Raw genomic sequence first — 53,876 nt, forward strand, 5'->3', positions numbered from 1 at the left:
TACCGTAAATGTTTTCATTTAAATTGATACGAAGTGCTTTGTCCTTGATTGAAGGAATTTGCTCAATTACTTTGTCTCCTTTTAATTTTATCTTTATGTCTTCCATTTTTTTCTTTAAATAGGGCGATTATGTTACAAAGTTAACTAATTAGGCTTCTAATGAAAGAGAAATTAATCCTATTTTTGTAAAAAAAACAAACACAATTGAAGGTATATTTTTTAGGTACAGGTACGTCTCAAGGAATTCCAATTATCGGTAGTGATCATGAAGTTTGTAAAAGTACTGATACTAAGGATAAAAGACTTCGGGTTTCGGTGTGGATTTCTTGGGAGAGCTACTCTTACGTTATCGATTGCGGACCTGATTTTAGACAACAAATGTTAATGTCCAATTGCAAAAAAGTAGATGGTATACTTTTTACGCACGAACATGCAGATCACACTGCAGGTTTGGATGATATTCGTCCTTTTAATTTTAGACAAGGAGAAATTCCGATATTTGCTCATTCTAGAGTAATTGAAAACATTAAAAAACGGTTTGATTATATTTTTGAAACTGTAAATAAGTATCCCGGAGCTCCTTCGGTGAAAATTATAGAAATTCAGAATAATTCTTCTTTTCAAATTGGAAATAAATTGGCTATTCCTATAAATGTAATGCACGGAGATCTTCAAGTATTTGGTTTTAGAATTGATGATTTTGCCTATTTAACGGATGTAAAAACCATTGAAAAAGCAGAAATAGCAAAGCTTAAAAATCTAAAGGTATTGGTGGTTAATGCTTTGAGAGAAGAACCTCATAATACCCATTTTAATTTGCAAGAAGCTTTAGATTTTATAGCTTTGTTGAAACCAGAAAAAGCATATCTTACACACATCAGTCATATGTTGGGCTTTCATGAAGTAGTTCAAAATAAACTTCCGGAGAATGTTTTCTTGGCCTTTGATAATTTAGAAATTAAACTTTAATACCAATATTTAATGAAAAAATCCCTCTTTCTTTATGCTTTAATCTTGTCTGTTGTTTTTAATATTTATACTTATATGTTTTTAAGTAAAGAAGTTAATTATGAACAAGAAAAATATAAAAAAACAACATTAAAATTAAAAGACAGTATAAAATCAATCAGCAATAAATGGGCGGATGACAATTATTTTTCTTTGGAAAAAAATGAAAATGCTCAAAATTATTTTGAATCGGCTAAGTCAGATAAAATACGCAATAGTGTTACTCTTATTCCGTATGTTACCGCTCAATTATTAGATCTGAATACAAATCCAAAAGGTAATCCTTATACGGGTCAAGAGCAATTGGGTGCTACTAAATTCAGTATCAACAAAGTTAAAGTCCTAAACCACCGTTGGATTATTGCCGATTATAGCGATGGAGAATATTGGGGAGAGGTATTGTTGAAATACTTTATCAATGAAGATGAAAGTGTTTCTTTTGAAGTAAATCAGACTTTTTTATACCAGAAGTAAAGATGTCAGTTTTCAGTCGCAGTTTTCAGTCTCAGCAGTGACTGAAAACTGCGACTGAAAACTGAAAACTATTTTCCAATAAGCCAATTTTTTAAATCATAGAAATTTTGTGGTGCAACTCCGTGACCCACTGGGTATTCTTTGTAAGTAATGTTGATTCCTAATTTTTCTAAAACTGGAGCTGTTTTTCTAGCCCATTCTACCGGGATCACTTGATCTACCGTTCCGTGAGAAGCAAATATATTTAGTTTATTCAAATTATTTTTTAGGTAATCATCTGCTACGATTTCTAGATTCAGATAACCACTCATAGCTATTACTTTATTGATTTTTTCTGGATAAGAAAGTGCAACTGCATAGCTTAAAATTGATCCTTGACTAAAACCAAAAAGGGTTACATCATTAGAGTCAATAGGATATTTACGTATCATTTCATCTATAAAATCTGAAATTTTATCTCTAGAAATTCTTGCTTGATCATTGTCTGAAAATTTGTTTTGGTCGGCATCAAAATTAATTGCGTACCATGCGTAACTTCCGTATTGCAAGTCATAAGGAGCTCTTGCAGAGATCACATAATATTCATCGGGTAGTTCTGGTGCAAACGAAAATAAATCGGCTTCATTGCTTCCGTAACCATGAAGCATAAGTATAAGCGGATTTTTGTCTAAAATTATTTTGGGTTCTCTTATTTTATATTCTAAGGATAGATTCATTTTTTTGATTTTTGATTTTAGAATTCAGATTTTAGAATTCTTGGACTTGGAATTTGGAATTTGAGTTTTGGAATCGAGTGATAGCGAACTGGCGCAGCAATTTTCTTTAAGAAATGTTTTTTAGCCATTTTTGAAAGTATGCTCCAAGTAATGGAATGGGTTTGGATTCTCCCTTTATTGCGCTGAATATTCCGTAAGACCATAATACCGAAACAAATATCCACATTGGAGCAGAAATCATTAAACTATCAAAATTGCTGATAATCAAACCTAATGATATAAAAGTTAGTGTTATTCCTAATCCTTGACGAATGTGAAAAGAAGCAAATTCATTTTTGTCTTCGGAGTTCATAGACATAGCGATAAATACTCCAATGCCTAGAATATAACTGGTAATAGCAGCTGTTTTTCCAGCTTCGATAGTGTTGTTCATTATTTTTGTCCTAAAATTAATTTTCCTTGATTCAAAATCCCATATACATTTCCTTTTAATTCAATTCCCAGAAAGGCTGAGTTTTTTGATTTTGAAAGGATATTTTCTTTGGTAAAAACACTACTTCCTTCAGGGTTAAATAAGGTGAAATTTGCTTTTGAGTCTTCGCTAATACTATCTTCTTCAATGCCGAAAGTTACTTTTCCTTGCGTAAGTTTATTGATAATAGATTCTAGCGGAAGGACTGTCATCAATGCTCCAAAAGCACTTTCTAAACCAATTGTTCCGTTTTTGGCCATGTCAAACTCCATTTTTTTGTGTTCGATATCAATTGGATTGTGGTCAGAAGTTATCATATCAATGGTGTTGTCTAGAACGCCTTTGAGTAATGCTTGCCTGTCGTTTTCTGTTCGTAATGGAGGAGTGACTTTATATCGAGTGTCAAATTCTTCTAATTTTTCATCGGTTAAAACCAAATGGTGAACCGTGACACTACAGCTAACATTTAATCCTTTTGCCTTAGCTTCTTTGATTAATTGAACTGATTTTGCTGTTGAGATTGTTGGTATGTGTAATTTTCCTCCTGTGTATTCCAACAAAAACAAGTTTCGTGCAATTTGTATTTCTTCGGCTAGATCTGGAATGCCTTTTAGGCCCAAACGAGTCGAAACAATTCCTTCATTGGCTACACCATTTCCTTTTATTTTGTCATCTTGGGCATAAGCAATAATTAATCCATCAAAATCTTGAACGTACTGCAGTGCTATTTTTAGTAGATTGGCGTTTTCTGTACTTTTTGTGTAGTCACCAAAAGCAATTGCTCCAGCGTTTTTCATATCGAATAATTCAGCCATATCATTTCCTTGACTTTCTTTTGTCAAAGCTCCAATTGGAAAAAGCTGAGTTGCAAACCCATTTGCCTTGTTTTTTACAAAATTCACTTGGGATTGATTGTCAATAATAGGGAAGGAGTTGGGCTGTAATGCAATGGCGGTAAAACCACTTTTGGAAGCAACATCAAGTCCGTTTGCAATGGTTTCACGGTCTTCAAAACCAGGTTCTCCCAAAGAAACGCTACTGTCAAACCATCCTTGTGAAAGATGTAAATTTTCTAGGGTAAGTTCTTCGATATTTTCTGAATTTGGAATTTTGGTTCCGATTTTTTTTATAAAACCATCTATAACTAAAACATCTACAGTCTGGTTGTGAAATGGACTATTTGAATCGATTATTTTTGCGCCTCGGATGATTATTTTCATGTGTATTGTTGTTTTCTTTTTATAAAACGAATGTTATTTCACAAATTTGATTATTGCCATTTCTAGTACTAAAAATAACAGTGCAAAGATAATAAACCATTTCCAAATTTGATTGTCACTTCTACTGGTTTGTAAGGTGTCAAATATAGTTGAAATCGAATCGCTTGTTTTGTAATTTGATACTAAACTTTCGTTTGTGAGATCGAGATTACTTTCGGTTCTTGGGTAATTAAAACTGATATTTTCAACAAGTGTTTTTTGATTGTAAATGGAATAATTCCCTGCTTTTTCTGGGTAATCATTAAAGAATATTTGGACTTTATTATTCAATATTTGCTGTACTGGAATAAATTGTTCTTCGGGATTTTTTATAGTTAAAATGTTGTCTTTGGAAAGTAAAACATCCACCAAATAGGGTGAATTGTCTCCAATGGTGTTTGCGTTAATTCCATTATTTTGTTTGCTTAAAGCCATTTTATAAAATACAGGAACAATCAATGGCGATTGCTGAAAATTGGAATTCAAAGTATTTAATGGTGCTGAAAACAGGAACACAGACGAAACTTTGTTTTTTAAAGCAATTAAAAATGGGGATTGATCTTCATAAGACAAAACGGTTGGGCTTGCACTCGAGACTGCAAACTCTTTTTTTGTTTTTGGATATTGAAAATTAGCTACTTTATTTTCGAAAACACCAGCAAACAAAGGATGATTAAAGTTGATTTTGGTAATCTGTTTTTCTTCAGATTCTAATGATTTGAATTCTGTATTCCCAAAAGTATTCAAAAAGGTATTGATGTTTGGTAATACTGCAGTTTCAGACGGGATTACAATTAAATTACCTCCTTTATATACAAACGATTTCAATGTGGTTTGCAAAGCTTGTGGAATTTCATTGATTTCATTCAATACAATGGCATCTTGCTTGTCAATGCTGTTATAATCCAAGGAACTTAAAGAATAATTTTGATAATTGAATTCATCATTGGTATATATTCGAGCCAAGAAATTACTCTTGTCCATTTCTCCAATACTGATAACGTTGATTTTTTTGATTTTTGAAATGCTAAAAAATAGTTTATTATCATACCCCAAATCATTGTCTTCTATGGAAACAAATCCATGAAAAGGGTGTTTTGGAATGGTAAAATTGATGGTTTCTTTTTTGTTTTTGAAGTTGACAATTGTTTTGGCAATCAATTTGTTTTGATTGTACAAAGCCATAGAAACAGGTTTTAAGTCTTCGCCATAGTTGGTAGAAATGATACTTAATTCGTAGAAATCATCAAGTGTTTGTTTAATAAAAACACTGTCGATTGATACGTTATTTTTTTGTTCCGCTTTTGGAATAATAAAATACGGAATGTTATCTGTACCTATGTTTTTTAATTGGTTTTGCGTTAAACCAACCCCATCGGTGATTATTACAATGTCTTTTTTGAAAGCAGATTTATGTGCTTTGACTTTGGCTATAATATTGTCTAATTGAAAAGGAGTCGCACTGTATTTTAGGTTTTGCAATTCAGCACGAATGGTTTTTATATCCGTATTCCAGTAATTGTCTGTATTGGTAAGCAATGAAAAGTTTACCTTTTCTGGAGTTTCTTCGAGTAGCTCTTGTACGGCACGTTTTAACAACTCTCCTTTTTTTCCTTTGGCTTGCATACTAAAAGAATTGTCCAAAATAATGTACATTTCGTTATGAGCATTTTTGCTGTCTTTGGATTCGAAAAAAGGCTGTGCAAATGCCAGAATAATAAAAGTCAGCAAAAGTAGTCTAGTTGCAAGAAGTAGCCATTTCTTTATTTTGGAACTTTTTCGGGTTTGTATCGAAAGCGCTTTTAGGAAACGGACATTGGTGAAATATTCTTTTTTGAATCTTCTTAATTGAAATAAATGCACCAAAATTGGAACAATCAACAAAAATAAAAAGTATAGAATTTCGGGTTGTTTAAAGTGCATTCTAAAGTTTGATTTGCTTGTAAGGGTCTGTTAAAAAATAACTAATACATTTTGTCTTGTTCTTTTGCTCTTTTTCTGCGTTAAAAATTCTTTTAAAAGCGCTACTATTAAAATAATTTTTGCCTTGAAAAACAACAAAATTACTTCGTCAATTCTGTACCATTTATTTCTTAACAGACCCTAAGGATATAATTCAATGGAATTCATTGTTTTTTGTGCTTCAAAAATACAAATTTGTCGACAGTTTCTTATGATGTTGTGATTATTTTTCAAATTAGACAGCAAATTGGTTAATTCTGAAATCGCTTTTAACAACAATAAATTAAAATGCGAGCCGAGTATTAGCGAACTGGCGAAGCATACGATATAGGACAGTTTGCAAATAAAATACACATATATGGAAGAAAATAAGTATTTTAGCTTAAAAAAGAATACCACAACAGATAAATCATTTTTTTTAAGGAGCAAATATGATTAAAGCTCCTTCTCTATTTATAAGTAAATGTAAAATGACAAAAGAAACTGCATTGCAATTATTTGAACAAAAGCAAGTTCGTTCTTTGTGGAATGAAGAAGAAGAAGAAAAATGGTATTTTTCTATTGTGGATGTTATTGGTATATTATCAGATTCCGTTAACCCAACTGATTATTTAAAAAAAATCAGAAAAAGAGATGTCGAGCTAGGAAGCTACATAGGGACAAATTGTCCCCAGGTAAGTATGTTGACCAATGGGGGGTGACGAAGAACATTAGCTGGTGGTTCCAAAGATATTTTTAGAATTATTCAATTCAATTTTAAATTATATTATGAGCAATATAAAATTATTTGAAGATAAAAAAGTCCGTTCTCATTGGAATGATAATGAGGAGCAATGGTATTTTTCGGTAATAGATGTTATACAGGTTTTGACCGAAAGTTTAGACCCAAAAGACTATTGGTATAGAATGAAAAAACGGGAAAAACTTTCCGGAATTGAGTTATCGACAATTTGTCGACAACTGCAGATGGAAGCTGCAGATGGTAAAAAATATGCTACAGATTGTTCAAATACTCAAGGACTTTTGAGAATCATTCAATCAGTTCCATCTCCAAAAGCAGAACCCTTTAAACTTTGGTTGGCTCAAGTAGGAAGCGAACGGCTTGATGAAATGCAAGACCCAGAAATAGGTATTGATAGAGCGTTACAACATTACTTGCTATTGGGTTATTCTGAAAGTTGGATTAATCAGCGTTTAAAAAGCAACATCAATATCAATGGCAATTTTAATAACAATTTCAATTACAAATCAATTTCAATATAAATAGAAAATGAAAAACATCTACCTCTTTCTTCTGTTCATTTTTAGTGTAGCTTCAATACAGGCTCAAAAAAACAAATTCAATCTTATTGTTGGGACATATACAAATTTCTGCGAAAGTAGAGGGATTTACGTGTATGATTTTGATACCAATAATGCTGTTATAAGACTAAAATCTTCGGATAGTATTGCAAATCCAAGTTATTTGTCGATTTCAAAAGGGAATGATTATGTTTATGCAGTAAACGAAAATGGTGCTGAAAGTACAGTAAGTGCATTTGGTTTTAATGCCAACAGCGGACGCTTGGATTTTATAAATAAAGAAAGCTCCAAAGGTGCCGACCCCTGTTACCTAATCAATGATGAGGTAAATGTGATAGTTGCCAATTATTCTGGTGGGAATATTTCTGTTTTTGGCAAAAGACCAGACGGTGGTTTAACCGAAGCCAAGCAAGTAATACAACATTATGGTAAAAGCAGAAATGAGGCAAGACAAGAAAAACCACATGTTCACATGGTTTATTTTTCGCCAGATAAGAAATATGTTCTGAGCAATGATTTAGGCAATGACAAAGTATATGTGTATGATTATAATCCAAATGCTTCATCCGAAATTTTAACATTAAAAGACAGTGTCTCTGTAACTGCAGGTGGTGGACCAAGACATTTAACGTTTAGCAAAAACGGAAAATACGTTTATGTTTTGCAAGAATTAGATGGTGCATTGGTCACTTTTGCTTATGTAAACGGCAAGTTGACTAAAATGAGTGAAACTAGTATTTTGGATAAAGACTTCAAAGGAGTTTTTAGCTCCGCAGACATACATATTTCGCCAAATGGAAAATTTTTATATGCCTCGAATAGAGGAGAAGCCAATAACATAACAATTTTTAAAATAAAAAGAAAAGGGAAATTAGTGTTAAAAGGACAAACAAGTACACTGGGGAAAGGCCCTAGAAACTTTGTAATTGATCCAACCGGAAAGTTTCTTTTGGTTGCACATCAATATTCTAATGATGTGGTAATTTTTAAAATTAATAAACATAAAGGAACACTAACAGATTCTGGTAAAAAGTTTGAGTTGTGTTCGCCGGTTTGTTTGATTTTTAATAGTGAAATCGGAAAATCTAAAAAAGTGAAATAGTTATTTAGGTAACTTTTCGAATAAATAAAAAATAGCCCATAGTTTTAATTATGGGCTATTTTTTATAATAAAGAAAATCAAGTGTAATCTATTTTTTCTTATCCTTACGTTTCTTCGCTTGGTTTTTAAGCATGTTTCTATTTACAGAACCATGCGTTTTTTTCTTGGTTACACCAGGACCACCCAAATTGACTTTTTTGTTCTTTTTACTTTTTTCCTGAAAAGCGCCATCACCTTCCAGTTTTTGTTTTTTCATCAAAAACTTAATCGGTTGTCTGTCTTTTTCCGGTTCGATTAATTTAGCCGAAACCTCTACTACTTCTGGGAAAACCTCGATTGGTAATTCGGTGTTCATCAATATTTCGATGGCCACTTTTGATTCTTCTTCTCTAGGTGTTATAAAACTTATTGCTGTTCCTGTAGCATCTGCACGACCCGTTCTACCAATACGGTGCATGTACAATTCCGGTAATTCGGGCATCTCGAAGTTGATTACGTGAGTAATATTCGAAATGTCCAAACCTCTCGCCATAATATCGGTTGTAATCAAACCGCGAAGATTCCCTTCTTGGAACGAAGCCATGGTGCTCAAACGATAATTCTGAGATTTATTGGAGTGAATAACACCAAACTGACCGTCAAAATCTTCTTCGATACGTTCGTGAACCATATCCGAAATCTTTTTGTTATTCACAAAAACCAAAACACGACTCATGTCTTCTTTGGTTTCTAATAAATGTTTTAAAAGATTGATTTTGGTATTAAAATTTGGAACCAAGTAACTCGATTGTGAAATATTTTCCAAAGGTGTTCCCGATGCAGAAAGTGTTACTTCTTCGGGATAATCAAAATAGTCATTCAAAATAGCATCAACTTCCTCTGTCATCGTTGCCGAGAACAATATGTTTTGACGTTTTTTTGGCATCATAGCCAATATAGCGGTCAATTGGGTACGGAAACCTAAATTCAACATTTCGTCAAACTCATCGATAACCAGTTTTTGCATTTCCTCAAAACGGATGACGTTGTCCAATGTCAAATCCATGATTCTTCCAGGAGTTCCCACAAGAATGTCGCAACCTTGATAAACCGTTGTTTTTTGGGTATTGATGTTCACACCACCAAAAATTCCAACCGTACGAACCGACATGTATTTGGTCAGTTTTTCGACTTCTTCCACCACCTGAACCACAAGTTCACGAGTAGGAACAAGGATTACTATTTTTGGAGTATGACCTGGAGTAAATTTGTATAATTTTAATAAAGGCAATAAATAGGCAAATGTTTTACCCGTACCTGTTTGTGCAATTCCCATCATATCACGACCAGACATTATCACAGAAAAAGTCTTTTCCTGAATAGGAGTAGGGGACGTAAAGCCTAAATCGTCTATCGCTTTTTGGACCGATTTAGGGAGATTGAATTGTTCGAAAGTGCTCATTGTATGTAAATTTTGTGCAAAGATAGGTTTTTTGAAACTAAGGAGCGAAGCAATAGGCATTTTCAGCCGTTATCGTTCCCGCCATCATCCCAATCTTTTGTAGAGACGGGTTTCAAACCCGTCTCTACAAAAGGATTTTCCTTTCTGTCGCGGCTAAAGAGCCATTATTAGTGATTTTTTGGGAAGATCTAGATCTATAAGTTCGTTAACAAATCAAAAAAAAACTCTATTTACTATTGTTAAAATAGCGAATAGAGGTTTTTGCGGTATTTAAATTTGTTATTGGAATGATAAGCAACTTTTTTAAGCACTAATACTCACTTTCAATTCATTTGGTTTTAAACTTCGATTTCTAATGGCAAACAAACGTTTTACTCTAAGTAACAATTCGGTTGGGTTAAAAGGTTTGGAAACAAAATCATCAGCTCCAAGATGAAATGCTTCGACCACAGTTCCTTCTTCTTCTCCCAATGAGGAGACCACGATAACAGGGATGTGTTCGAAATTTTCTTTGGAATACCCAATGATCTCCAATCCAGAACGAAACGGAAGCATAATGTCGGTGATAATCAAATCGGGGATAAGTACAGGTATTTTTTCAATAGCACTCAAACCATCTTTGCATGACGTAACTTGGTATCCTTCTTTTTTAAGAATGAATTCAAGAATTTTGATCATCAATACATCATCTTCTGCAATTAGTATTTTTAAATCTGAATTATTCATAGTTTGTTTTTTATTGTATACTTAAATGGTGCATTATTTATTTTAATAAAACCGATAAAGTGTTATTTAAATCTGTTGAAATGCATTTGTTTTAAGATATCAACAACTGTGCCAAATTATTCAACTATGTTTTGATAAAGCATAAAGTTTTGATAAAGACTCTTAAATTGGTCTTAATTTTTATAGATGATTTAGCTCTTTAAAAGGATTAGCTAAAATATCCAACGATAAAAAAGATAACTATTAGGGATATAGTAATAGAAGGATATTTGGCTTCAGAAGTAGTTTGAGTTACCAAAAAATGCTAAGGATTAATTTTCATACAATTCAATCTCATCAAGCATTACCATTGATTTTTTGTTTTTTCGTTTTCTCCAAATCGGTAGTTCTTCTAGATTGTCAACTACAATCTTAAGCATATCATAACGCTTGAATTTATCCGATTTAAATTTCCAATGTTTTATAGTAACTTCTGTATTTTCTACTACTCCATCACTTTCTAATTCAGTGATAAGTTGCCATTTGTCTTTTTTGAGTCCATAGATACTTATTTTATTTGGTGTGAAAATCCAGTGTCTTTGATCGCTTAAGGAATTGATTATAATGGTGTTGAAATCTAATTTCTGGATATTTATTCCAATTTCTGGATTTATTCCGTACCAACCAATCCAGTTGATAGATGGATTTTTGTACCCACGAACGCCGTCAACCAATCCATAACTTCCTTTGCCTTTGTTTTCATCAGATGGAGGTGTCAAAAATTGGACTTCTAACTTTTCGCCCAAATGGCTAACAGCATTTTGTTCTATTGCCAGCCATTCTTCATAGTATTGATCAGGAGAAAGTCCGCCTTCACTGAGTTCGTAGATTCCAAAATCAGTACAGCTTTTAGTAAAGTTGAGTACTCTCTCCCTTAATTGTTTTCCTTGGTCTTCTTGGTTAGTTCCAGCAAACATTCCGTGTCTGTCTTTGCCATAAAACTTGGCTTGCTCAAAATAGGCATATTCCAGTGCCAGTCTCAATTTTAAAACACGTTTTGCCAATATTGAATTGTCTTTGACCACCTTTTCTGCTTGATCAATGATTTGGTCGTATTGATCCATAGCTTCGGGAGTGAGAAAGCTATTTCTGTTTTGAATGGGATCTGTGTAAATGTCGAGATAGCAATCGGTGTTTTCTTGGTATTGAGTGAGCAAGTCGATGTATTTTTTAACAAAAGTACCTGCTTCACCATAAAATCCGTTCAGGAAATCATTGGTTACGGCTTCTGTATCGGTTTGGGTATTCCAAATGATTTTGGCCAAAAGATACTGCCTTAACTCGTATAATTCTCCAGGGACATCTGAATATCCTTGCACAAAAAGACCTTTCACCTGATTTTGTTCATAGAGTTTATAGTTTTTTGAAAAAGTATGCAAATTTGGAAAAGGAGAGAGGTAGTTGGTGAATTCCACCGTATAATCCCATAAGTATAAATGTGATGCGGTTGTACTCCAATTATTAAGTATGTCCAAAAAACCTTTATTGCGAGGAGATTCTACAATGGCTTTACCGCGATTCATTTGTATCGGACAAAAAAGCGTGTAAATATTGGGTTCTATTTTTATATTTACTGGAGCGTGATAGGTATGAAGATAAGCTAATGTCGTGATTTTGGTGTTTGGAAATTGTTTGGCAATTTTATTCAGAAAGTAATAAAACGAGCCTTGTGGTCCACCGTGTTTTTCGTTTAATGCTTTGCAATTTTCACATTCACAGTAAACAACATCATCATTTTGGCTTACTGAGAAAAAACGAGCATTGGGATTTTGAGTAATAATTTCGCTCATTTTTTTGGTTACAATTTCGACTACTGTGTCATTTGTCATACAAAACGATTCACTATTTCTTTGGCCTTCGTACAGCGCAAAAAATTCGGGATTGGTTTTGAAATTGATTTTTACATCCAATAATTTATTAAATGAATGCCCCCAAATTCCAAAATCATTGATGTGCCAGTCTAGTTTGTGCCAGTCTCTAAAGGCTTCGTCATAACAATCGGGATAAAGTAAAGCTCGGTATTCAAAAGAGGGTTTGTAGGATTGAGTAGTGTTTTTTGGGAAGGAGACTTGTTTTAGTTTGGGTATAAAATTGTCTTTTGCAGTGTATTTTCTAAATCCCCAGATTTCCAATAAAGTATAAACGGCATAACGCAACGTTTTTTCATTGGAACCAATCAATTCAATGTTTTTGTCATCACTTTTGATGATGAAAGCATTTTCTTGAATTGTGCTGTAATCGCCAGTGATTTTTAATATTATTTTGTTTTGAGTTCCTGCAATTTTTGTATCAAATTGAATCAGGAAAGGATACTCAAAAGCTTGATCCAAATACGATTTCAATAGTGCAGCTGGACTTTTGGTCTCAGTACTTGTAGTAAGTATAGAGATTTGTTGTTCTTTTGTTTGTGAAAAGTTAATTGAATTTTGAGCCATAATAGTGCCGTTTAAAAAGAATAAAAAAGCAGTTGCTATATGTATGTATTTGTTTGGCAATTAATGTTTTTTAAAGTTCAATTTGTTTTTAATCAGTCAACTGCGTGAGTGATGGCAGTGGAGCTCTTTTTATTTTCAATTGCCTCGGGTTTAAACCCGTGGCAACTGAAAATAATAAAAGCGGGAACGAACAGCACGACCCGTAGTTTTTCACGAAGGGGCACGCCTAAATTAGTTAAAATTAAAACTATATCTATAAAAAAAGGTTGCTATTTGCACTAAAATTGATATTGAAATACCAAAGCAATTTCGGTTTCGATTTGTTTAAAACCGGGTACATACTCTTGGTTATTTACCGAAAGTTGTATACCTGTTACGTAATTTTTCCCAAAAAGACGGTAGTATCCTCCACCAATTCTAAAGGAATCAAGCGAAAGCCTTTGATTTATTTGTCCCAATGTAGTTCTTTCATCGGGCGAAGTTCCATAACCTGCAATTAGTGTTAGGTAATCAAATCGGGTGTTGAAATAATAACGGCTGGTAAGCGTAAAAGCGGGATATACTGTACTGTTGTCAAACTGCAAATACGACCTTAGATTGAGCCAATACGATCCTAAATATTTTCCAAATCCGAGTACTGCAGTTGTAAAATTGGTTTCATCGGTGTTAATATAACGTATGCCCAAATCAGCTTCCCATCCTTTTTTGAAATTGTGAAAAAAGGAATACCCCAATCTTAGTTTCGGAAAAACGGGGTCGTTACTATAACTAGCGCCTGCATAAGAATAACTGTTTTTGCTTGTAAAAAGATAAGTTTCGGCTTCGTATTGAATTCCATTTATTACACTTTGACCATCAGCATACCGATTGGAATAATTGATTCTTGCAATCGCCGAACCCCAATCCCGTTGCCTGATGTATTGTAAACTTCCAAAATGCCAAGGGCCATAACCTGAACGATTAAAACAGGTGAAGTTGTAATTAACTCCTATACGATCGGATTTTAATCGGTTAGCGGCAATGTAAGAATGCAGTTTAAGATCAGAGTCCATTGGATACATTGCTTGTATTTCTTTCAAGTAAGCTTCGCTTTTTTCTTTTTCTTCTTGAAGTTCGTAAATAATAAGTTTTTTGTACCTAAAATCTTTTTTTTCAGGATGGGCTTCGATAGCTTTATCTACTACAATTTGGGCTTCGGAATAGTTTTTTTCTTCGATATCCATATTGATCAAATAGGTAAATGCATCTTGATAAACAGGATTTTTGTCTATGACATAATTGTAAAAGTATCGAGCGCTGTCTTTGATATTAGTCAGCTGATAAATTCGGCCTGTTAATAGATGAAAATCCAAATAATTGGGAGCCAGTTTCATTCCCAATTGCGTTTTTTTCAATGCAGATCCGTAGTTTTTATCTTTATTTACTTCTTGTACAGCAACAGTCAAAAGACTATCAACGTTTATTTTTTGGGCAAAAATAGATTCGTTTTTGGCAAATCCAAATACGAGTAAAAGGGTGAGTATCGTTTTAATATGATTTCTATATTTCATAATAATTTTATTTTAAAATTTATCCATCTGTATAATAAAAATTGCTTTTTTTATCTATTCCTAATTTTGTTGATTTTGTATTGAAAAATGGTAATGCCCTTTTAAATAGGCAAAAATATTTTTAGGATGGTACATAAAAGGTTTAATTTTTAAAAACATTAGCATTCCTTTATTGAAAATGGGTTCGATAACTGTTTCATCAGAAATAGGATTGAATTTTATTAAAACAATATTTGAAAACAAAAAATTAGTATTGAGGTATTTTTTAACGGCTATATAGAATAAAACGGCTGCTATTAAATACATCAAAATATAAAAATTGGAAAATAATCCTATGAAGACTTCGTAAATAGCCATTGGTGTTTTAGCATAATAATTATTTTATAATTTTAATCCCAAACTTCTAATTCATGATTTCGGTACTGTATTAAATCCTTGTCTTTGCATATTTCCCCAGCTTTGTTCTTTTTTTCTAAAAAAATGATAATATCCTTTCAATGAAGCGTATACATTTACGGGATGGTAACAAAAGGGTTCTATAATTGCCATTGCAATCAATGCTATGATTTCTTTAGTATTGGCATAATTTTTATAAATTAAATCATCAAGAAAAATAGAGATGAAAGTTATTATAAGATAAAATAGATACACCATCAATGATAGATATATAAAATTTGTATAATTAACATCTAGAGTGCAAAACACAATTATCAAAACAATAATTCCGATGAATTCTAAAATTGGAATCATGAATTCAAAAAGAAAGAAATAGGGAAATATAAGAAACCCTGTTTTTGAATATTTTGGGTTAAAAAAAATCTTTTTGTGCAAGTATAAAGTTTGAATTAAACCTCTTGCCCAACGCACACGTTGTCTAATTAATACTTCTCTAGTAGCGGGAACTTCTGTCCAACATAGTGATTCTGGAATGTATTGAATAGAAAAGGGGAGTTTGTTATCATACATATACTTTCTCATTCGGGTAATGAGTTCCATATCTTCTCCTAACGATTTATGCCAATATCCTCCAGCTGCAATTACAATTTCTTTGTCAAACATTCCCAATCCTCCAGAAACCAACAATAAGCCGTTGATTTGACTCCAAGCCATTCTGCCAAACAAAAAGGCTCGAACGTACTCTAACTCTTGAAATCTAGGATACCATCCTTTTGGGAAGTGTATTTTTACTAGAAATCCATCTTTTACCTCGCAAGAATTGGATATTCGGATTCCCGCACCCGAAGCAATTACTCTTTTCTTACTTTCAATAAATGGTTTGGCCAATTTTATAATGGTATCATTCTTTAAAATACAATCCACATCTGTACATAAAAACAAGGGATATTTGGTAGAATTTATTCCTGCGTTTGAGGCATCTGCTTTGCTTTTTCCATTTTCTTTATCTACCACTAGTAATTTGGAATAAAGCGGATTTGTAGATTTATAATGACCTCGTACTGGCTTTGTAACTATTTTTTCTTGATAATAAAAGTCAACTTTTACCAATTCAAATTCTTGTATCAGTTTCTGTAAAGTGTCATCAGTGCTTCCATCATTTACCAAAACTACTTCAAATTTTGGATACGATAAGGATAGCAAAGACTTTACATTATAAACTACATTGGGGCCTTCATTAAATGCGGGTGCAACCACTGAAACTCCTGGTAAATAATTGGATTTTAAAATAACATTATTTGGAATGTAATATTTTGTGTTTAAATGTTTTTTTATGGCGAGATAAGACAATAGTGCCAAAACACAATAAAATAAAATATAGGTCATTGAAAAAATGCCTATAAAAGAAGTGTAGCTATGTAAGATTTCATTTAACATTATAAAAATGGAGTTTTAACATGCTTGACCATTTTTTGTACATCATCATTGTCCAAAAAGTGATCCTCAAAATAGTTCGAGTTTATACTGTAGAGACAATAAACAGCATCTAGTTTAATGTTCTCATCTGTTTTGTTTTCTAATAATTGTGCAATAAAGTTTTCAGAATCCACCATTCCGATGCTAGAAAGTGTATTAAATATTTCTAGTTTGTTTGGAGTATTTTCATATTGAAATTGTTCAATCAAAACAGGTTCTGCTTCTGAAATAAACAAAAATTTAACTGCTGAAATTGCTTCAAAACGAATACTTTGATTTGGATGTTTTATTAATTTAATAATGATTTCATTGTCATTGGTATAATTGTAAAACATCGTTAATTTAATGCCTAGTTTTATAATAGATTCATTTTTTGAAGTGATCCATTGGCTTAAATTGGTTGGCATTTTTGTTTTTTTCTGGTGCAAAATATCCATTATATTAATCTCTTCGGCTATAGTTATTTGATGCGAAAAATTAATTAAAGTTTCTAATTTATCGGGTTCCAATGAAATTAAGCTCAAAAAAGCACTTGATTTTACACTTCTGTTTTTGTGGTTTAATAAAGGGGTGATGTAGGATATTCCATTTTTGTACTCTAATGATTCTAATTGGTACATTCCCAGACACTTTAAATAAAATCTTCGACTCTTTAAAAGTTTTTGAGTGTATTCAAAAAGATCAAAATGATCGTATAAAAAATGAAAAGTGTTTGTAACGTCTCCTTTTAAATTTAATTTTAAAAAAATAATTTCATTTAGAATTAACTTTTTACACCATCTTTTCTCAAAAGGGATAGTTTCTTTAAATGTTGCAATTTCTTTTATAAAAATGGCTTCGTCAAATTCTGTAAAAATCATATGGGTCAAGAAATTGTCTATTTTACCTTTGGCTGCTTCCAGCTTGGGGTTGAACAAATCATATCTAAATTTATTGGTGATTAAAATGACAATTAACAAAAGAAACCCACAAATTAATACGGGTAGCATAATTAAGGCAAAGTTGTATATAAATACATCCATTAATTGACGTCGAATTTAATTGTGTTGTGAATTCTTCTAGTGCTTTTTATTGGGTTTATAAGCAATTTATTAAAAAATAAAGATATAAAAAAATAGTGATTATTCTGTATTTTTATGCGAAAACAAACTAAATATGAATGTTTTAGATGCAAAATAAAGTGATTTGGGATTGAAAAAAGGAAGAAATAGATATTGAAATTTAGATCTAGTATCTATTTTGACTGCTTTAAAATGTTTTGCTTTAGAAATTTTACTTTTTCTTAATTTTAAAATCCTTCAAAAACTCCTAATCCAAATAAAGCAAAATCATATTTTACAGGATCTATTGGATCTAATTTTCTAAGTACCGTATCCAATTCAGATAACGCTTTACCGTCGTTTTGTTTTCGAGTTAATAAACCTAATTTTCGGGCTACATTTCCAGAATGAACATCCAACGGGCAGGACAGAAGTGAGGTTGGAATCGATTTCCAAATACCCAAATCAACGCCTTTGTTGTCTTGGCGACACATCCATCTCAAGTACATGTGAATCCTCTTGGCCGCAGATCCTTTCATTGGGTCCGAAATGTGTTTTTGAGTTCGATTAAGATGAGCTGTTTCAAAGAAATGCTGTTTGAATTGATGAATGCTGTATTGCAAATTATCGTCTTTTATATTTTGGCTAAAAACGCTTTCCAATCCTCTGTGATTTAGATAAATATGCTGTATTCCTTTTATGAAACCCATAAAATCCTGTCCGTTGAAAGTACGATGTACAAAAGTATCCAATCGCTCCAAGTCAGTTTCTTGGTGAGACATTACAAAATCATAAGGTGAATTGCCCATCAAATCCATCATTTTGTGTGCATTCTTGATGATCATTTTTCGGTTTCCCCAAGAAATGGTAGCACTCAGGAATCCTGCAATTTCAATATCTTCTTTATGAGTAAACAGATGTGGAATTTGTACAGGATCACTTTCGATAAAATCGGTGTTATTGTATAAAGCTACTTTCTCGTCTAGGAATGATTTGAGTTCTAAAGAATTCATTTGATTATAGTCTAATTGCTAATTTGCCCATCTATCATAACTAATTTTCGATCCGCCATATTAGCCAATTCCTCATTATGGGTTACAATTACAAAAGTTTGTCCAAATTCATCTCGTAATTGAAAAAATAATTGATGTAAATTTTCAGCAGAATGGGTGTCTAAATTTCCCGAAGGTTCATCGGCAAATATCACATCGGGTTTGTTGATCAAGGCTCTAGCAACTGCCACGCGTTGTTGTTCTCCACCAGAAAGTTCATTGGGTTTATGATGTATTCTATGAGATAATCCCAAATAATTCAAAAGTTTTATAGCTTCTTTTTCAGTTTCTATTTTGGATTTATTGGCTATAAAAGCAGGAATACAAACATTTTCTAATGCGGTAAATTCAGGCAGTAATTGATGAAATTGAAAAATAAATCCTAAATTTAAGTTTCTAAATTTGGACAACAATTTGTCGTTCATTTTTAGAATATCTTCCCCATTTATGGTCAAAGAAGCTTCGTTTTTATTGGTTACTAATCCCCCTTTAGAGACTAGGGGTGCGCTAGGTTTGTCTAATGTACCCAAAATTTGTAAAAGTGTAGTTTTTCCTGCTCCAGAAGCTCCAACTATTGATACAATTTCGCCTTTTTTGATATGTAAATCGACTCCTTTTAATACTTCAAGTTGATCGTAATATTTATGTATGTTTTTTGCGTGTATCATTTAAAACTGTTTTTACAAAGAAACAAAGTATTTGCTAATTAAACTTATCATAGAATTTTTTTATGGCTTTATAAATTATAAATTAATGTTAAGCTTTGTTTTTTGTTTAGTTTTTTTGTAAATTTGTTAAACAAAATTAAAACTTTATATTATGTCATTACTATTAGAAAAAGATATTTACGATTTGATTGGCGATAATCACCAAATGACTTCTGCTGATACACCGTTGAGAGAAGATGCTTTTGTCAAATCTGATGAACAAAAGATGGAAGCAATAGAAAAACATTTTCATATTATAATGGAAGAAATGGGATTGGATATGACAGATGATAGTTTAAGGGGAACACCTCATCGTGTTGCAAAAATGTTTATTCAAGAAATTTTTTCAGGTTTGGATCCCAAAAACAAACCAAAAATTTCGGTTTTTGACAACAGTTACAATTATGATAAAATGCTAGTCGAAGCCAATATTAGTTTTAATTCGACTTGTGAGCATCATTTTTTACCAATAGTTGGTAAAGCACATATTGGTTATGTTTCTAGTGGAAAAGTTATAGGTTTGTCTAAATTAAATCGCATTGTGGATTACTATTCCAGACGTCCTCAGGTACAGGAGCGTTTGATTATGCAAATTTTTAATGAACTAAAAACTGTCTTGGAAACTGATAATGTTATTGTAGTTATGGAAGCTAAACATTTGTGTGTTTCTAGCAGAGGAATTAAAGATGAATCTAGTTTTACTTCTACAATTCAATATGGAGGAATTTTTGACGAAAAAGAAAACAGAAATGATTTTTTCAATTTGATAAATTCTGAAAAATAAACGGTTAGATTCGTATATTTATACCAGTCTAATTATTATAAAATGGAAAATAAAGTTGAAGTTGTAGAAAATGTATCCAGCAAAAACAAAAAATTAGTTTTAGGAATTCTTTTCGATGCTATCGGTATGCTGTCTTTTACTATTCCGTATATTGGTGAATTTGGTGATATTGTATGGGCGCCACTTGCCGGTTTTTTAATGACTAAAATGTATGAAGGACGAGTAGGAAAGGTCGCTGGTGTTTTAACTTTTGTTGAAGAAATTATTCCGTTTACTGACGTTGTTCCCTCTTTTACTATTACATGGATTTATACGTATTGGATAAAGAAAACGCGAAGTTAGAGGTTAGAAGTTAGAAGTTAGAGGTTAGAAGTTAGAGGTTAGAAGTTAGAGGTTAGAGGTTAGAAGTAGGGGAAAAGTAAGAGGTAAAAAATTTATTGATTTAAACACATAACTTATAACCCATAACTCATAACCAAAAACTACACTTTAAACAGAAAACCCAAACCCATACTTTTGAGCATTTTTTTTTCGAAAGCCCAGAAGAATTTGAATTGACCAAACAAAAAACCTATCGCTACCAACAAAATTTGATATATCGGAAAAATTAAAAGTAATCGGATAGGGGTGTACCAATGACCTAATTGTTCTTTTCCTATTCCAAACCATTCACAAAAAGGCTTGGATAAATAAGCAGAACTTGAACCAGTAATGGCAAAAACAACAAATATAAGAGCCAATTGCCAATTGGATGTCAATCCCCAACGTTGTTTTAATCCTTTCATTTTTAGTTTATTCCTTTTTGCAAATATAGTTGGTTTTTCCGAAAATAGTGTGTTTTAAGTTCTAAAGGTACTATGAAACTATGGCACTAAGATTGTCATAATTTAGTGTTTTTCTTGTATGAAAAAGATACAAAATTTTTTTAGTAAATTTTTACGAATTGTATAATTGGAGTGCATTCGACTATTTTGAGCTGACATGCTTAGTTTTTTTTTTGCTTTTGATTTTCAAGTGTTAAAGTTCATTTTTTGTTGGTTAAATGCTTTCAATAAGTAGTTAATAAAAGATCTCTTTTTAATTTAGTATGATTTCTTTATTGATGTATATAATAAAGGTCCGATTTAGTTTAATCAATGTTGAAAACATAAATTTGTTGCAATTTTCGGAATGTTATTTAAATCTTTTAAGTTGCTATCGAAGAGGGACATATCCATAAAGATTCTGTTTGTATTTATTTTGAAAATATACCATATAATTATAAATTAAATAGTTTACTTCATAACCATAATCAATATTTGGAGAATAATCTATTGTCATTTCATACAAATTAGGAGCATAGATTTGTGGCTGTCTAACACGGTTATTCCATTCGAGAATATAAAAGTTGTTTTTGTTTTCTAAATAGCTTTGCGAATAAAATTTTCTAGGGTGAGCAGTTGATTGAAGCCAAGTATCAAATCCGGGCTCTATAATGATTACTTCGTATTCCAGTTCTTCGTTTGCTATCTTTATTGTGTCATTACCTCCATTTTTTGACGTGTTTTTTATTACAACATTAGATTTTGATGTCGTACAACCTATTATTGTCAAAAGTAAGGTCAATAGAAAAATTATATTTTTCATAATAATAGAAGTTAAGGGTTGTAATTTTAATTAACAAGCCAAATGATAAGTTCAATATTGAATCATAAATAACCCATACAAAATAGCTTATCAAATTTAAGAATTTATTTTTTTAATAAATTGTTTTTAAACGTCTTAGATTTTTAGTTTGTTTATAAAATAAAAAAGCCATTTATTTAAGTTAAATGGCTTTTAAGCATGGCAAACGCATTGAAAAAATTTTAATATTTTGTACGCGAATTAGCTCGAATTCGGATATCATATTATTTCACGAATCTGCCAAAAGCATAAAAAATTAGTGAAATTTTATCTTTTAGGGAAACAAAAATTAGTAAAAATTCTTGAAATTCAGGTCAATTTTTTTTAATGATTTTGCCCTTGGCTTTTAAGCATTGTATTTCATATTTATTTTCCGAAAAGTTTTCCAAAAAGACCTCCTATGCCTCCGCTACTTTTGGAAACCGCAATTGCATCACTAATATCCAATTTTCCATCTGCGTTTTGGTCCAATCCAAATTGAGTTCCGTATTTTGAAATAGCATCCATAATTCCAGAAGTTTGAGCACCTCCACCTGAAATAGCTCCAATTAAATCAGTAATTTGAAAACTATCTTTTGGGTCGTTTGCTTTGTTTACCAATCCACCTAGAATTTGAGGAATCAAACTGCTTGCAACACCTGAGGCTGCGCTACTATTTAATCCAAATTTTTCGCCCAAACTGCCCGTAAGCTGCTGTGTAATTTGCTGAACTGCCGGGTTTGAAGGATTTTGTGCATTAGTTCCTTGTAGTAATCCTGCCAATTGTTCAATACCTCCTTCGGAAGCCATTTTTTGAAGACTTGAAAAAATGGAAGACCCAGCTTCATTCATCACTGCCTCGTTATGCTCATTTGGAATCGCATTGTTTTTTACAACTGCTTCTTGTCCAAATTGCTGTACTAGTTGTGTTAATTGCTCAAACATAGTTTTTACGGTTAAAATTCAAATCAAATTTAAACAAAAAATAGTGGTAATTTATTAAACAAAGTTAATAAATTACCACTATTCTTATCAAAACCAATAGATTAGGCTAGTGAACTAATGTTTTGTTGAAAAAATTAATGATTTGATGTGCAAGCTCTGTTCCTATTCGATCTTGAGCTTCTTCGGTTGCCGCACCAATATGTGGAGTCAAGGAGATCTTTGGATTCATTAAAATGGTAATTTCTGGATTTGGTTCATTTTCATAAACATCTAAGCCAGCAAACAAAACTTTACCGGAGTCCAATGCTTTTACAAGTGCTACTTCATCAATAGCTCCACCTCTTGCGCAATTTACAATTCCGACTCCATCTTTCATCATTTCTAATTCTCTTTCTCCAATTACGTAATCATCTTGTGCAGGCACATGTAAGGTGATGAAATCTGCTTTTGAAAATAAATCCTCTAAGTTTTCTGAAACAAGGGATATTGTAATTGATTGTCCATCAAAAAACGAGATTTTTATGTCTTTTTTAGGAATATGAGTGTCGCTGTATATTACGTTCATGCCAAGTCCAATGGCAATTTTTGCAGTAGCTTTACCAATGCGTCCCATTCCAATTATTCCAAGAGTTTTTCCTTTTAATTCGATACCATTAGCGTATGCTTTTTTTAATCCCTCAAAATTAGTGTCACCCTCAAGAGGCATATTTCTGTTGGAATCATGCAAGAAGCGCACTCCTGTGAATAAATGAGCTATCACCAGTTCTGCCACAGATTCAGATGATGATGCTGGTGTGTTTATAATGTGTATTCCTTTGCTCTTGGCATAGTCAACATCAATATTGTCCATTCCAACGCCACCCCGTCCAATAATCTTTATACTTGGACAAGCATCAATTATTTCTTTATGAACCTTTGTAGCACTACGAACTAGTAGTACACTTATGTCATTTTTGTTTATAAAATTAGCCACTTGCTCTTGGGCTACTTTTGTTGTAATAACTTCAAAACCAGAATTTTCTAAAGCTTTAATGCCACTTTGTGAAATCCCGTCGTTTGCTAATATTTTCATTTATTTGTTTTATATATATCTTTAATCTAAATCCGCAATCTAAAATCTTGACTACTAAATGCTTTTTTCAAGTTCTTTCATTACATCAACAAGCACTTGAACACTTTCGAGAGGAAGTGCATTATACATAGAGGCTCTGTAACCACCAACTGATCGATGTCCAGGTAATCCAGAAATTCCTGCTGCTTTCCACATTTCATCAAATTTAGCAGCATGAGATTCGTCTTTCAATAAAAAAGTAGCATTCATATTTGATCGATCTTCAACAGCTGCTGTTCCTTTGAATAATGGGTTCCTATCTATTTCATTATAAAGTAAAGCTGCTTTTGCGTCGTTGATTTTTTCGATAGCGGCAATTCCTCCAAGGTTTTTTAACCATTGCAGTGTTAATAATGAAGCATAAACGGAGAATACCGGTGGCGTATTGTACATACTTTCGGCTTTGATATGTTTGGCATAATCCAACATACTTGGTATAGTACGTCCTGTTTTACTTAGTACCTCATCTTTGATGACTACCAAAGTAGCACCTGCAGGCCCCATATTTTTTTGAGCTCCAGCATAAATAATATCAAATTTTGAAAAGTCTATTTTTCTTGAAAAAATATCCGAGCTCATGTCGCAAACAAGCGGAATGTCTGTTTCTGGAAATTCTTTCATCTGTGTTCCAAAAATGGTATTGTTACTGGTACAGTGAAAATAGTCGGCATCCGTTGGTATTGTATATCCTTTTGGGATATGATTGTAATTTTGTTCTTTGGATGAAGCTACAATTGTTGTTGTGCCAAAAATTTGAGCTTCTTTGATTGCAGCCGAAGCCCAGGTTCCGGTATCCAAATAGGCAGCTTTACCGTTTTCTTTCATTAAATTATAGGGAACCATTAAAAATTCTAAACTTGCACCACCGCCAAGAAAGATAGCTTGATATCCTTTTCCTTTTAAGTCCAAAAGTTCTAGTACCAATGCTCTTGCTTCTTCCATAACAGCAACAAAATCTTTACTACGATGTGAAATTTCTAAAAGGGACAATCCAGAATCATTAAAATTTAAAATGGCTTGAGCTGATTTTTCGAAAACTTCTTGTGGTAAGATACATGGTCCTGCGCTGTAGTTATGTTTTTTCATGGTGTAGTTATTATTTTTAATATAAAAATGGAACATTATTTTTTAATTATAGCCGTTTTATAAGCTAATTTTAGGTTAAAACTTTTAAATGCAAATTTCGGAAATAGGATTCAGAAAAGCGTTAAATTATTCGCAATAATGAAGTTTTTTTGGCTTGTCTTATTGACAAAATCGATATAGTTTGAGTGCAAATTTATATAAAAAATGCTATATTTGTTTTTGTTGAATAGATATATTTGAATAAATAATAAAGTTTTATGGGACCTTCAAAAATAAAATATATCACAGAGAAAGAATATCTGGCTGCAGAACGATTGGCAACCGTAAAGCATGAGTATTTTCATGGAGAAATATTTGCTATGAGTGGTGCTTCTATACAGCATAACGAAATAGCTGTTAATTGTATTTATGAATTAAAATCGAAACTAAAAGGAAAACCTTGCCGTCCTTATGGTAGTGATTTTAGAGTGAATATCCCAAAAAACACACTCTATACTTATCCCGATATTAGTGTTTTTTGTACTGAACCAGAAACTTTAGATTCCGAAAAAGATACGGCCACAAACCCTACGGTAATTATTGAGATTTTATCAGCTTCAACCCGAAATTATGATCAAGGAGAAAAGTTTAATTTGTACCGAGAAATTGACTCTCTAAAAGAATATATTTTGATTGATAGTCAAGCCGTAAAAGTGATAAAACACTCCAAAAACGATGATGGCAGCTGGTTGCTAGTAGAATACAAATCTATCGAAGATTCTTTTTTTATAAAGTCTATCGCTGTTGAACTTTCTTTGGTTAATCTTTACGAAAACGTAAAGTTTGATTAATCGGTTGTATTCTAAAATAAACAGCTTTTAATTCCAAACCATAATAAGTCAAATAAGTTAAAGTTTGTCCCGATCACCATTTTTCGGAGCGGTAGTCAAAGTCAATAGTTAAAAGGGGATATAATTAAAAACTGTTCTTTGTAAGACTTTAAATCTTTGCTTAAATGAACTTTTGGTTTTACTCGATTTTAATCAAATTAAAAACTTATATGACTTATATGGTTTAAAAATAGTTTGAAAAAATGTTGTTATTTATAGAATTATACGAATTAATCCAAGTTTTTCAAAAACAATACAGTATCAATGTTGTCCGCGTAATCCCATAGATTTGGTTTTTGCGTAGTTCCAAAAGCAATACTTTCTTTCACTAAATTGTTGCTTACTATGCACTGAATTTGTTCACTTTCTTTCTCCAATCGTTCTTGTAGTTGGTCTATACTTTCATAATATTCGTAAAATGTACTTGTAATTGGAGATCCATAACTGGCGTCTTCTTTTAAAGTTAGGAATCCATTATCTAACAATTTGAAGTTACTCATTAAGAAAACAGCTTTGTTATAATCATAATTATTAGCATATTTCTCGTAATGAATCACATCTTGGTATTCGAAAATTGCTTCAAAAAACGAAACAAAAGAATAATTTTTTGGTACAAAAAGTTTGGAGACATTGCGACATCCTAATCCAAAATACCTAAAAATATCTTCTCCAAGTGCAGTTAACTGTTCTTTGGTTTCTTCTCCATTCAAAATGGCAATGGAGTTTCTGTTTTTTCGAATGATAGAAGGTTTGTCTTTGAAATAATATTCAAAATAACGTGCAGTATTGTTGCTTCCAGTTGCAATTACGGCATCAAAATTCTCTAGTTTTCCTTCTACAAAAGTAATTTTATTTTTAAAATCTACTTCAAAAGCAATTAGATAATTAGCCAGGAAAGGCAATAAATGCTGGTCGTTCGAAGACGTTTTTACTAATACATTGTGTCCTGTAATCAAGACAGACAAAAAATCATGGAATCCAACCAAAGGGATGTTTCCTGCTAGTATCAGCGCCACATTTTTCGGTTTTACATCAATTAAATCGTAGTTAGAAAGCCATTTTTCTAAATTAGCCTCTGTTAATGCATCTGCCCAAGATTGTATCGAAAAATAAACTTGCTGAGGAGTATACCAACCATTATGAGATTGGGAAAGTTGTATTAAATCGATGAATTTTTCAAAAAACAAATCATTGCCAAATACATTATCATTCTTCGTGCAATTGCCATCTTTGAATTGCGCTAAAAATTTGCCTAATTTAACAAATGTGTTTTTTTTTGTATCTAATGTCATAATGTTTGTTTATGAAAAGTTTTGATTGTAATTTTGCACAAAAATAAGCTTTAATTAGTTATAAGTCAAAAGTGAATTTATTGAAAAACTTACTTCTGATTTTTAACTTCTAACTTCTAATCTAAAACGATGGCAATTATAATAACTGATGAATGTATCAATTGTGGGGCATGTGAACCAGAATGTCCAAATACTGCAATTTATGAAGGAGCAGACGATTGGAGATACAAAGATGGTACAAAACTAAAGGGTAAAGTTATTTTGCCAGACGGAACAGAAGTAGATTCAGATGAAGCTCAAACGCCAATTTCTGACGAAGTATATTATATTGTTCCAGGAAAATGTACCGAGTGTAAAGGATTTCATGACGAACCACAATGTGCTGCTGTTTGTCCTGTTGATTGTTGTATTCCAGATGATAATCACGTTGAGTCTGAAGAAACTTTATTAAACAGACAAGCATTTTTACACAACGAATAATTTTTTTGTATAAAGTGGCTGTATTGAAAGTATTACTATATTTAAATAAAAATCCTAAGTTTAAAGCTTAGGATTTTTTTTACGAACTTATTTTTCGAGCCATAATCACATAAGTATCATAAGCATAGGTTTTTCGGTCAATGGTCTTAATGATTTCGAAATTATTTAAATATAAAAAAAGTTCAATTTCGTTTAATGTAAATACACGAACAGTAGAGAAATCATTCAGTAAGATTTCTTTTTCACTATTTGTAATTTTATAATACTGCGCACTCCATTCCAATAAGAAATTTTCCATTGGTGTTATTTCCCAGTGGCTTTCACGAATATAATTTATTCCTTCGTAGGAAGCTTCATGATTTATTATTTCATTTTTTTTAATAAAAGGAATAAAGCGATTGGCATCTATGAAATCAAAAATTAGAATACCGTTTGGATTTAAGTTTGAATGGATAGAATCAAAAGTATTGTTGATATCTTCATTGTTAATCAAGTAACTAGTAGAACGCCCAGTAATAATAATGGAATCAACTGGATTTTCGAGTTTAAATTTTCGCATATCTCCATTTATAAAAACACAGTTTTTATTTCTTTCTTGCGCAATTGTAATCATACTTTGGCTAAAATCGAGTCCTATGTAATCTGAATTGTTTTCGTAGAAACGTTTGGCTAGATTTCCAGTACCACTACCAATTTCTAGAATTGAACTGCAGTTTTCATCTTGAATTAAGGTATTGTAGAACTCATATTCTTCATCATAATCGATAAAGGTTTGGTACATAGCATCAAATATTGCTGCCATATTTCCGGTATATAAATTTGCCATAACAGTTGAATTGATGTGTATAAATTTATAGAAAAAAAAGCAATAAAAAAAGAGCTACCCGAAGATAGCTCTTTACTATTGAATCAAATTTTAAATTAGAATTTGTAGTTTAATGATAAATTCAACATAGTTCCCAATTGACTGAAGTGATATCCATCATAAGTCATCTGAGAATAACGTTGGTTGAAAGTGATTAAATTAGATTGTATTTTTACTTGCGCAGGATCAGCTAAAAGAGCAGCCCCATTAGCATTTTCAGCTTTGAATTCCCATTCTGGCAATACATTAAAGATATTGTTTACATTCAATGCCAAAGTTAATTTGTCTGTTGCTGAGAAAGTAACTCCTAAATCAGTAACAATTTTAGGTATAAACTCAGTTTTTAAGTTAGCTTTCAAATAATCTACAGAACCAACAGGTGCATTTGGATCATTTGTAGCTAAGCCATCTTGATTAAATGTGGCTTTTCCAAAATAAGTATTGTTAAGGTTGAATCCAAATTTTCCTATTTCATAATTAATGCCTAAAATCCATTTTTGATCAGGTCTTGAAGTAAACATTAATGATTCTAGTGTTTGGCCAAAACTGTTATTGGTAACTGGAGATATTCTTTCATTTTCGAAAGTTATGTTACCGGCTAAATTAAATCCTAATTTTCCAGATCCAAGTACTAAATTGTTATAATTCATTACTACATCCAGTCCAGATGTTCTTGAATCAAATGAATTTGAAAACCAGGCAACATTTCCAAATTGTGTGTCTTGTCTATCTCCTAAAACAATTCTATCTTCAACTTTGATGTTGTAGTAATCAAGAGTGAAATTAAAGTTTTTAAAAGGTTTAGAACCTACTCCAACTGTAATATTTGTTGATTTTTCTGCGTCCAATTGAGGAACTCCTAATTGACGCGCTTGTGGAGAAACGTTACTAATGATACCGCTAAGTTGTATTCCTTGTCCAGCAACAAAAGAGTATTGCGATTTTTGGGTGTAGATTTGGTGTAAGGTAGGTGCTCTAAATCCAGTAGATATCGACCCTCTTAAAGTTACTTTATCTTCTAGGAATTTATATCTAGTGCTTAGTTTCCATACGGTTGCGCTTCCAAAATCACTATAGTCTTCGTAACGAATGGTTCCGTTAATTAAGAAATCTTTGGTAACATCATAAGCTAAGTCAAAATAAGCTCCTAAGTTGTAACGATTCCAATTTCCAGAGTTTTCAGGACGATTTCCTGCAAATGAATCTGCGCCAACACCATCCCATGATGCTTGATCTCCAGCTTGAACTCCAAATGTTTCAGTTCTAAATTCAGTTCCGAAAGCAATACTAATGTGGTCTGATAATATTTTAGAAATGTCAATATTCCCAACAAGATGATTGAATGTTGTTCCTCCTGGTTTGAAGTTAATAGGGCTGTTTTCTTTATAGGTGTTTGTAGATACTGGAAGCCCAGTTGCAGGGTCAATAGAAATTGTAGCTATGTTTGATCTGTTTTGAGAATTTTCTACAGTGTAAGACTGACTGTTTCCTCCTGTTGTTATACTTGCATCGGTATTCCATCCATTTTTAGTGGTTTTGAAACCTAATGTTGCATTGTAATCATTTAAATCTCCAACAAATGTTGGTACATAACCATCATAAGAAGGATTTGCATCATCGCCATTTCCGAAGAAATCATTTAAGTAAGGATTTGTAGGGTCTAAAGTTCTCCAATAAGGTGTTCTGTAATTTGCATAAGAACTCACTTTTTTGTAGACATAAGCAGCATTGTAATAAATTTGGGAATTATCGTTTATGTCATTTCCTCCGTTTATTGAAAATTTAGCTGCAGCAGTTTCAGGAGAACCATTGATGTTTCCAGCATCAGGACGTCTAGATAGAAATTCTTGAACGTCTGTAAGTGATGCGCCAAAGTCACCAGCTTCTCCCTCTGCATCAACAGTACCAGGTCTATTAGCTAGGTTAACTTTAGAAAAATCGATTGTATAATTCAAAAATCCATCTGTCCCCACAGTATTCCCACTGTTTAATGTGATGCCTAACATTTCACCATCGCCTTCTGTAGTAGTACCCGTTCTTAAAGTGACAGAGCTGTCAGTACGGTTCTTTTTTAAGATGATATTCATTACTCCCGCAATGGCATCCGATCCGTATTGCGCAGAAGCACCGTCTCTTAAAATCTCTACTCTTTCTATGGCATCTGCTGGAATAGCTGATATGTCAGCACCCGTTTCTCCACGTCCTGGAGAGGTTTGAACATACAATAATGAACTTAAATTTTTACGTTTACCGTTAATTAAGATCAAAGTTCTACTAGGCCCCATATTTCTAATTTCATACGGATCTAATAATGATGTTGCATCATTTACGGGTGTCTGTACCGTATTGAATGAAGGGATTTTATATTGCAATGCCTTATCAAATGTTGCTTGCCCAGTTGCTGCTATATCTCTTGCCGATAAAATATCAATAGGTAAAGCAGAGGTAGTGTTACTTCTTGCGGCTGTTCTACTTCCTGTAACTACAACTTCATCTAGTTTTTGACCTCCGTTTTCTTCTTCCAAACTAATGTCAATTACATTAGTATTTGCAAGTTTGGTTACAGTAGTAAATCCTATATAACTATAGATTATTGTTGCTCCTTCATTTACACTTAATTTGTAACTCCCGTTCGAGTCGGTTGATATTCCATTTCTTGTTCCTTTTTCCTGTACATTAACTCCTGGTAGCGGAGTGCCTGTTTTGTCTTTTACAACTCCGGAAATTTCTCTTTGTGCCAACATAAAGGTGGCATTTAGCAAAAAGAATAATAATGTGATTTTTTTCATAATCGTTCAATTAATTTAGTTATTGGTTAATTAGTAATAGGTCAAATATAACAAAATATTAACAAAAAAAAAGAGATGTGTTAAAATTTATCTTAAAAACTATAATTATTTAGAGTTATGATAATTTGAATTAGATATGATCATAGTTGAAAAGGGTATTGATAATTAAAAGGATTTATTTTTATAGATTTCTTTTTTTGATATAGACGTAAGATAAAATAAGGGATGTTAATGAATTTTTTGATAATTAAAATTCAACAATAAGTCCAGAGATTCATAAAATGTTTCATTTTTTAATGTTTCATTGGGTAAAAGACATTTTTTTTGGTCTGTATTCTCTATTATAAGCTTTATCGTCATTATGAATTAAGCTTTTCTTTTTTTTCTAATCAAAGAAAGAATGAAAACCAAAGACGAATATTTGCGGTGTTAATTCATTATATCTTATATTTGCAAACTTTTAAAATGGAATTATAAAGAAAACAAATGACAGGAAACTGGTTTTTGTAAAATAAAATATACCATGAAATCGCTAAGATTGCATGTTTCTTAAAAAAATAAATAGTATCTACACATGAAAGCAGGAATTGTAGGGTTACCAAATGTTGGAAAATCAACATTGTTCAATTGTTTATCAAATGCAAAAGCGCAAAGTGCGAACTTTCCTTTTTGTACTATCGAACCTAATATTGGTGTTGTTAATGTACCAGATCCAAGAATTGAAAAATTAGAATTATTAGTAAAGCCAGAACGTGTACAAATGGCTACTGTGGATATTGTAGATATTGCAGGTTTGGTAAAAGGAGCTAGTAAAGGAGAAGGATTAGGAAATCAATTTTTGGGAAACATAAGAGAATGTAATGCTATCATTCACGTTTTGCGTTGTTTTGATAATGATAATATTGTTCACGTTGACGGAAATGTAAATCCTATTCGTGACAAAGAAACCATTGATATTGAGTTGCAACTGAAAGATTTGGAAAATGTTGAAAAACGTTTAGAAAAAGTAAATCGTGCAGCCAAAACAGGAAACAAAGAAGCACAAACAGAGAAAGCATTTTTAGATCGAATAAGAGAATCCCTTTTACAAGCAAAATCAGCAAGAACGGTTCCGCCTCAGAGTAATGATGAAGAACTTTTGTTAGAGAGTTTTCAATTAATCACGGCAAAACCAGTATTGTATGTGTGTAATGTGGATGAAAGTGCAGCAGTTAATGGAAACAAATATGTAGATCAAGTTCGCGAATTGGTAAAAGACGAAGATGCAGAAGTAATAGTACTATCTGTAGGTGCTGAAGCAGATATCACCGAATTAGAAAGTTACGAAGAGCGTCAAGTTTTTCTAGAAGATATGGGATTGAGCGAGCCTGGAGCATCTGTTTTGATTCGCGCTGCATACAAGTTATTGAAACAACAAACGTATTTTACCGCTGGAGTTAAAGAAGTTCGTGCTTGGACCATAAATATTGGAGCTACTGCACCACAAGCAGCAGGAGTTATCCATACCGATTTCGAAAAAGGATTCATCCGTGCCGAAGTAATTGCTTATGAAGATTTCGTTCAATACGGATCGGAAGCTAAATGTAAAGAAGCTGGAAAATTCAAAGTAGAAGGTAAAGAATATATCGTAAAAGATGGCGATGTAATGCACTTTAGATTTAACGTATAATTTCTAGAAAACAGAGAAACGAATAAAGAAATTAGAAAAAAACCTGCAAGAGTCATTTTGCAGGTTTTTTTATTGTTGATTTTTTGTAGATTTCTTTTGGATTAATAATTAAGTTAAGATTGAATTTTAATCTAAAAAGTATTTTTAAAGTTATAAAAACTAAAAAGAATTATATAAAACTTTGGGAAAAAGGTTTGCATAACTTTGATTAAATTTTCAATAAACTGATTATGCTAAACAAGGACTTATTATCTAAATCTTGGTTTTTACTTAAAATTACAACTTTAGAATTTATCGATGATAATGCTATAAAACTGAGTGCAGCCTTGGCTTATTATACCATTTTTGCTTTACCACCACTTTTAATCATTATTATCACAATTTGTGGATTTTTCTTCGGTGAGGAAGCAGTAACAGGGCAACTTTATGGGCAAATTAATTCTTTGGTTGGTAACGATGCCGCTATTCAGATTCAAGAGGCTATAAAAAATGTTGAACTTTCTGGAAATACTATTTATGCCACTATATTTGGTATTTCGATGTTATTAATTGGAGCTTCGGGAGTTTTTGCAGAGATTCAAAGTTCAATCAATTATATTTGGGGACTGCGTGCAAAACCTAATAAAGGATTTAAAAAGTTCATTCAAAACCGATTGATGTCTTTTTCGATGATTGTTTCATTGGGTTTTTTGATGATAGTTAGTTTATTGGTCAATGTTATATTGGATATAGTAAATTCTAGATTGAAATTATATTTTCCAGAAAGTACGATTTACTTATTTTATGTAATTAATTCGGTAATTGTCTTTTCTATAATCACATTGCTTTTCGCCATTATTTTTAGAACATTGCCAGATGGGATCATAAAGTGGAGGGATGCTTGTTTTGGAGCTGGATGTACTGCAATATTATTTATGATAGGAAAATTTGCTATAGGCTATTATTTGGGAAATTCTTCCATTGGTTCTATATATGGTGCCACGGGTTCAGTAATAATTATATTGGTTTTGGTATATTATTCGGCTATAATTCTTTACTTTGGTGCTGAGTTTACCAAGGTGTATGCAAAAACGTATGGAGGTAAAATTTTTCCGAATGAATATTCTGTTGAAATAAAAAAAGAAATTTTTGAAATAGATAAATCCTAAAAAATGAACATATGAAAATCATAGCCTTTGCCGGAAGTCCAAGTAAAAATTCCATCAATAAAAAATTAGCCATTTATGCTGCGAACTTATTTAAAAATGCACAAGTTGAGGTGTTGGATTTAAATGATTATGAAATGCCGCTATTCAGTGTTGACAAGGAAGAGGGAATCGGTCAACATCCATTAGCTAAAGCATTTTTAGAAAAAATAAGTACTGCCGATATTTTGGTGGTTTCACTTGCAGAGAATAACGGAAATTACAGCGCTGCTTTCAAAAATACGATGGATTGGTGTTCTAGAATAAACGGAAAAATATTTCAAGACAAACCAATGTTATTGATGGCTACATCACCCGGTGCTAGAGGCGGAGCTAGTGTTTTAGAAATTGCCAAAAACAATTTCCCTCGTTTTGCAACCGAAATTAAAGCGATTTTCTCATTACCCAGTTTCAGTGACAATTTTGATATGGAAACAAATGTCATTTCAAACCCAGAATTAGACATTCAATTAAAGGAGATTGTTTCTAACTTCTAACTTTTCCCCTCTGTCAATATCATTCTTAATAACTTTGCTCAGGACTTCTTTTAAATTGTATCGAATTGCACTACATTAGCACGCTAGAGGTCTTTAATTTTTGCACTGACCGAACAGAACACAGTTAAATTCGATAAAATTCCAAAATGTCAGATCAAAATCAATATACCGAAGATAATATCCGTTCTCTCGACTGGAAAGAACATATCCGTATGCGTCCTGGAATGTATATCGGAAAATTAGGAGATGGATCTTCGCCAGATGATGGTATTTATATTTTATTAAAAGAGGTTCTCGACAACTGTATCGATGAGTTCGTGATGGGCTCTGGAAAAACTATTGAAGTTACCATCAAAGACAAAACGGTTTCGGTTCGTGATTACGGACGCGGAATTCCGTTAGGAAAAGTAGTTGATGTAGTTTCCAAAATGAACACGGGTGGTAAATATGACTCTAAAGCTTTTCAAAAATCGGTAGGTTTGAATGGAGTAGGAACCAAGGCTGTAAACGCGCTTTCGAGTGCTTTTCGTGTTGAATCAGTTCGTGAAGACAAGCAAAAAGCAGCTGAGTTTTCGGCTGGGAATTTAGTTTTAGAAGAGGATATAATCGATACCACAAAGCGAAAAGGAACCAAAGTAACTTTTACACCAGATGAATCGATTTTCAAAAATTACAAATTCCGTATGGAATATGTAATCAAAATGGTCAAGAACTATTGTTACTTAAACAATGGTTTGACGATTATTTTTAATGGTGAAAAATACCTTTCAGAAAATGGGCTTCGGGATTTATTAGAAGAAACCATCAGTGCAGAAGATTTGGAATATCCAATTATTCATTTGAAAGATCATGATATTGAAATCGCTTTAACACACAGTAAAACCCAATATAGTGAGGAATACCACTCTTTTGTAAACGGTCAGAATACCACACAAGGAGGAACGCATTTAGCAGCCTATAGAGAAGCAATCGTAAAAACCATTCGGGAGTTTTATAATAAAAGCTTCGAAGCTTCGGATGTTCGTAAATCGATAGTAAGTGCCATAAGCATCAAAGTGATGGAGCCCGTTTTTGAGTCACAGACCAAAACCAAGTTGGGTTCAATGGATATGGGTTCTGATGATGGAACACCACCAGTTTCTGTTCGTACTTTTATTAATGATTTTATTAAAACCAAATTAGATAATTATTTACATAAAAATCCCCCAACTGCCGAAGCATTACTGCGTAAAATTCTCCAGGCGGAACGGGAAAGAAAAGAATTATCTGGAATTAGAAAATTGGCGACAGATCGAGCCAAGAAAGCCAATCTTCACAATAAAAAATTAAGAGATTGCCGTGCGCATCTTCCAGACACCAAAAATCCAAGAAACTTAGAAAGCACCCTTTTTATTACCGAGGGGGATTCGGCTTCGGGATCGATTACCAAATCTCGTGACGTAAATACACAAGCGGTTTTTAGTTTGCGAGGTAAGCCTTTGAATTCCTACGGAATGAGTAAAAAGATTGTTTACGAAAACGAAGAATTCAATTTATTGCAAGCGGCGTTAGATATTGAAGACGGATTAGAAAAATTACGTTATAATAACATCGTAATCGCAACCGATGCCGATGTCGATGGAATGCACATTCGCTTGCTGTTGATTACTTTTTTCTTGCAGTTTTTTCCAGAATTAATCAAAGAAGGGCATTTGTATATTTTGCAGACACCACTTTTTAGGGTTCGAAACAAAAAAGAAACCATCTATTGCTATTCGGAAGAAGAACGAAGAGAAGCTATAGAAAAACTAAAACCAAAACCAGAAATCACTCGATTTAAGGGATTGGGAGAGATTTCGCCAGATGAGTTCAAGAATTTTATTGGAGAAACCATTCGTTTGGATCCTATTATGATGGATAAAAATACTTCGATCGAACAGTTATTGTCTTTTTATATGGGTAAAAATACTCCAGACCGACAAGAATTTATCATTAAGAATTTGAAGGTGGAGTTTGATGTTTTGGAAGAGGTGAAATAATTTAAGAGCATGTTGAGTATCGTAGACACTGTCTGCGATATTTAAATTTAATATTATGCGACAGTATTACGAATTTAATAAATTAAAAATTGCGAGATACTTTCCAGTGTTTCTGAAAAATTCAAGTTTGATATTATATAGTATAAATAAGAATTTTTAGATATCATTTTCTTTAAAATAACGAGCAAATATTTGCCAGTAAATACAAAACAATTCTACCAAGCAGAGAAGATTTAATACAATTAATTTTGTAATTAGAAACTATGGAAAATCAAGATATTCGTTGGAAGCAAAGGTTTGAGCATTTCGTAAAAGCTTTTAGGCAATTAAAAAATGCCAAAGAGTTAAAGAATGAGCGAGAATACACCGAATTAGAATTACAAGATGTGATACAAGCTTTTGAAGTTTCGCAAGAATTGTCTTGGAAAGTAATGAAAGACTTCTTGGAAGACCAAGGGAAAACAGACTTATTTGGGAGTAAAATTGCAGTCAAAGAAGCATTTAATGTTGGACTTATTTCAAATGGTGATGTTTGGTTTGATATGATTAAAAGTAGAAATCTTACTTCTCATATTTACGATGAAAGTGAAGTTTTGGCAATTTTAGAAATTATACTAAATGATTATTTCCCAGTTTTTATAGATTTTGAAAATAAAATGAAAACATATTTGTAATGTTTGGAATATATCCTAAAAGTTGCGAAGAAATTTTATTAATAATTGAAGATTGTTCTTCTATTGATGAGGTTGTTATATATGGTTCTAGAGCAAAGGGAAATTTCCGAGAAGGTTCAGATATAGATATTACTTTAAAAGGAGATATAACCAAAGAAGATTTAAACAAATTATGGCATCGATTAGATGATAGTTTTATTCCTTATAAATTTGATATTTCGATCTATAATAATTTGAAATCGGAAAGTTTAATTGAGCATATTCAAAGAGTTGGTAAAATTTTTTATAAAAGAATAAACTGAAATAAATTCAGCATAAATGAAAGACGAAGAAGACGATAACTTAATCTCCGCAAACGAAGACGATAATTCGGAGGATCATTCTAATGATGACAATCAAGAGGAGAATGATGCCGATGAAATTATCGACGTAGAAGCCAAACATTTTGAAGGAGGGCATTTTTATGAGAATGATAATGAGGAAGGCGATACCATTACCAAAGTTACAGGAATGTACAAAGATTGGTTTTTGGATTATGCATCTTATGTAATTCTAGAACGTGCTGTTCCTGCTATTGAAGATGGTTTCAAACCCGTTCAACGAAGAATCATGCACTCTTTGAAAGAGTTGGATGATGGTCGTTACAATAAGGTTGCGAATGTTGTTGGTCACACCATGCAGTATCACCCACACGGGGATCAAAGTATTGGTGATGCAATGGTACAAATTGGTCAAAGAGAATTGTTGATCGATTGCCAAGGGAACTGGGGGAATATCTTAACAGGTGACGGAGCTGCAGCTTCCCGTTATATCGAAGCGCGTTTGTCAAAATTTGCTTTGGAAGTTTTGTATTCTCCAAAAATCACCGATTGGGGTGTTTCTTATGATGGACGTCGTGCGGAACCGAATAACTTACCCGTAAAATTTCCATTATTATTGGCTTCAGGAGCAGAAGGAATTGCTGTAGGTCTTTCGACCAAAGTATTGCCTCATAACTTTAATGAGCTGATTGATTCGTCCATTAAAATCTTAAAAGGAAAACCATTTACCTTATATCCGGATTTCTTGACACAAGGTATTGCCGATGTGTCCAATTATAATGATGGATTGCGTGGCGGACGTGTTCGTGTTCGTGCCAAAATTGGTCAACTCGACAAAAATACGTTGGTGATTACTCAAATTCCGTTTTCGACGAATACTACGACTTTGATTGACAGTATTTTGAAAGCCAACGATAAAGGTAAAATCAAAATCAAAAAAATTGAAGACAATACAGCCGCTGAAGTTGAGATATTAATTCATCTTTTCCCAGGGGTTTCTCCAGATAAAACTATTGATGCCTTATTTGCTTTTACAGCCTGTGAAACTTCGGTAGCGCCACTGGGTTGTGTGATTGAGGATAATAAACCGTTGTTTATCGGAGTTTCGGATATGTTGAGAATTTCAACCAACAGAACGGTTGATTTGCTTCGACAAGAATTAGAAATTCAATTAGAAGAACTAAAAAATAAATGGCATTTCTCAACTTTAGAGAAAATCTTTATTCGGGAAGAAATGTACATTGAATTTAAGTTGTATGGAGATAGAGAGTCGTTGTATGTCTATTTATATGATCGTTTTGAGCCTTTCAAAAAATCATTTGTTAGAGATATTCATGATGATGATTTGCATAGATTAACTCAAATACCAATGATTCGTATTACTCGTTTCGATTCTGACAAAGCTGATGACTTTATCGCTAAGTTAGAAGAAGAAATGAAGGAAGTAGAGCATCACTTAGCTAATTTAATTGATTTTGCCATTGCTTATTTTGCAAAATTAAAAGAGAAGTACGGAAAAGGAAGAGAGCGCCAAACCGAGTTGCGTATTTTTGATGATATCGAAGCTACAAAAGTGGTTTTAAGAAATACCAAATTATATGTAAATAGGGAAGAAGGTTTCGTCGGAACAAGCTTGAAAAAAGACGAATACGTTACCGATTGTTCCGATATTGATGATGTAATTGTTTTTCTAAGAAATGGAAAAATGATGATAACCAAAGTCGATGCCAAGACCTTTGTTGGAAAAGATATTATTCATATTGCCATTTTTGACAAAAGCGACAAGCGTACCATTTATAATATGATTTACCGTGACGGAAAATCGGGTCCATCCTATATCAAGCGATTTAATGTTTCGGGAGTTACTCGTGACAAACCGTATGATTTGACCAATGAAACTGCGGGTTCGCAAACTTTATATTTTTCGTGTAACCCAAATGGAGAAGCTGAGGTCATTACGATTTTATTGCGTCAGGTTGGAAGTGTCAAAAAATTGAAATTTGATATTGATTTTGCTGCTTTGGCTATTAAAGGCCGTGCTTCGAAAGGGAATTTAGTTTCCAAATATCCGATTAAGAAAATTGAATTGAAGGAGAAAGGAATTTCGACTTTATTGCCTAGAAAAGTTTGGTTTGACGATACCGTTCAACGATTGAATGTTGATGCTAGGGGAGAATTGTTGGGCGAATTTAGACCAAGTGATAAAATTTTAATTATTTCTCAATCAGGAAAAGTAAAAGTTATTACACCCGAATTGACTACTCATTTTGATGGAGATATGATAGTTTTGGAAAAATGGGTTCCTAAAAAACCAATTTCAGCCATTTATTACGATGGCGAAAAAGAACGTTATTACATCAAACGTTTCTTGGTGGAAACCGAAAATAAAGAAGAGTCATTTATTACAGAACATCCCAATTCAAGATTAGAAATCGTAGCAACAGATTATCGTCCTTTGGCTGAATTGGTTTTTCCTAAAATAAAAGGAGCTCAAAAAGAGAACGTGACAGTTGACATTGAATCTTTTATAGCCGTAAAAGGATTTAAAGCGCTAGGAAATCAATTGACTACCGACAAACTTAAACAAGTGAATTTGTTAGAACCTTTGCCATACGAAGCTCCTATAGAAATTGTTCCAGAAGAGATTGAAGTTAAAGGAGAAACTAACGCTGATGATTCCGATATACATTTGGAAGATGATGGGCAGGTTGTTTTGTTCTAAAAAATAAATCCAGTTACTTCTCGGTAACTGGATTTATATTTTTATTCATTTTATGATAGTGTTTTGTTGCTTTTGTCGATGAATATAGGGAAACACAAAAGGGTGTGATATATGTCAAAATAATTTTTATAACATTTCTAGAAGTGAAATTACCTTCCCAAATCACATCATAACTATTGATAGTGTTTAATATTGTCCCTACTATAACTGCTAGTACAAGAGCGTTTTTTATATTTCTAGAAAGCATATTTATTTCTTCTTTTTGTTCGTTTTCATGTTTAATATTTCTACAAACAGAGAGAACGAAATGGCAAAGTACAAATACCCTTTTGGTACTGGAGTCACGTGACTTCCAAAAATAAGGGCATTAGACAAATGCGCACTTTCAGTCAATAGCATGAACCCAATTAAGATTAAAAATGACAAACCCAAAATCTGAATAGAAGGGTGTTTGTTGACAAAATTCCCAACAGGAACTGCAAATTGCATCATAATTAAAACCGAAATTACAACTGCAGTAATCATAATATACAAAGCGCCTTCAACACCATTGGTCATCCCTACTGCGGTCAAAATACTGTCAAAAGAAAAAACCAAATCGATCATTATAATTTGAAGAATAACACTCTGAAAAGATTTTGCAGCGGCCTTGCCCAACTCTTTTTCCTCATGGCCTTTTTCATCCACCTTTTCTCGAATTTCATTAGTGCTTTTGTAAATCAAAAACAAACCGCCTAGTAAAAGGATGATACTTTGACCGGTAACACCAGCTTGAAACCAATTCCAATCAATTGTAAACCAAGGTTTTTTCATCTGAATCAAAAAATTGATTCCAAACAACAATGCAATTCGCATAAACATAGCCAAGAACATTCCTATTTTAGTCGCTTTTTTACGGTCTTCAATTGGTAATTTTCCAGTTGCAATAGAGATAAAAATAATATTGTCAATACCTAAAACAATTTCAAGAAAGGTCAATGTTAACAAGGCAATCCACGCATCTGGGTTCAAAAATACTTCCATTATATATTGTTAAAGTGTTGTGTTTTTTTAGTATAATTTATTTTAATTCTGAAATCTTAGTAACCGTTCCTTTTTGCTTCTCATCAACGCCGACCATTCCAAATTCAAAGGTATATGAATTTTTCGAGGTTGTCAAAATTTTCATATCAATCGCTTTCTTTTCAGCCCTATTTTTCGGGTGTTTTTTTTGTAAAACATACTCGCAATCATTCACCCAACGAACAGTTGAAGTATCTGTTTTACCTTCAAAAGTCTCAATTTCAATGCTATCGTTGCGTTCAAAAACAGTTGTCTTTTTTACTCCGTCTATTTCGTATTCAAACTTAAATTTCCCGGTTTTAAAGTCAGCACAATTGCGTTCTGCATTATAACAAGACATCATTAATAATAATGGGGAGAGAAATATTATTTTTTTCATTATAAATTGGTTTTAATTTTAATTTGGGCCTAATCCAGCTGTCCGTTGCAACTCCTCGTCTGGTTAACAAAATTTTTAAGTGTTTGCAAGTGCTTCTTTCAGTCGCTTTGCAAACTCAAAAAATTTAAGTCAACCAGACTGCGGGGTTTTCACTTCCATCTGGGGCAAGTATTAGTTTTTGATATTGTTTTTTGCAATTACCATTGCCATTGAATTTCATTTCAGTCGTCTGAATTCTTCTTCTGTAAAATTTTTAATCGATTTCTCCTGCGCAAATTTAGCTCTATTATAGCTATCTGAATTGTTTTTTGGAATGGAAAGGCTGTTCCATTTACTATTTTTCAACTGTTTGGCATAAAAAACAATTTGACCAATATGATACGGATAATGCGCCAATTGCCTGTTAATGGCTTCAATAACTGTGTGTCCCTCATTCCTGATATAAATAATCTCTGAAAGTTGCTCGGGTTTTAAACTGTCCAAAGCTCCTAGAAAACAGTCCCAACCAGCGTTCCATAATTCCAAAACATGTTCTTTGTTTTGCAAATCATTTTCAAATTCAGCATCACGATTTCTCGTTCCTTTCTCACCATCTGTAGTTAGGAAATCAGTCCAGCGTGACACCATATTCCCCGTCAGGTGTTTTACAATCACGGCAATGCTATTCGTGTCTTCGTTTACAGCTACAAAAAGTTGTTCCGACTCCAGTTGCTCCATGGCTTTTTCGCCTAGCATTTTATAATAGAGAAATTGCTTTTTTACACTTTCAAGATAGGATGAGGTTGCGTTCATAAATTAAAAGATTTCTTGTTCGTTACTATTTCCCGTATCGAGTGACTCTAAAATCTCTTTCCACTTGCGCTGTAGTAGCTCTTTACTAGGAAGTTTTGTTTGATAATCGGCTACTAATGTCGGCGATACTGTTCGGCTTAAAGCATATTCTACAACAATATCATCTTTGCCATTGCACAACAATATACCAATGCTGGGTTGTTCATGTGGTTTGCGAATATCTCTGTCTAGTGCTTCAAGATAAAAATTAAGCTGTCCTAAATGTTCGGGTTTAAATTTTTCTATTTTCAATTCAATTGCTACCATACAATTTAGGTTTCGGTTATAAAACAAAAGATCAATGGCGAAATCTTGATTGCCTACCTGTAATGGATACTCTTCTCCCATAAAAGCAAAGTCTCGTCCAAATTCCAATAGAAATTTGGTTATGTTTTGTGCAATTGCTTTTCTTAAATCTTTTTCTAAATGACTTTCAGGTAATTGAAGTAACTCAAGTACATACGTGTCTTTGAATGTGTTTGTTACCTCTTTTGGGAAAACTCGCTCCATTGGCGCGAGTTTTGTATTTGCCAACATTACTCTTTCAAAACAAGAGGAATTAATTTGCCTTTGTAATTCTGTTTTTGACCACTTCTCTCGAATTGTCATTTTGATATAAAATTCCCTTTCTTCAATAGACTTGCAGGGCAAAATGATGATATTATTAGTCCAAGTGATTTCTCGCACCAGTGGTGCGAGTTTTGTAAAATCTTTATAAGTTTCGAAAAACTGTTTCATTCTCCATATATTCTGAGGAGAAAAACCAGTAATATTTGGTTCTGATTGTTGAATAAAAAGGGATAAATCATTTACCACCGATTTACCCCAAGCTTTCTTTTCTACTTGTTGGCTTACATATTCCCCAACATGCCAATAAAGAGTTACCAATTCCTTGTTTACAGCATGGAAAGCATTCTCTTTTGCTTTTGATATGAGCGTCGTTATGTGTGAAAATTGTTCTTGGAGTTCCATATTTTAAAATAATCTATTTAGCTCCCCTCTCCTTTGGAGAGGGGCTGGGGGTGAGGATTATTCAATTTTTATATCATATTTATCCAAAAGTCCAACAATTCCTTGACTGGAAAACTTCGCCTTTTTCATCGGATTAAATTCGGGGTCTATTTTATAATTGTAGGCAGAGGTAAAATCTACTCCAGCCAATAGGGTGTCGTTAAAAATAGCATTATCCAAATTACAGTTCTCAAAAACCGAATTGGTCAAATTGGTTCCTATAAAAGTTACTTCTTTCATAGAGCAGGAATTGAATTTGGTTTTTGGCATTTTCTTGTTCGCAAACGAAGAGTAATCCAAAACACATTCCATAAATTGAACATTAAATAAAAAATCTTCACAGTTCTGAAATTGAATGCCTAGAAGTTTACAGTTTTTAAAACTTACCGTTTTTAAACTCGTTCCTGCCAAGTTGGTCATTGACAAATTGCAGTCAATGAACTCACAATCCATAAAAGTATTGTAAGAGAAATCACTATTGGAGAAATCACAGTTTTTGAAAATGCAATCTTCAAATTCCCGGTTGTTGATTTTTTTGTCAATGTATATGACCTTGTCGAATGTTTTTTGAATGTGTATTAGGTCTTCCATTAGTCGTTAAATATGCCTTTCATTATTATTTTTAAACCCAAAAACATCAAATACATCGATGCAAGACAGGCTAGGATTCCGATGGCCAAAACCAAATAATGCCAGTCGTTTTTTTGATTCATAAATGCATTGTAAATTACCGATGGACCTATAAACATAAGCGGCAATGCACCCGTTAAATATTTGATTCCTTTTGTTAAGTGTTCTTTGTTCATAATTAGTGAATTTTTAAAAAGTAAAAAGAATACCAATTCCATTTTGGTTAGCTATAACACTGGATGATTCTATTTTGAAATCACAATCTTTAACAGCAACTTTTTTGTTATATCCGTCTACAGCTGATTTAATTTTTTTTGAATAACCAATTTTGATGGGAATTGCTATTACAAGTGCCGCCATTCCTATAAAAGTAAATGCAGTTGGATAGGTAATGTCCTGAGTAGCACCAGCGGCTAAATCACCTATTATAAAGCCAATTCCAGCACCCATTAGAATATTTCCAACTGTTTTTTTTGTTCTTCCTGCATCATATTGATTTAATAATTCAGGTGTATTGTTTAATAAAGTTCGAACTTCTGTTGGTGTTAATTTTTGGTTGTTAGAATCTATTATGTTTCCCCCAGATTTTAAAGAAAGCGTTTGACTGTATACTAATGAAAGGTTTAATAGAAAAAAGGTAATTAGTAATGATTTAAAATTCATGGTTAAGATTTTGTTTTAGAATTGTTTTTAAATTTACAGGGCAAAGATTACTATAAAGTTTTGTTATAAAAATCAACTGCTTTTCTAACGCTTCCGTGTGTTTTTAACAATTCGGAACCTTCTTCGTAGGTAACTGGAATTTCTCCCATTATCATTTTTACGCCACGATCTACCAGTTTGCTGTTGCTCAATTGCATATCGACCATTTTGTTGCCTTTCACTTTTCCAAGCTGAATCATAGTGGCAGTGGTAATCATATTCAGTACTAATTTTTGTGCAGTTCCAGCTTTCATTCTAGAACTTCCCGTTACAAATTCTGGGCCAACAATGACTTCAATTGGAAATTTTGCCGTTTGCGAAAGCGGACTTCCAGCATTGCAGGAAATACTTCCGGTGCTGATGTTTTTTGCATTGCAGGCTTGCAAACCACCAATAACATAAGGCGTAGTTCCTGAAGCAGCGATTCCGACCACAACATCATTTTCGTTTACATTAAATGCTTTTAAATCTTCCCAGGCTTGTGTGGCTTTGTCTTCGGCATTTTCTACAGCTTTGCGAATGGCGGTGTCTCCGCCGGCAATAATTCCAACCACCAAATCAAAAGGAACTCCAAAAGTAGGAGGACATTCCGAGGCATCCAAGATTCCCAAACGACCAGAGGTTCCAGCTCCAATATAGAATAATCGGCCACCCGATTTCATTTTGGCAACAATTTCGGTTACTAATATTTCTATTTGCGGTAATGCTTTTTCTACAGCAAGAGGAACAGTTTGGTCTTCTTGATTGATATTGGAAAGTAATTCTTGAACAGACTTTTTTTCTAAATGTTCATATTTAGAGGATTGTTCGGTGGTTTTCGTGAAGGTCATTGTTTTGTTTTAAAATGGACAACTTTTATACTTGGTAAAGTTAGGGAATTTTAAAACTTTGTCTTCTTTGTGTTGTGAAAAATAGAAAGTATTTTAAAAAGAAGTGGTCATTTGAGTGTTTTCTTTGAAATTTACATTAACATCAAGTTTGTCTTTTTGAAAAACAACAAATTAACGGGGAATCGAAAGGTTGTGAGCGTTAGAAATATAACAGATATGGTCTATGAAAATTAAATTTTCTGAGAATTAAAGATTAATGATTTTTAGATTTTGTTTGTCTTTTATTAAATGAATTTTATTGATTTCTTGTTTTTTGCTTTCTGATTCTTCATTGGTTTCAATAAGGACATTGTGCATACGTTCTGCCATTTTTTCGATGCTATTGGTGATTGATTCGTAAACCAACTCCATTCTGAGGTGTTTTTCTTCTTTAACGGCTTTTAATACATCTTCTACAAAAAATTTATCATATTTTTCAGCTACAGAATCTCGTGTATTGGTAAGTCTAATGACAGCATCATTACTTAAAATCGTAACCTTAAAATGTTGCTCCTCATTACTTAAATAGTATTTACCCCCCAATTCGTCAACATTTATTTCTGTCGAACTGATTTTGAGTAACTCGGTTATTATTCCAAAAATATGATTTTCAATATTGGAATATACTCTAGCTTTTCTTTTGAAAAAATTAAACATACAAATACGAATTGTTAAGTTTTTGAGTCTTTTTTCGCATCATTTTTAGATAAGTTAGATTTGTGCTTTTAATTAGCTGGGGTAGAAAAATATCAGTTTGTTTTCTTGTACAAATTAACAGTAATGTTTTTGATAATGCAAACAATTTGTATTAATTATGAGTATTTCTGTTGTTGATGTTAAATGTTGTGTTTTTTAATAATTAAAGGATGTAATTGAGTTTTTATTGTAAATGTCTTAATTTCACAATGTTTGTTGTTTAAGCTGAATTGCGTGAGGGAAAGGAGCTGGCTACCAAAGTAGCGTGGATTGCCCGACCGCATTGAGCAAAGGGGCTGTTTAATAGATACTCTAAATAAGCCCCTTTGCTCAAGGTGGTCACGCCCAAATTTTAATTATAGTATATAGGCAAGTACAATTCCAAAGACAATCATAGAAACTTTGGCAATATTGAATTTGTGACCTTCGCTGCTTTCAAAAATGATAGTAGAGGAAATATGAAATAATATACCAATCACTACAGCAGTAATTTCAGTATAATACTCATTTAATTGAGGAAGGAAATCTGAAACAATAGTTCCCAATGGTGTCATTATTGCAAAAGTGATCATAAAGAAAAAAATTGCTTTTTTGTCAAGATTGGCATTGATGAAAAATGTGGTCAAAATAATTGCGATAGGCAAATGATGAATCGCAATTCCAATGGCTAAATCGTGATGATGGCTTACAGGAAATCCTTCAAGAAAGGCGTGAATGCAGAGGCTAATAAATAGCAACCAAGGAATTTGATTCATTTTGGCATGACCGTGAACGTGACCGTGCTCAGCACCTTTGGAGAAAAATTCTAGTATGATTTGGAACAAAATTCCCAACATAATAAAAAGTCCGATGTTGTGGTTTTTACTTTCGTATACTTCGGGTAAAAGGTGTATTACGGTGAGCGAAAGTAGGAACGAACCACTAAACGCTAGTAATAGTTTAAGATTGGTTTTACTTTTTGGCTTTAAAAATAAAGCGACAAAATAACCAATAAGTACGGATAGTAAAGGTAAAAGGTAATTCATTTTTTGTTTAACTGTTTAAAAAGTTTAAGGGCGGTTTAAAAGTTTAAAATTGTTTAAAAGTTTAAAATTGTTTAAAAGTTTAAAGTTTAAAGTTTAAAAATTGTTTAAAAAAAGTTTAAAGCAGTATGTTTTAGGTGCTAGCAATCGTTTAAATCAAAAGCAGTTTTTTCAGCATTAAACAAATTGTAACTATTCAGACTAATAAAAAAGCGACACGAATTACACGAATTAGCACGAATGGTATTCAATTTTAAAATTTAATTTGCTTCGCCTGTTCGCTTCGCTCGAGTCACGGAAATAAAAGTTCTTAAAAATTTGTGTAATTATTAAGAGTTGCTTTTTCGTGTAAATTAGTAAAATTTGTGTCTGTTTTTTTTAATTAGATGTTAATTTAGAGTTAGCTGAATAGTTACAACAAATTAAACATTAAAAAAAATTCAAACTTTTTTTAAACTTTTCAAAGTTTATTTAAAAATCATGATTAATCGTTCGCTTTCGGTTTTGTGGAATTTTTTTAGTTTGTAATCCCCAAAAATATCCAACAAAAATATCCCAGCATCTTCCATCATTTCTTCAAAGTCTTTTAGCGTTAATGCTTTTACTTTTTCGGTGAAATGATATTTCTGTGCTTGGTCTTCAAAATCAATTTCTTTGTAAATATGACCTTCTTTTAGGTAACGTTTGATATGAAAATCGATTCCATCAACAGTTTTTACTTCTTCGGGAACCAAGGTATCAATGACATTTGCAACATTCATAAAATCGATTACGGCAAAACCATATTCGGTAAGACTTTCTTTTATGGCTTTTAGTGTGGTAAGGTTGTCCTCGTCGTTTTCGAAATAACCAAAACTAGTGAACAAATTGAAAATAGCATCAAATTTGTCTTCGAATGTTTCTCGCATATCGTGCACTTGAAAATGCAAGGTTTCGTTGCTGTTTTTCTGAGCTTCGAGAATACTGTTTTCAGACAAATCGGCACCAATTACATTAAAACCCAATTGGTTTAGATAAATTGAGTGACGGCCTTTGCCACAAGCTAGATCAAGTACTTTGGCTTTCTCGGGAAGATTGAGGTAATGCGTCAGATTGTCCATAAACAACTGCGCTTCTCTATAGTTTCTTTCTTTGTAAAGGATGTGATAATAAGGGCTGTCGAACCAAGAGGCAAACCAACTTTCTGGATTGGAATTTGAATTTTGAGTGTTTTTATTTATAGAATCGGACATTTATTCTTTTTCAATTAATTTAAGTCCCGCAAATTTAGTGTATTTTTGCCGAATATTAATGATAACAATTCCTCCATTTGGGGGTTAGGGGGCTATGGAGAATTTTAAGATGATTGCTAAAACCTTTTTTGGTTTTGAAGAAATACTTGCAAAAGAGTTGACAATGCTAGGCGCACAGGATGTGGAGCAAGGGGTAAGAATGGTGAGTTTTAAGGGAGATAAAGGGTTTATGTACAAAGCGAATTTGTCATTACGTACTGCTTTAAAGATTTTGAAACCAATTTATTTTTTTAAAGCGCGTGACGAACAATCTTTATACAAAGGAATTCGTGGTACGAATTGGTCTAAATACATCAATGCCAATCAGACTTTTGTAATTGATGCAACAGTACACTCGGAGTATTTTAACCACTCTGAGTTTGTTTCTCAAAAATGTAAAGATGCAATTGTGGATCAGTTTCGTGAAAGAACGGGACAACGTCCAAGTATTGACAAGGCTTTTCCAGATTTAAGAATTAATATTCATATTGATAAAGACCAAGTTTCGGTTGCTTTGGATACTTCCGGGAATTCATTGCACCAAAGAGGCTATAGAACCGCAACGAATATTGCACCAATCAACGAAGTTTTGGCAGCAGGTATTTTGTTACTTTCGGGTTGGGATGGTCAAACAGATTTCTTGGATCCGATGTGTGGATCCGGAACTTTCTTGGCAGAAGCAGCGATGATTGCTTGTAATATTCCTGCAAACATTAATCGTAAAGAATTTGCTTTCGAAAAATGGAACGATTGGGACAATGATTTATTTGATAGCATTCAAGAAAGTTTATTGAAGCGTGTTCGTGAGTTTCATTATACTATAAAAGGGTATGATAAAGCGCCGTCTGCAGTTCAAAAAGCAAAAGATAATGTAAAGAACGCCAATCTTGATGAATATATAAAGATTGAGGAGCAGAACTTCTTTGATACCGAAAAAACTTCTGAAGGGAAATTGCATATTGTTTTTAATCCGCCTTATGATGAGCGTTTGGATATACACATGGAAGAATTCTACAAAAGCATTGGTGATACGCTGAAGAAAAATTATCCAGGAACGAATGCTTGGTTTATTACAGCAAATCTTGAGGCTCTGAAATATGTTGGACTAAAACCTTCACGTAAAATTAAACTTTTTAATGCGAGTTTGGAAGCGAGATTGGTAAAATATGAAATGTACGAAGGAAGCAAGAGAACGAAGTTTCAGGTTACAGAAGAAAAGGTTGAAGATTCAAAAGATAATGTGGAATAAATCATAGTACGTTTAATAAAAATTATATATAAAATGTCAAAATTACAAGTTAGAGCTTTTCTATACAATTTAGGTTGTTTTGCTATATTGTTTGTCTCTTTTCGTTATTTGGTAGAACAGTACACCAATTTAACTGGTTTTTGGATTCCAATGTCTGCCTTTGTTATTGGTACTCTTTTGTCTCCAAAATTTCAAGCTGCCAAAACCAAAGATGGTGAAAAACTATTTATGTCTTGGTTATTTATAAAAGGGGTAAAGGAGATTGGCTAATAGAGTAGCGGTAAAAACAAAAAGGAGTACAATTGAATATTTAGATTCTATTGTACTCCTTTTTTATGGGATTTAATTTTTGAATTATTTTTTCTTAGTCGCTTTTTTCACTGAAGCTACTTTCTTTTTGTAAATTGGAATGAAATAGGATACGTTATAATTAAAACCAGCTCCAAAATTACCATCATACGTTCGGTTAAATCCTGGAATATAAAGGTTTTCAAAGTTACTAGGCTCGGTATTTGTAATTAGCATTTTCAATTGTAAACTAAATCCAACATAAATATTGTTGAATACTTTTACATTCACACCAGCAGCAACTTCTGCCCAACTTGATGTTAAACCATCATAGGTTTTTCCAGAAGTAATACTTGGAGATTGACCAAAGTAGGGATGTGGATTGTAAATTTCATAACTGTTCAAAGTCTCGCTGAAGGTGCTAAAACCATATCGCATACCTATCGTGATCCTGTTTTCCATGTCCAGCCAATTGGTGTATCCATTATAGTCAAAACCTACTTTAATATAAGAACCTTTGTTAGTTGTACTTAATTGAGGATCTTCAACAGTGATATTTTCATTACCAAGTTCTCCATACAAATAATAATTTTTTGTAAATCGATAATCTCCAGTAAAAGCTATTCCTTTGTAATTGGAATCATATAAGGTACGCGCAATTTTGTTTACGTCTACACCAATAATCAATCCATAACGGTCCATTTTTGGTTTTATGGAGTCTTTTTTTACAGCTTCCAGTTTTTTGTCGGCTTTCTTTTTGTTAAGTTCAGGACTTTTTGTTTCTATTACTTTTACTCCTTGCTCAATACTTGTTTTCGATGTCTTTTCTTGAGCTTTTGCAAACAAAAGGGACAATGTAAAACAAATACTAAAAAAATATTTTAATGATTGTTTCATTTTCATTTGCTAAGTTGTATTTTTTTATGGATATAATTTTCATCCACTTTTCATCTGCTGCAGTTGCGTCGGTATGTATAAAAGGGGTGATTGGATCTAAATTAAAATTGGTTTTGAAACCACAAGCTCTTGAAACGTATATGTTTTCTCGAGAATATTTAAATTCCAAATTGTCTGAGTTTATTAGGAGCGAGTTATTATTGCCATAATTTAGAATAAAGGTATATTTCACAATATCAGCCTCAGTGTTTAATGGAAGCAATATGTTGTTTCCACTCGTTACATATTGTGCATCACCCGTTGCAGTTCGAGTCAGAACAACTCCATTGGTCATTCCTTCACCAATTACTTTTAAATTCGTGACATTTTTCTGAACCGATGGATTCGAAATGTCGTAAAACATTATAAGCATTCTTGGTGTAGTAGGCGTGTTTGGATCACATATATCATCTGGTTCACAACTGGAAGAAGCGAAACCGAGAATCATTAAAAAGGCAATAATTTTTTTCATATAGTCTTAAGTATTCCCCCCCCCCTCAGAGGGCAGGGGCAGTGCTTATCGTCTTTCCAAAAGTACAACATTTTCTACGTGATGTGTTTGCGGAAACATATCCACTGGACGCACTCTTGTCACTTTGTATTTTTCGTCCATTAAAGCCAAATCACGAGCTTGTGTAGCCGAGTTACAACTTACATAAACCACTTTTGAAGGTTCTATTTTTAGAATTTGTTCGATCACATCTTTGTGCATCCCGTCTCTTGGAGGGTCCGTGATAATCACATCTGGTTTTCCGTGTTGCGCAATAAATTCTTCGTTGAAAACCACTTTCATATCTCCAACAAAAAACTCGCAATTTGTAATTTCATTGCGTTTTGCATTGGCTTTGGCATCAATAATTGCTTCCGGAACACTTTCTACACCAATTACTTTTTTAGCATTTTTGGATACAAATTGCGCAATAGTTCCTGTTCCTGTATATAAATCATAAACGATTTCATTCCCAGTAAGTCCTGCAAAGTCTCTGGTTATTTTGTACAATTCATATGCTTGATCTGAATTGGTTTGGTAAAACGATTTAGCATTAATGCTAAATTTTAGTCCTTCCATTTCTTCCAAGATGTAATCTCGTCCTTTGTATAATTTGATATTGGTGTCATACAAAGTATCGTTCGCTTTATTATTAACCACATATTGCAATGAAGTAATTTGAGGGAATTTTTCGTAAAGATGATCTAAAATCAATTCTCTGTTGGCTTTGTCGTTTTCAAAAAACTGAATCAAAACCATGATTTCTCCAGTCGAAGCGGTTCTCAGCATCAAGGTTCTTAGTAAACCTTCGTGCGCTCTCGGGTTAAAGAAAGTCAAACCGTGCTCGATGGCAAAAGCGCGAACTTCGTTACGAATTGCATTCGATGGATCTTCTTGCAAATGACATTTATTGATGTCCAAGATTTTATCCCACATTTTTGGAATATGAAAGCCAAGTGCATTTCTATTGCCTAAATCTTCTTCGCTTCCTATTTCGGCTTCTGTCAACCAACGGCTGTTCGAAAACGAAAATTCCATTTTATTTCTATAAAAAAACTGTTTTTCAGAGCCTAAGATGGGTTCAAATTCAGGAAGTTCAATTTTACCAATACGTTGCAAATGGTTTTTTACCTCATTTTGTTTGAAGACCAATTGTTGGTTGTAGTTCATGTTTTGCCATTTACAACCTCCGCAAACACCAAAATGCTCACAAACAGGCTCCACTCGATATTCTGATAATTCATGAAAATGAACTGCTTTTCCCTCATAATAAGCCTTACGCTTTTTGAAAGTTTGCACATCTACCACATCTCCGGGTACTACATTTGGGATAAAAACTACTTTACCATCGGGAGCTTTTGCCACCGAAACGCCCTTTGCACCAGCATCAAGGACTTTTATTTGATGAAAGACAACTTTGTCTGTATTTTTCTTTGCCATAGCGCAAAAATAAGGCTTTGGATTTATTTATGTATTTTAATTTTAATTTTTTTTAAAAAAATTGAGCGAAGTAACAATCTATTGATATTCATCTTTCCAGTCTTTGGTTGAAATAGCTGAAGCTTTATTATCTGAATTCATCGTAACTCGAAGTTCTTTATTCGCTTTTGCATATTCAAAAAGTGCTTTAAATCGAAAGATATTTATGTTGTCGGTTTTATTCGGAATCATTTCTACAAATTCAAGATCCTTGAAAAGACCGTATTTCAGGTTGTATTTCACACAGATTTTTTTGATATTTTCAGGTGTAGATTTGGCAATGACTTTGTCTGTAGCCTCAACTTGGGTAAAAGGCTTGAATGGATCGTTATTGCAGGTTTTTAATACTCTTTTCCCCAATTCGTAGGCTTTGTTTTTTTGGGCTTCATCAGCCACACTCATTTCTGTTGGAGCAACACTTTTCCCTATTTGTTTTCCATTTACGGTTTTGGTTTTGCAGCCAAGCAACAAGAAAAAACAGCATATTATAATTGAATTTTTCATAATACTATACGTTTCTATAAGTACGTAAGGTAGCGAATTTAAGCACAGTTTTTTCATTATTAGAGACTAATCCCGCTTTCCACTTCAAATCCTCGTTCTGGAAGCAATAATACTAAGCCTAGAAAAGAGTCCCGATAGATTCTGTGTTGATTTCCAATTAAAAAATAATTTTTATTTCAAAAAAGGACCTCGGGTAATCTTTAAGATTATTGTTTTTATTGTTTCATTTATTCTTATAACCCTATGTCTTTTATTTTGGGTTTATTTCACTTGAATCACTTTTATTGTTTAATTTTGTCCTACAAAGGCGGTCAAGAACCAGCCTGTATAGCGTGTTTATGCCGTTTGTGC

The 53,876-nt window shown here is 32.8% G+C and carries 56 protein-coding genes (1 of these 56 cut by a window edge); 18 read left to right on the forward strand and 38 right to left on the reverse strand.

Annotation, left to right across the window (positions count from 1 at the left end; genetic code table 11):
* Positions 1-106, reverse strand: the beginning of a protein-coding gene (locus AC8GF4_RS18135) for a TonB-dependent receptor (protein ID WP_506596787.1). Its footprint begins 1,358 nt before the window's first position; the window shows 106 of its 1,464 coding nt (coding positions 1-106); the start codon lies at positions 104-106; the stop codon falls past the left edge of the window.
* A 98-nt stretch (positions 107-204) separates the two neighbouring features.
* Here AC8GF4_RS18135 and AC8GF4_RS18140 point away from each other — a divergent pair, with 98 nt between their 5' ends.
* Both AC8GF4_RS18140 and AC8GF4_RS18145 read left to right on the forward strand, forming a co-directional pair.
* Complete coding sequence (locus AC8GF4_RS18140) at positions 205-969, forward strand: MBL fold metallo-hydrolase (RefSeq protein WP_506596788.1); 765 nt, start codon at positions 205-207, stop codon at positions 967-969.
* Between the two features lie 12 nt (positions 970-981).
* Positions 982-1,482, forward strand: a complete 501-nt coding sequence (locus AC8GF4_RS18145) for a hypothetical protein (RefSeq protein ID WP_506596789.1) — start codon at positions 982-984, stop codon at positions 1,480-1,482.
* Between the two features lie 68 nt (positions 1,483-1,550).
* On the opposite strand, the gene AC8GF4_RS18150 is transcribed toward AC8GF4_RS18145, so the two are convergent.
* The 4 genes from AC8GF4_RS18150 to AC8GF4_RS18165 form a co-directional block, all read right to left on the reverse strand.
* The gene (locus AC8GF4_RS18150) at positions 1,551-2,198 is read right to left on the reverse strand and encodes an alpha/beta hydrolase (protein WP_506596790.1); all 648 of its coding nucleotides are present in this window, start codon (positions 2,196-2,198) and stop codon (positions 1,551-1,553) included.
* Between the two features lie 106 nt (positions 2,199-2,304).
* Positions 2,305-2,631, reverse strand: a complete 327-nt coding sequence (locus tag AC8GF4_RS18155; protein WP_506596792.1) for a hypothetical protein — start codon at positions 2,629-2,631, stop codon at positions 2,305-2,307.
* Entirely contained in the window at positions 2,631-3,890 is a 1,260-nt protein-coding gene (locus AC8GF4_RS18160) for a dihydroorotase (RefSeq protein ID WP_506596793.1), read from the reverse strand. The genes AC8GF4_RS18155 and AC8GF4_RS18160 overlap by 1 nt, the downstream gene beginning before the upstream one ends.
* 33 nt (positions 3,891-3,923) lie before the next feature.
* Positions 3,924-5,852, reverse strand: a complete 1,929-nt coding sequence (locus AC8GF4_RS18165; protein ID WP_506596795.1) for a BatA domain-containing protein — start codon at positions 5,850-5,852, stop codon at positions 3,924-3,926.
* A 509-nt stretch (positions 5,853-6,361) separates the two neighbouring features.
* Here AC8GF4_RS18165 and AC8GF4_RS18170 point away from each other — a divergent pair.
* The 3 genes from AC8GF4_RS18170 to AC8GF4_RS18180 all read left to right on the forward strand — a co-directional run bounded on the left by AC8GF4_RS18170 (position 6,362) and on the right by AC8GF4_RS18180 (position 8,295).
* Entirely contained in the window at positions 6,362-6,592 is a 231-nt protein-coding gene (locus AC8GF4_RS18170) for a BRO-N domain-containing protein (protein ID WP_506596797.1), read from the forward strand.
* Between the two features lie 67 nt (positions 6,593-6,659).
* On the forward strand, positions 6,660-7,154 hold the full coding sequence (locus AC8GF4_RS18175) for a BRO-N domain-containing protein (RefSeq protein ID WP_506596799.1): 495 nt from the start codon (positions 6,660-6,662) through the stop codon (positions 7,152-7,154).
* Between the two features lie 7 nt (positions 7,155-7,161).
* Positions 7,162-8,295: a lactonase family protein gene (locus AC8GF4_RS18180; protein WP_506596800.1), complete on the forward strand. Its 1,134-nt coding sequence runs from the start codon at positions 7,162-7,164 to the stop codon at positions 8,293-8,295.
* Positions 8,296-8,383: 88 nt separating this feature from the next.
* Here AC8GF4_RS18180 and AC8GF4_RS18185 read toward each other — a convergent pair whose 3' ends face one another.
* The 9 genes from AC8GF4_RS18185 to AC8GF4_RS18225 all read right to left on the reverse strand — a co-directional run bounded on the left by AC8GF4_RS18185 (position 8,384) and on the right by AC8GF4_RS18225 (position 19,118).
* Complete coding sequence (locus tag AC8GF4_RS18185; protein WP_506596801.1) at positions 8,384-9,736, reverse strand: DEAD/DEAH box helicase; 1,353 nt, start codon at positions 9,734-9,736, stop codon at positions 8,384-8,386.
* A 303-nt stretch (positions 9,737-10,039) separates the two neighbouring features.
* The gene (locus tag AC8GF4_RS18190; protein WP_506596803.1) at positions 10,040-10,462 is read right to left on the reverse strand and encodes a response regulator transcription factor; all 423 of its coding nucleotides are present in this window, start codon (positions 10,460-10,462) and stop codon (positions 10,040-10,042) included.
* 311 nt (positions 10,463-10,773) lie between these two features.
* On the reverse strand, positions 10,774-12,996 hold the full coding sequence (locus tag AC8GF4_RS18195; protein WP_506596805.1) for a glycoside hydrolase family 20 protein: 2,223 nt from the start codon (positions 12,994-12,996) through the stop codon (positions 10,774-10,776).
* A gap of 218 nt (positions 12,997-13,214) precedes the next feature.
* A complete protein-coding gene (locus AC8GF4_RS18200; protein ID WP_506596806.1) occupies positions 13,215-14,486 on the reverse strand; it encodes a YaiO family outer membrane beta-barrel protein in 1,272 nt (423 codons plus the stop codon).
* A 60-nt stretch (positions 14,487-14,546) separates the two neighbouring features.
* A complete protein-coding gene (locus AC8GF4_RS18205; protein WP_506596808.1) occupies positions 14,547-14,843 on the reverse strand; it encodes a hypothetical protein in 297 nt (98 codons plus the stop codon).
* A 51-nt stretch (positions 14,844-14,894) separates the two neighbouring features.
* Positions 14,895-16,319, reverse strand: a complete 1,425-nt coding sequence (locus tag AC8GF4_RS18210; RefSeq protein ID WP_506596810.1) for a glycosyltransferase family 2 protein — start codon at positions 16,317-16,319, stop codon at positions 14,895-14,897.
* Positions 16,319-17,380 (reverse strand): HEAT repeat domain-containing protein, encoded by a 1,062-nt coding sequence (locus AC8GF4_RS18215; protein WP_506596812.1) that lies wholly within the window; start codon positions 17,378-17,380, stop codon positions 16,319-16,321. The genes AC8GF4_RS18210 and AC8GF4_RS18215 overlap by 1 nt, the downstream gene beginning before the upstream one ends.
* 266 nt (positions 17,381-17,646) lie before the next feature.
* Positions 17,647-18,411 carry a TIGR02757 family protein gene (locus tag AC8GF4_RS18220; protein ID WP_506596814.1) on the reverse strand — a complete coding sequence of 255 codons (765 nt, stop codon included), beginning with the start codon at positions 18,409-18,411 and terminating at the stop codon, positions 17,647-17,649.
* A gap of 11 nt (positions 18,412-18,422) precedes the next feature.
* Positions 18,423-19,118, reverse strand: coding sequence for an ABC transporter ATP-binding protein (locus AC8GF4_RS18225; protein WP_506596816.1), 696 nt, complete (start codon positions 19,116-19,118; stop codon positions 18,423-18,425).
* Between the two features lie 151 nt (positions 19,119-19,269).
* Between AC8GF4_RS18225 and folE the strand changes: the two genes are divergently transcribed.
* Together folE and AC8GF4_RS18235 are read left to right on the forward strand one after the other, a co-directional pair.
* Positions 19,270-19,941, forward strand: a complete 672-nt coding sequence (gene folE / locus AC8GF4_RS18230; RefSeq protein WP_506596818.1) for a GTP cyclohydrolase I FolE — start codon at positions 19,270-19,272, stop codon at positions 19,939-19,941.
* 42 nt (positions 19,942-19,983) lie between these two features.
* On the forward strand, positions 19,984-20,283 hold the full coding sequence (locus AC8GF4_RS18235; RefSeq protein WP_506596820.1) for a hypothetical protein: 300 nt from the start codon (positions 19,984-19,986) through the stop codon (positions 20,281-20,283).
* 140 nt (positions 20,284-20,423) lie between these two features.
* Here the strand turns inward: AC8GF4_RS18235 and AC8GF4_RS18240 are convergent, their stop codons facing one another.
* The 5 genes from AC8GF4_RS18240 to serC all read right to left on the reverse strand — a co-directional run bounded on the left by AC8GF4_RS18240 (position 20,424) and on the right by serC (position 24,727).
* Entirely contained in the window at positions 20,424-20,726 is a 303-nt protein-coding gene (locus tag AC8GF4_RS18240) for a DUF6787 family protein (protein WP_506596822.1), read from the reverse strand.
* A 409-nt stretch (positions 20,727-21,135) separates the two neighbouring features.
* Complete coding sequence (locus AC8GF4_RS18245; RefSeq protein ID WP_506596824.1) at positions 21,136-21,567, reverse strand: DUF6146 family protein; 432 nt, start codon at positions 21,565-21,567, stop codon at positions 21,136-21,138.
* A 405-nt stretch (positions 21,568-21,972) separates the two neighbouring features.
* Positions 21,973-22,530: a DUF937 domain-containing protein gene (locus AC8GF4_RS18250; protein WP_506596825.1), complete on the reverse strand. Its 558-nt coding sequence runs from the start codon at positions 22,528-22,530 to the stop codon at positions 21,973-21,975.
* Positions 22,531-22,636: 106 nt separating this feature from the next.
* A complete protein-coding gene (locus AC8GF4_RS18255; protein WP_506596827.1) occupies positions 22,637-23,602 on the reverse strand; it encodes a D-2-hydroxyacid dehydrogenase in 966 nt (321 codons plus the stop codon).
* 54 nt (positions 23,603-23,656) lie between these two features.
* A complete protein-coding gene (serC, locus tag AC8GF4_RS18260) occupies positions 23,657-24,727 on the reverse strand; it encodes a 3-phosphoserine/phosphohydroxythreonine transaminase (protein ID WP_506596828.1) in 1,071 nt (356 codons plus the stop codon).
* Positions 24,728-24,984: 257 nt separating this feature from the next.
* Between serC and AC8GF4_RS18265 the strand changes: the two genes are divergently transcribed.
* A complete protein-coding gene (locus tag AC8GF4_RS18265) occupies positions 24,985-25,557 on the forward strand; it encodes a Uma2 family endonuclease (protein WP_506596830.1) in 573 nt (190 codons plus the stop codon).
* 269 nt (positions 25,558-25,826) lie between these two features.
* On the opposite strand, the gene AC8GF4_RS18270 is transcribed toward AC8GF4_RS18265, so the two are convergent.
* Positions 25,827-26,888, reverse strand: a complete 1,062-nt coding sequence (locus AC8GF4_RS18270) for an acyl-CoA reductase (RefSeq protein WP_506596832.1) — start codon at positions 26,886-26,888, stop codon at positions 25,827-25,829.
* 129 nt (positions 26,889-27,017) lie between these two features.
* On the opposite strand from AC8GF4_RS18270, the gene AC8GF4_RS18275 reads away from it, so the two are divergent.
* Complete coding sequence (locus AC8GF4_RS18275; RefSeq protein WP_073207893.1) at positions 27,018-27,368, forward strand: 4Fe-4S dicluster domain-containing protein; 351 nt, start codon at positions 27,018-27,020, stop codon at positions 27,366-27,368.
* Between the two features lie 79 nt (positions 27,369-27,447).
* Here the strand turns inward: AC8GF4_RS18275 and AC8GF4_RS18280 are convergent, their stop codons facing one another.
* Together AC8GF4_RS18280 and AC8GF4_RS18285 are read right to left on the reverse strand one after the other, a co-directional pair.
* A complete protein-coding gene (locus AC8GF4_RS18280; RefSeq protein ID WP_506596833.1) occupies positions 27,448-28,194 on the reverse strand; it encodes a class I SAM-dependent DNA methyltransferase in 747 nt (248 codons plus the stop codon).
* A 95-nt stretch (positions 28,195-28,289) separates the two neighbouring features.
* Entirely contained in the window at positions 28,290-31,022 is a 2,733-nt protein-coding gene (locus AC8GF4_RS18285) for a TonB-dependent receptor (protein ID WP_506596835.1), read from the reverse strand.
* 574 nt (positions 31,023-31,596) lie between these two features.
* Between AC8GF4_RS18285 and ychF the strand changes: the two genes are divergently transcribed.
* The 7 genes from ychF (at position 31,597) to AC8GF4_RS18320 (ending at position 40,106) form a co-directional block, all read left to right on the forward strand.
* A complete protein-coding gene (ychF, locus tag AC8GF4_RS18290; protein ID WP_506596836.1) occupies positions 31,597-32,691 on the forward strand; it encodes a redox-regulated ATPase YchF in 1,095 nt (364 codons plus the stop codon).
* Positions 32,692-32,921: 230 nt separating this feature from the next.
* A complete protein-coding gene (locus AC8GF4_RS18295) occupies positions 32,922-33,839 on the forward strand; it encodes a YihY/virulence factor BrkB family protein (protein ID WP_506596838.1) in 918 nt (305 codons plus the stop codon).
* Between the two features lie 11 nt (positions 33,840-33,850).
* Positions 33,851-34,372: an NADPH-dependent FMN reductase gene (locus AC8GF4_RS18300; protein ID WP_506596839.1), complete on the forward strand. Its 522-nt coding sequence runs from the start codon at positions 33,851-33,853 to the stop codon at positions 34,370-34,372.
* A 146-nt stretch (positions 34,373-34,518) separates the two neighbouring features.
* Positions 34,519-36,390 carry a DNA topoisomerase IV subunit B gene (locus AC8GF4_RS18305; RefSeq protein WP_506596841.1) on the forward strand — a complete coding sequence of 624 codons (1,872 nt, stop codon included), beginning with the start codon at positions 34,519-34,521 and terminating at the stop codon, positions 36,388-36,390.
* A 263-nt stretch (positions 36,391-36,653) separates the two neighbouring features.
* Positions 36,654-37,064 carry a nucleotidyltransferase substrate binding protein gene (locus AC8GF4_RS18310; RefSeq protein WP_506596843.1) on the forward strand — a complete coding sequence of 137 codons (411 nt, stop codon included), beginning with the start codon at positions 36,654-36,656 and terminating at the stop codon, positions 37,062-37,064.
* Entirely contained in the window at positions 37,064-37,366 is a 303-nt protein-coding gene (locus AC8GF4_RS18315) for a nucleotidyltransferase family protein (protein ID WP_506596844.1), read from the forward strand. Before AC8GF4_RS18310 ends, AC8GF4_RS18315 begins: the two co-directional genes overlap by 1 nt.
* Positions 37,367-37,382: 16 nt before the next feature.
* A complete protein-coding gene (locus AC8GF4_RS18320) occupies positions 37,383-40,106 on the forward strand; it encodes a DNA gyrase/topoisomerase IV subunit A (RefSeq protein WP_506596846.1) in 2,724 nt (907 codons plus the stop codon).
* A 13-nt stretch (positions 40,107-40,119) separates the two neighbouring features.
* On the opposite strand, the gene nrtS is transcribed toward AC8GF4_RS18320, so the two are convergent.
* The 12 genes from nrtS to AC8GF4_RS18380 all read right to left on the reverse strand — a co-directional run bounded on the left by nrtS (position 40,120) and on the right by AC8GF4_RS18380 (position 48,540).
* On the reverse strand, positions 40,120-40,353 hold the full coding sequence (gene nrtS, locus AC8GF4_RS18325; RefSeq protein ID WP_506596848.1) for a nitrate/nitrite transporter NrtS: 234 nt from the start codon (positions 40,351-40,353) through the stop codon (positions 40,120-40,122).
* A 2-nt stretch (positions 40,354-40,355) separates the two neighbouring features.
* Positions 40,356-41,129, reverse strand: coding sequence for a TerC family protein (locus tag AC8GF4_RS18330; RefSeq protein WP_506596849.1), 774 nt, complete (start codon positions 41,127-41,129; stop codon positions 40,356-40,358).
* Positions 41,130-41,166: 37 nt separating this feature from the next.
* Entirely contained in the window at positions 41,167-41,547 is a 381-nt protein-coding gene (locus AC8GF4_RS18335) for a DNA topoisomerase IV (RefSeq protein ID WP_506596851.1), read from the reverse strand.
* Positions 41,548-41,763: 216 nt separating this feature from the next.
* A complete protein-coding gene (locus tag AC8GF4_RS18340) occupies positions 41,764-42,339 on the reverse strand; it encodes a DUF1572 family protein (RefSeq protein ID WP_506596853.1) in 576 nt (191 codons plus the stop codon).
* Positions 42,340-42,342: 3 nt separating this feature from the next.
* Entirely contained in the window at positions 42,343-43,350 is a 1,008-nt protein-coding gene (locus AC8GF4_RS18345) for a PDDEXK nuclease domain-containing protein (RefSeq protein WP_506596855.1), read from the reverse strand.
* A gap of 57 nt (positions 43,351-43,407) precedes the next feature.
* Positions 43,408-43,980, reverse strand: a complete 573-nt coding sequence (locus tag AC8GF4_RS18350; protein ID WP_506596857.1) for a pentapeptide repeat-containing protein — start codon at positions 43,978-43,980, stop codon at positions 43,408-43,410.
* Entirely contained in the window at positions 43,980-44,195 is a 216-nt protein-coding gene (locus tag AC8GF4_RS18355; protein ID WP_506596859.1) for a DUF6095 family protein, read from the reverse strand. Before AC8GF4_RS18355 ends, AC8GF4_RS18350 begins: the two co-directional genes overlap by 1 nt.
* A 13-nt stretch (positions 44,196-44,208) precedes the next feature.
* Positions 44,209-44,682, reverse strand: a complete 474-nt coding sequence (locus AC8GF4_RS18360) for a hypothetical protein (protein WP_506596860.1) — start codon at positions 44,680-44,682, stop codon at positions 44,209-44,211.
* A gap of 50 nt (positions 44,683-44,732) precedes the next feature.
* Positions 44,733-45,551, reverse strand: a complete 819-nt coding sequence (murQ, locus tag AC8GF4_RS18365) for an N-acetylmuramic acid 6-phosphate etherase (RefSeq protein WP_506596862.1) — start codon at positions 45,549-45,551, stop codon at positions 44,733-44,735.
* A gap of 246 nt (positions 45,552-45,797) precedes the next feature.
* On the reverse strand, positions 45,798-46,247 hold the full coding sequence (locus AC8GF4_RS18370; RefSeq protein ID WP_506596864.1) for a hypothetical protein: 450 nt from the start codon (positions 46,245-46,247) through the stop codon (positions 45,798-45,800).
* Between the two features lie 395 nt (positions 46,248-46,642).
* Positions 46,643-47,311 (reverse strand): ZIP family metal transporter, encoded by a 669-nt coding sequence (locus AC8GF4_RS18375; RefSeq protein ID WP_506596866.1) that lies wholly within the window; start codon positions 47,309-47,311, stop codon positions 46,643-46,645.
* Positions 47,312-47,775: 464 nt separating this feature from the next.
* The gene (locus AC8GF4_RS18380; protein ID WP_506596868.1) at positions 47,776-48,540 is read right to left on the reverse strand and encodes a class I SAM-dependent methyltransferase; all 765 of its coding nucleotides are present in this window, start codon (positions 48,538-48,540) and stop codon (positions 47,776-47,778) included.
* Between the two features lie 94 nt (positions 48,541-48,634).
* Here AC8GF4_RS18380 and AC8GF4_RS18385 point away from each other — a divergent pair, with 94 nt between their 5' ends.
* A complete protein-coding gene (locus AC8GF4_RS18385; RefSeq protein WP_506596870.1) occupies positions 48,635-49,828 on the forward strand; it encodes a THUMP domain-containing class I SAM-dependent RNA methyltransferase in 1,194 nt (397 codons plus the stop codon).
* Positions 49,829-49,861: 33 nt separating this feature from the next.
* Entirely contained in the window at positions 49,862-50,098 is a 237-nt protein-coding gene (locus AC8GF4_RS18390) for a hypothetical protein (RefSeq protein ID WP_506596871.1), read from the forward strand.
* A gap of 84 nt (positions 50,099-50,182) precedes the next feature.
* Here the strand turns inward: AC8GF4_RS18390 and AC8GF4_RS18395 are convergent, their stop codons facing one another.
* The 4 genes from AC8GF4_RS18395 to AC8GF4_RS18410 form a co-directional block, all read right to left on the reverse strand.
* Positions 50,183-51,013: a DUF6048 family protein gene (locus AC8GF4_RS18395; protein WP_506596873.1), complete on the reverse strand. Its 831-nt coding sequence runs from the start codon at positions 51,011-51,013 to the stop codon at positions 50,183-50,185.
* On the reverse strand, positions 50,985-51,524 hold the full coding sequence (locus tag AC8GF4_RS18400; protein WP_506596875.1) for a DUF6452 family protein: 540 nt from the start codon (positions 51,522-51,524) through the stop codon (positions 50,985-50,987). The genes AC8GF4_RS18395 and AC8GF4_RS18400 overlap by 29 nt, the downstream gene beginning before the upstream one ends.
* Before the next feature lie 45 nt (positions 51,525-51,569).
* Positions 51,570-52,982, reverse strand: a complete 1,413-nt coding sequence (gene rlmD, locus AC8GF4_RS18405; RefSeq protein WP_506596876.1) for a 23S rRNA (uracil(1939)-C(5))-methyltransferase RlmD — start codon at positions 52,980-52,982, stop codon at positions 51,570-51,572.
* A 78-nt stretch (positions 52,983-53,060) separates the two neighbouring features.
* A complete protein-coding gene (locus AC8GF4_RS18410) occupies positions 53,061-53,525 on the reverse strand; it encodes a hypothetical protein (RefSeq protein ID WP_506596877.1) in 465 nt (154 codons plus the stop codon).
* Positions 53,526-53,876: the final 351 nt, after the last annotated feature.

The sequence above is a fragment of the Flavobacterium rarum (SeqCode) genome (assembly GCF_965234445.1).
In the GTDB taxonomy this organism is placed as follows: domain Bacteria; phylum Bacteroidota; class Bacteroidia; order Flavobacteriales; family Flavobacteriaceae; genus Flavobacterium; species Flavobacterium rarum.

What these genes read in the sequence shown, in the direction of transcription:
- AC8GF4_RS18330 (WP_506596849.1), bottom strand. Translation starts at nt 41,129, where the DNA reads ATGGAAGTATTTTTGAACCCAGATGCGTGGATTGCCTTGTTAACATTG.
- AC8GF4_RS18335 (WP_506596851.1), bottom strand. Translation starts at nt 41,547, where the DNA reads ATGAAAAAAATAATATTTCTCTCCCCATTATTATTAATGATGTCTTGT.
- murQ (WP_506596862.1), bottom strand. Translation starts at nt 45,551, where the DNA reads ATGACCTTCACGAAAACCACCGAACAATCCTCTAAATATGAACATTTA.
- AC8GF4_RS18310 (WP_506596843.1), top strand. Translation starts at nt 36,654, where the DNA reads ATGGAAAATCAAGATATTCGTTGGAAGCAAAGGTTTGAGCATTTCGTA.
- AC8GF4_RS18145 (WP_506596789.1), top strand. Translation starts at nt 982, where the DNA reads ATGAAAAAATCCCTCTTTCTTTATGCTTTAATCTTGTCTGTTGTTTTT.
- AC8GF4_RS18225 (WP_506596816.1), bottom strand. Translation starts at nt 19,118, where the DNA reads ATGATACACGCAAAAAACATACATAAATATTACGATCAACTTGAAGTA.
- rlmD (WP_506596876.1), bottom strand. Translation starts at nt 52,982, where the DNA reads ATGGCAAAGAAAAATACAGACAAAGTTGTCTTTCATCAAATAAAAGTC.
- AC8GF4_RS18245 (WP_506596824.1), bottom strand. Translation starts at nt 21,567, where the DNA reads ATGAAAAATATAATTTTTCTATTGACCTTACTTTTGACAATAATAGGT.
- AC8GF4_RS18280 (WP_506596833.1), bottom strand. Translation starts at nt 28,194, where the DNA reads ATGGCAAATTTATATACCGGAAATATGGCAGCAATATTTGATGCTATG.
- AC8GF4_RS18345 (WP_506596855.1), bottom strand. Translation starts at nt 43,350, where the DNA reads ATGGAACTCCAAGAACAATTTTCACACATAACGACGCTCATATCAAAA.
- AC8GF4_RS18220 (WP_506596814.1), bottom strand. Translation starts at nt 18,411, where the DNA reads ATGAATTCTTTAGAACTCAAATCATTCCTAGACGAGAAAGTAGCTTTA.
- AC8GF4_RS18390 (WP_506596871.1), top strand. Translation starts at nt 49,862, where the DNA reads ATGTCAAAATTACAAGTTAGAGCTTTTCTATACAATTTAGGTTGTTTT.
- AC8GF4_RS18385 (WP_506596870.1), top strand. Translation starts at nt 48,635, where the DNA reads ATGGAGAATTTTAAGATGATTGCTAAAACCTTTTTTGGTTTTGAAGAA.
- AC8GF4_RS18190 (WP_506596803.1), bottom strand. Translation starts at nt 10,462, where the DNA reads ATGAATAATTCAGATTTAAAAATACTAATTGCAGAAGATGATGTATTG.
- AC8GF4_RS18305 (WP_506596841.1), top strand. Translation starts at nt 34,519, where the DNA reads ATGTCAGATCAAAATCAATATACCGAAGATAATATCCGTTCTCTCGAC.
- AC8GF4_RS18255 (WP_506596827.1), bottom strand. Translation starts at nt 23,602, where the DNA reads ATGAAAATATTAGCAAACGACGGGATTTCACAAAGTGGCATTAAAGCT.
- AC8GF4_RS18295 (WP_506596838.1), top strand. Translation starts at nt 32,922, where the DNA reads ATGCTAAACAAGGACTTATTATCTAAATCTTGGTTTTTACTTAAAATT.
- AC8GF4_RS18185 (WP_506596801.1), bottom strand. Translation starts at nt 9,736, where the DNA reads ATGAGCACTTTCGAACAATTCAATCTCCCTAAATCGGTCCAAAAAGCG.
- AC8GF4_RS18410 (WP_506596877.1), bottom strand. Translation starts at nt 53,525, where the DNA reads ATGAAAAATTCAATTATAATATGCTGTTTTTTCTTGTTGCTTGGCTGC.
- AC8GF4_RS18315 (WP_506596844.1), top strand. Translation starts at nt 37,064, where the DNA reads ATGTTTGGAATATATCCTAAAAGTTGCGAAGAAATTTTATTAATAATT.
- AC8GF4_RS18175 (WP_506596799.1), top strand. Translation starts at nt 6,660, where the DNA reads ATGAGCAATATAAAATTATTTGAAGATAAAAAAGTCCGTTCTCATTGG.
- AC8GF4_RS18165 (WP_506596795.1), bottom strand. Translation starts at nt 5,852, where the DNA reads ATGCACTTTAAACAACCCGAAATTCTATACTTTTTATTTTTGTTGATT.
- AC8GF4_RS18395 (WP_506596873.1), bottom strand. Translation starts at nt 51,013, where the DNA reads ATGAAACAATCATTAAAATATTTTTTTAGTATTTGTTTTACATTGTCC.
- AC8GF4_RS18240 (WP_506596822.1), bottom strand. Translation starts at nt 20,726, where the DNA reads ATGAAAGGATTAAAACAACGTTGGGGATTGACATCCAATTGGCAATTG.
- AC8GF4_RS18150 (WP_506596790.1), bottom strand. Translation starts at nt 2,198, where the DNA reads ATGAATCTATCCTTAGAATATAAAATAAGAGAACCCAAAATAATTTTA.
- AC8GF4_RS18215 (WP_506596812.1), bottom strand. Translation starts at nt 17,380, where the DNA reads ATGGATGTATTTATATACAACTTTGCCTTAATTATGCTACCCGTATTA.
- AC8GF4_RS18360 (WP_506596860.1), bottom strand. Translation starts at nt 44,682, where the DNA reads ATGAATTTTAAATCATTACTAATTACCTTTTTTCTATTAAACCTTTCA.
- AC8GF4_RS18340 (WP_506596853.1), bottom strand. Translation starts at nt 42,339, where the DNA reads ATGAACGCAACCTCATCCTATCTTGAAAGTGTAAAAAAGCAATTTCTC.
- AC8GF4_RS18355 (WP_506596859.1), bottom strand. Translation starts at nt 44,195, where the DNA reads ATGAACAAAGAACACTTAACAAAAGGAATCAAATATTTAACGGGTGCA.
- nrtS (WP_506596848.1), bottom strand. Translation starts at nt 40,353, where the DNA reads ATGCTTTCTAGAAATATAAAAAACGCTCTTGTACTAGCAGTTATAGTA.
- AC8GF4_RS18250 (WP_506596825.1), bottom strand. Translation starts at nt 22,530, where the DNA reads ATGTTTGAGCAATTAACACAACTAGTACAGCAATTTGGACAAGAAGCA.
- AC8GF4_RS18380 (WP_506596868.1), bottom strand. Translation starts at nt 48,540, where the DNA reads ATGTCCGATTCTATAAATAAAAACACTCAAAATTCAAATTCCAATCCA.
- AC8GF4_RS18210 (WP_506596810.1), bottom strand. Translation starts at nt 16,319, where the DNA reads ATGTTAAATGAAATCTTACATAGCTACACTTCTTTTATAGGCATTTTT.
- AC8GF4_RS18170 (WP_506596797.1), top strand. Translation starts at nt 6,362, where the DNA reads ATGACAAAAGAAACTGCATTGCAATTATTTGAACAAAAGCAAGTTCGT.
- AC8GF4_RS18275 (WP_073207893.1), top strand. Translation starts at nt 27,018, where the DNA reads ATGGCAATTATAATAACTGATGAATGTATCAATTGTGGGGCATGTGAA.
- AC8GF4_RS18370 (WP_506596864.1), bottom strand. Translation starts at nt 46,247, where the DNA reads ATGTTTAATTTTTTCAAAAGAAAAGCTAGAGTATATTCCAATATTGAA.
- ychF (WP_506596836.1), top strand. Translation starts at nt 31,597, where the DNA reads ATGAAAGCAGGAATTGTAGGGTTACCAAATGTTGGAAAATCAACATTG.
- AC8GF4_RS18400 (WP_506596875.1), bottom strand. Translation starts at nt 51,524, where the DNA reads ATGAAAAAAATTATTGCCTTTTTAATGATTCTCGGTTTCGCTTCTTCC.
- AC8GF4_RS18350 (WP_506596857.1), bottom strand. Translation starts at nt 43,980, where the DNA reads ATGGAAGACCTAATACACATTCAAAAAACATTCGACAAGGTCATATAC.
- AC8GF4_RS18300 (WP_506596839.1), top strand. Translation starts at nt 33,851, where the DNA reads ATGAAAATCATAGCCTTTGCCGGAAGTCCAAGTAAAAATTCCATCAAT.
- AC8GF4_RS18205 (WP_506596808.1), bottom strand. Translation starts at nt 14,843, where the DNA reads ATGGCTATTTACGAAGTCTTCATAGGATTATTTTCCAATTTTTATATT.
- AC8GF4_RS18235 (WP_506596820.1), top strand. Translation starts at nt 19,984, where the DNA reads ATGGAAAATAAAGTTGAAGTTGTAGAAAATGTATCCAGCAAAAACAAA.
- AC8GF4_RS18200 (WP_506596806.1), bottom strand. Translation starts at nt 14,486, where the DNA reads ATGAAATATAGAAATCATATTAAAACGATACTCACCCTTTTACTCGTA.
- serC (WP_506596828.1), bottom strand. Translation starts at nt 24,727, where the DNA reads ATGAAAAAACATAACTACAGCGCAGGACCATGTATCTTACCACAAGAA.
- AC8GF4_RS18160 (WP_506596793.1), bottom strand. Translation starts at nt 3,890, where the DNA reads ATGAAAATAATCATCCGAGGCGCAAAAATAATCGATTCAAATAGTCCA.
- AC8GF4_RS18285 (WP_506596835.1), bottom strand. Translation starts at nt 31,022, where the DNA reads ATGAAAAAAATCACATTATTATTCTTTTTGCTAAATGCCACCTTTATG.
- AC8GF4_RS18320 (WP_506596846.1), top strand. Translation starts at nt 37,383, where the DNA reads ATGAAAGACGAAGAAGACGATAACTTAATCTCCGCAAACGAAGACGAT.
- AC8GF4_RS18270 (WP_506596832.1), bottom strand. Translation starts at nt 26,888, where the DNA reads ATGACATTAGATACAAAAAAAAACACATTTGTTAAATTAGGCAAATTT.
- folE (WP_506596818.1), top strand. Translation starts at nt 19,270, where the DNA reads ATGTCATTACTATTAGAAAAAGATATTTACGATTTGATTGGCGATAAT.
- AC8GF4_RS18180 (WP_506596800.1), top strand. Translation starts at nt 7,162, where the DNA reads ATGAAAAACATCTACCTCTTTCTTCTGTTCATTTTTAGTGTAGCTTCA.
- AC8GF4_RS18155 (WP_506596792.1), bottom strand. Translation starts at nt 2,631, where the DNA reads ATGAACAACACTATCGAAGCTGGAAAAACAGCTGCTATTACCAGTTAT.
- AC8GF4_RS18265 (WP_506596830.1), top strand. Translation starts at nt 24,985, where the DNA reads ATGGGACCTTCAAAAATAAAATATATCACAGAGAAAGAATATCTGGCT.
- AC8GF4_RS18375 (WP_506596866.1), bottom strand. Translation starts at nt 47,311, where the DNA reads ATGAATTACCTTTTACCTTTACTATCCGTACTTATTGGTTATTTTGTC.